Consider the following 57,671-nt stretch of genomic DNA (forward strand, 5'->3'; position numbering starts at 1 on the left):
GGTGGTTGCAGGCGCTTCGGGCTTGGAGCAGCCGATGACGCCCAGGCAGAGGAACGTCAGCAGAAATTTCTTCATTGAGGTTGTCCAGTTGTTATATACACGCGCGCCGCACAGAGCAGGGAGCGTGCCAACTGGGTTTGAGCCAATGAATACGGGTGTGGCAGCGCGTCGCATGGCGACATTCCGCCACAGCGGGGTCGGTTTTATCCTGGCAGATGGCGGATTCCCCCCCCTGGGGGCGCTTCGCGACACGAGGCCGCTCCTGCAAGTCTATGGCCCCCCTGTGAGCGGCCTTGCCGGGGCGCCGGAGCGGTCGGAAAGGGCCGCTGCGCGGGCCCGGCTATGCATCAGGCGGTAAGGCGCGAAGTGACCTCACCCAACTGCCCCGACAGCCCATGCAGGCGCTGCCCCGCCTGCTCGGTATGCTGCACCGCCTGCTGGTTGGCTGTGGCAATCCGGGTGATTTCGATAAGGTTGCGCGAAATGTCCTCGGCCACGCTGGTCTGCTCTTCGGCCGCCGTGGCGATCTGCCGGTTCATGTCGCGGATCGCTTCAACTGCCAACGTGATGCGCTGCAGCATCTGCCCGGCCTGCTGCACCTGCTCGGCGCCCTCCTCGCTGCGTTGCTGGCCACTCTCGATGGCCTTGACCGCCTCCACCGCGCCCGACTGCACGGCTTCGATAATCTGGTGAATCTCGGCGATCGACGCTGCCGTGCGCTGAGCCAGGCTGCGCACCTCGTCGGCGACCACGGCAAAGCCACGCCCGGCCTCCCCTGCGCGGGCGGCCTCGATGGCGGCATTAAGGGCCAGCAGGTTGGTCTGCTCGGCGATGCCGCGGATCACCTCGAGCACCTTGCCGATGCGTGAACTGTCATTTTCCAGGTCGCGGATGACCGCGGCAGTGCCGGCGATCTCGCGGTTGACCACACCGATGATGTCGATGGTCTGCTGCATCACCTGCTCGCCTGCCTGGGCGCTGTGGTCGGCATCATCGGCGGCGCGTGCCGCCTCGGCAGCGTGGCGGGCCACTTCCTGGGCGGTGGCGGACATCTGGTGCATGGCCGTGGCGACCTGGTCGGTACGCTGGAACTGGTCGTGGGTACCGCGGGCCATGTCACCGGCGATGCTGCGCAACTGGCCACTGGCACCTTCCAGCTCCTGGGCGTTGTCCTTGAGCCGGCCAACGGTCTCGGCGAGGAAGTCACGCAGGGTGTTGGCAGCTCGCGCCAGGCGGCCCAGTTCGTCCTCGCGGCGGCTGTCGACGCGGGCGGCGAAGTGGCCCTGGCTCAGCTGCGCAACGTATTCGATCAGTTGGCCAATCGGCTCGATCAGGCTGCGGTTGACCCGCCACAGGCTGAGCAGGCCGACCATCAACGCCGAACCGAGCATCACCAGCACGCCCAGCCATACGGTGCGTTCGGCATCAGCATTGATCTGGGCGGCCCGGGCCCGGGCGTCGCCGCGCAATTGCTCGACCAACGCGCTCATCTGCTCGCTGGCAGCCCGATCCACCCCCTTCACCGCCTGGTCACCGGCTACCGGATCACCACCCGCCGCCAGAAACGCCTGGCGCCCCTGCTCGTAGGCCTGGCCCAGCTGCCGATGGCTGTCACGCAATTGCTGCAAAGGCGCCTTGAGCTTGGCGTCACTGCTGTCGATCAGTTGCCCCAGCAACTGCTGCACCTGTTGCTCACGGGCCTGAAACTGCTGCCAGTATTTTTCCAGCTCGGCTGGCTGGCGCCCACGCAGCAGCACATTCTTCCATTCCTGCACCTGGATCTTGAACTGCAGGTTGGCTTCGTCGATCAATTGCGAGGCCCGCAGCGGCCCGTCCACCAGTTCGCCATAGCCACGCACGCTGGAGGACAGGAACTGGAAGCACACCAGGGCGATCAGCAGCATGGTCGCCAGGCTGCCGCCGAGCAGGGTGAGAATTTGCACTCTGAGTGATTTACGCAACATCGCGGATCTCGGGAACAAGGAATAAGGAAATGGCGCGCCATTGCAGCGCCGCGACAGACATCCGTGTCCTCGTTCGCAGGCCAAAAAAAAGCTGCCATCAATCGATAGCAGCCAGGTCGAGCACTTACGCAACAGTTGAATTCAATACTCTCAGGCAATTGCTACAGAAATGTTACACATACGCGGCCCTTAGCCCGTGGTGAACTGCAACTCGGCCAGGCGAGCGTACAACGGGCTTTGCTCGATCAACTGCCGATGCGTGCCGACCGCGACCACCCGCCCCTTGTCGATCACTGCAATGCGCTCGGCGTGTTGCACCGTGGCCAGGCGGTGCGCAATGACCAGCGTGGTACGCCCGGCCATCAGGCTCGGCAGCGCCTGTTGGATCAGGTGCTCGCTTTGCGCATCGAGGGCGCTGGTGGCCTCGTCAAGCAGCAGGATCGGCGCATCCACCAGCAGCGCCCGGGCGATTGCAAGACGCTGCTTTTGCCCGCCGGAGAGGCCGACGCCGCCCTCGCCCAACGGCGTCTGGTAACCCTGTGGCAGTTGCCGAATGAATTCGTCGGCATGGGCACCGCGGGCTGCCGCCTGGACGTCAGCCAAGGTCGCCTGGGGCCGACCGTAGCGGATGTTGGCCTCGACCGTGCCGCGGAACAGTGAAGGGTTCTGCGCCACCAAGGCAAACTGGCGGCGCAGGTCATCCGGATCCAGCGCCGTGATCGGCTGGCCATCGAGCAGGATCCGCCCCTGTTGCGGATCGTAGAAACGCAACAGCAGGTCGAACAGGGTCGACTTGCCCGCCCCCGACGGCCCCACCAGCGCCACGGTCTGGCCTGGCTCGACGGTCAGGCTCAGGTGATCGATAGCGGCCACTGAAGGCCGCGAGGGATAGGCGAAGGTCAGTTGCTGCAGTTCGATGCGCCCACTGGCACGCTGCTGCGCCAGGCTCACGGGGGCCTCAGGGGCCAGAATCGTGCTGTTCGCCGCCAACAGTTCGGCTATGCGCTCGGCGGCCCCAGCGGCGCGCTGCAACTCGCCGATCACTTCACTCAGGGTGCCGAAGGCACTGCCGACGATCAGGCTGTAGAACACGAACGCTGCCAGTTCCCCTGCGGAAATACGCCCGGCGATCACATCCATCCCGCCCACCCACAGCATCACTCCGACCGCCCCCAGCACCAGCACAATCACCAGGGTGATCAGCCAGGCACGCTGGGCAATCCGTTGCCGGGCCACGGCGAACGCGGCTTCCACGGTACCTGCGAACAGCTCGCGGTCGAGTGCCTGGTGGTTGTATGCCTGCACGGTCTTGATCTGGCCCAGGGTCTCGGCCACATAGCTGCCCACGTCGGCCACCCGGTCCTGGCTCTGCCGCGACAGGCGGCGCACCCGCCGGCCAAACAGCAGGATTGGCGCCAGCACCAGCGGCAAGGCCACCACCACGATGCTGGTGAGCTTGGGGTTGGTAAAGAACAGCAACACCACGCCACCAATCACCATCAGCGCATTGCGCAGGAACATCGACAGCGACGAGCCGATCACCGATTGCAGCAAAGTCGTGTCGGCGGTCAGCCGTGACTGGATCTCGGAGCTGCGGTTGTCCTCGAAAAAGCCCGGGTGCAAGCCCACCAGGTGATCGAATACTGCGCGGCGGATATCGGCAACGCAGCGCTCGCCGATCCACGACACCAAGTAGAAGCGGCTGAACGTACCCGCCGCGAGGGCCAGCACCAGTATCAGGAACAGCCCGATAGTCTGGTTCAGTTGGTGCGCCGAGCGGGTCATGAAGCCCTGGTCGACCAACAAGCGGATACCTTGGCCCATGGACAAAGTGATGGCGGCGGTGACGACCAGCGCCAGCAAGGCAAGCAATGCCTGACGGCGGTAGGGGCGCATGAACTGCCAGGCCAGGCGCAGTGCGCGGCGTTGGCGAGAGGAAGCCGGTTCGGGCATGGCGCAGACCACAATTGCAGGAAGACTGAAGACTACCATTCATCCATGCCGACAGTGGCTATAACCCATCGTTCTAACAGGTCTCTGGAGCTTTGCCGCGCTTTCTGCTGGACTGTTCAGGCCTTGGTGCCCGTAAACTGTTGTAACAGGCCAGTCATGGCACAGGTTTAACCTGAGCCGGAACCTGATGAGGAGAGATGCAATGAGCTTGCAACATGGCAGCGACACCGTGAAAACGCAGAACAAACCACAGCCCAAGGCCTGTGGTTCGATCATCGACGCCCAGGGCCGCGAGATCGAAATTACCGAGCAGATGATCCAGAAGGCCTGCAAGGACCTGGAAGACAGCCGCGTGAAGAAGTTACGCCAAGGCTGAAGCACGAATGCTTTGAAACCCGGCCTTATGCCGGGTTTTTTATTTCAGCCTGCACTGGCATCAGGCCAGAACGCCGCCCAGGGCACTGACCATTTGCGCCAACTGTGGTGCCTCTCCCTTCACTCGCACCGCCAACCCCTCGATCTCCCGCCGCGGTGGATACTGCTTGCGCAACTGGTCGAACGCTGCCCGCTGCTCGGCCACATTGTCACTCAGGCTGCGACGGAATTCGGCATCGTCACGCCGTGGGTCATACACCGCCCGGCACAACGTCGCCAGGGCCCAGGCAGGTTCCGCGGTGCCATCGAACTCGATTTGCGCCAGCGGCGGTGCTGGCAGCAGGTCGGCCAGTTGCACCTTTTCGGCTTCAACCAGGAAGCGACACAAGGCCTGATATATCTGCGCCGTGCCGCGCTGGCGGCCATCCAGGCTGTAGCCGGCAATATGCGGCGTGGCCAAGGTGCACAAGTCTGCCAGTTGCAGGTCGACCTGCGGCTCGCCTTCCCACACATCGAGCACCGCGTGCACGTCTTCGCGATCCAGCAGCAGCTCGCGCAGTGCCACGTTGTCCACCACCGGCCCGCGGCTGGCGTTGATCAGCCAGGCACCCGGGCGCAGCTGCGCCAGTTGTGCTTCGCCCAGCAGGTGCCAGGTCGGATGCTCGCCGCCGCGTTGCAGCGGGGTGTGCAGGCTTATCACGTCGCACTGTTCAAGTATCGTCGTCAGGCTGACAAAGTCGCCGCCCTCGGTTGCCTGGCGCAGTGGGTCGCAGACCAGCACCCTCCAGCCCAGGCCGTGCAGTACACGCACCAAGCGGCCACCGACTTCGCCGGCGCCCACCACACCGTAGGTGCGTTGAGGCAGCGCGACGCCGTCCAGTTCTGCCAGGGTCAGCAGGCTGCCCAGCACATAGTCGACCACTCCACGAGCGTTGCAGCCCGGCGCGCTGCTCCAGTGGATACCTGCTTCGGCGAAGTAGCCCAGGTCCAGGTGGTCGGTGCCGATGGTGCAGGTGCCGACGAAGCGCACCGTGCTGCCTTCGAGCAGTTGCCGGTCGACCTTGGTCACCGAGCGCACCAGCAGCACATCGGCGTCTTTGACGCTGGCGGCGTCGAGGCTGCGGCCGGGATAACGGCGGATCTCGCCGAAGCCTTCGAAGAAGGCATCGAGCAGCGGGATATTCTCGTCGGCAACTATCAGCATGGCGCTCTCCTGTCTGGGGAACGCAGTGTAGGCGCTACGCGAGGTGTGTTCCAGCGCGGTTCAATCGGCTTTCTTGCGGATCCAGTACAGGTAGGTGCCGGCCTCTTCCTGCTGCTGCAGCAATTCGTGGCCGAGGAAATTGCAGAACTTGGGGATGTCACGACGGGTCGACGGGTCGGTGGCTATGACCTTGAGCAGGCCGCCGGCGGCCAGGTTACGCACGTGCTGGTGCAGCATCATCACCGGTTCCGGGCAGTTCAGGCCGGTGGCGTCGAGGATGGCATCGGGGGTGAAATCAGTCATGGGGGGCTCCGCAAATGATCGCTATTGTGGCGCATCGCGCAGCGAGGACCAATAGCCATTCATGAGTGCCAAATCTGAGCCCCCTGGCACTGCTTTGGCTTTTGCTTTGGCTTTTGCTTCTAAGCGCGCGATAGCTCAGGCGCCGCAGAGTGCGACTTCAGGAGGCCGAACGCAGGCGTCTGGAGGGCCAGGGTGCGCAGCACCCCTTCGGCGCAGCCGAAGGCGCGAGATGTAGACTTGCGTAGCAAGTCGTAGGCCGCGCGGGCCCGGAGGGCGCCGGAGTGAGGGGACCCCGGAGCGCAGCGCAGGGGCCGGATGATGGGAGCCGGGGTTTTTGGTTACTTTTTGCCCAGTCAAAAAGTAACCCGCCGTAAGGGCGGAAAGGTGACTGTGCGTCGCCATCGCAAATGAATGTTCTTGAAGCTGTCAAAACCATCGCAGTCGAGCTTTTGGCTTTTGGCTTTTGGCTTTTGGCTTTTGGCTTTTGGCTTTTGGCTTTTGGCTTTTGGCTTTTGGCTTTTGGCTTTTGGCTTTTGGCTTTTGGAAGTGGGCTTTCAAATCAGGTCTACCTGCAGTCGCCAGGGTGGCGCTGAATCACCTTTTCGCCTTTACGGCGACCTACTTTTTGACTGGGCAAAAAGTAGGCAAAAACCCCCGCTCCCATCATCCGGCCCCTGCGCTACGCTCCGGGGTCCCCTCACTCCGGCGCCTTCCGGGCCCGCGCGGCCTACGACTTGCTGCGCAAGTCTACATCTCGCGCCTTCGGCTACGCCGAAGGGGTGCTACGCACCCTGGCCCTCCAGACGCCTGCGTTCGGCCTCCTGAAGTCGCACTCTGCGTCGCCTGAACGATCGCGCGCTTAGAAGCAAAAGCAGAGCAAAGGCAAAAGCAGAGCAAGAGCAAGAGCAAGAGCGAGAGCGAGCGAAATTCAGCGCGGCTTGATGTCCAGCCTTCGCAGATGGCAAGTCACTTCCTCACGGTCGTGATACAGCTGCTTGCAAGCAATCGACACCTTGACCTTACGCGCCTTGAACGTCGCCTCCATGCGGTCCAGCAACCGGCGCACCTCGGCATAGCGCTGCTTCATCGGCAACTTCAGGTTGACCACCGCCTCACGGCACAACCCCTCACCCAGCCACGTCTCGATCAACGCAGTGGTACGTGCCGGTTTCTCGACGATATCGCAGACCATCCAGTCAACCGGCTGCTTCGGCTGCCAGGTGAACCCATCGGCCATCAGGTGTTGCACCAGCCCGGTATCCATCAGGCTTTCGGCCATCGGCCCATTGTCGATGGCAGTAACCAACATGCCACGGCGTACCAGCTGATACGTCCAGCCACCCGGCGAAGCCCCCAGGTCTACTCCGGTCATGTCGTCGCCTAGGCGCTGCTCCCACTGCTCACGCGGAATGAACTGGTGCCAGGCCTCCTCCAGCTTGAGCGTCGAGCGACTGGGCGCCTCACGCGGAAACTTCAGGCGCGGGATGCCCATCGGCCACAACGCACTGTTGTTTGCCTCGGCCACGCCGACGAATACCCGGCGGCCACTGATGAAGGTCAGCAACAGGCGCGGCAGGCTCGGGTTTTCGACCAGGCGGCCAGCCTTTTCCAGAGCCTTGCGCAGCGGCACTTCGAACTTGCGGCAGAAGGTCGACAGTTCCTTGCCATCGTTGCTGTCCAGCACTTCCAGCCACAGGCTGCCGAAGCCTCTCCCCAGCTCTGCCAGATGCGCCAACAGCACGCTGATGCGGTCGGACTCTGGCAGCTCGATATACGTGCCACGGGCCCACTGGCGCGGGAAGATCAGTTGCGCGAAGCGCAGCTGGGCCATCAGGCGCTCGGCCCCTTCGGCCTCGGCACAGACGAACTCGGCACAAGCGCTCTGCGGCTTGCCCTTGGCATAACCGGCCACACCCAGCTGGGCGGCATGTTCGCTGATCTCGGCGCAGACCTCACCCTCGAAACCGGGCCGGCAATGCATGAACAGGGTATTCATCTCTCACTCCACTACGGCGGGCGCACCACGGGCGCCGGCAGGGCGGCGATGATAAAGGAAGTTCGGAACCTGCGACATGCCCCGTCGGTCCAGAAAAGAGTCAGGGGCACCAAACGGAGCTAACCTGACCATTCAGCCAGGTCCGTGCCGTGCGGACCGAAACAGCGCGGTGGCACCGGCCTCAACCAGCAATGCCGGGCCCCGCCGCAAAAGGAGTTGGCAATGCCCTCGCTCGATAGCCTGAACACCCTCAAGACTCTCCAGGTGGCTGACCGCACCTATCATTACTACAGCCTTGCCGAAGCCGGCCAGCAGCTCGGCGACCTGCAGCGCCTGCCCATGTCGCTCAAGGTACTGCTGGAAAACCTGCTGCGCTGGGAAGACGGCGAGACCGTCGGTACCGATGACCTGCGCGCCCTCGCCAGCTGGCTGCAGGAACGCCGCTCCGACCGCGAGATCCAGTATCGCCCGGCGCGCGTATTGATGCAGGATTTCACTGGCGTGCCAGCAGTGGTCGACCTCGCGGCAATGCGCGCGGCCATGGCCAAAGCCGGCGGCGACCCGCAGCGAATCAACCCACTGTCGCCGGTTGACTTGGTGATCGACCACTCGGTGATGGTCGACCGTTACGCCACGCCGCAGGCCTTCACCCAGAACGTCGACATCGAGATGCAGCGCAATGGCGAGCGCTACGCATTCTTGCGCTGGGGCCAGAGCGCATTCGACAACTTCCGCGTGGTGCCGCCGGGCACCGGCATCTGCCACCAGGTCAACCTGGAGTACCTCGGGCGCACGGTATGGACCCGCGAAGCAGACGGCCGCACCTACGCCTTCCCCGACACCCTGGTTGGCACCGACTCGCACACCACCATGATCAACGGCCTTGGCGTGCTCGGCTGGGGCGTGGGTGGCATCGAGGCAGAAGCGGCCATGCTCGGCCAGCCGGTGTCGATGCTGATCCCGGAAGTGATCGGCTTCAAGCTCACCGGCAAGCTGCGCGAAGGGATCACCGCCACCGACCTGGTGCTGACCGTCACGCAAATGCTGCGCAAGAAAGGCGTGGTGGGCAAATTCGTCGAATTCTACGGCGACGGCCTGGCCGACCTGCCGTTGGCCGACCGTGCAACCATCGCCAACATGGCACCGGAGTATGGCGCCACCTGTGGCTTCTTCCCGGTCGACGAGGTCACCCTCGAGTACCTGCGCCTGTCCGGCCGCCCAAGTGAAGCGGTGCAATTGGTCGAACAGTACTGCAAGGCCCAAGGGCTGTGGCGCCTACCGGGTCAGGAACCGTTGTTCAGCGACACCCTCGCGCTGGACATGGCCGAGGTCGAAGCCAGCCTGGCCGGGCCCAAGCGGCCCCAGGACAGAGTTGCGCTGGGCCAGGTCAGCCAGGCATTCAACCACTTCATCGAACAGCAGCCCAAGGTGCTGGCCAAGGAAGTCGGCCGTCTGGAAAGCGAAGGCGGTGGCGGCGTGGCGGTGGGCAATGCCGACCAGGCTGGCGAGATCGACTACAGCCACGGCGGCCAGACACATACCTTGCGCCATGGCGCCGTGGTGATCGCCGCAATCACCTCCTGCACCAACACGTCCAACCCCAGCGTGATGATGGCGGCCGGCCTGGTGGCGAAGAAGGCTGTGGAAAAAGGCCTGCAGCGCAAGCCGTGGGTCAAGAGCTCGCTGGCACCCGGCTCCAAGGTGGTCACCGACTACTACAACGCCGCCGGGCTTACCCCCTACCTCGATCAGCTCGGCTTCGACCTCGTCGGCTACGGCTGCACCACCTGCATCGGCAACTCCGGTCCACTGGATGAAGCCGTTGAAAAAGCCATCAGCAACGCCGACCTCACCGTCGCCTCGGTGCTTTCGGGCAACCGCAACTTCGAAGGCCGCGTGCACCCGCTGGTCAAGACCAACTGGCTGGCCTCGCCACCGCTGGTGGTAGCCTACGCCCTGGCCGGCAGCGTGCGTGTGGACCTGACCAAAGATGCACTGGGCACTGGCAAGGACGGCCAACCGGTGTACCTGCGCGACATCTGGCCCACCCAGCAGGAGATTGCCGAAGCCGTCGCCAAAGTCGACACCGCCATGTTCCACAAGGAATACGCCGAAGTCTTCGCCGGCGATGCGCAATGGCAGGCCATCGAGGTACCCCAGGCGGCAACCTATGTTTGGCAGGACGATTCCACCTACATTCAGCACCCACCGTTCTTCGATGACATCGGCGGGCCGCTGCCCGAGATCAAGGACATCCAGGGTGCACGCATCCTCGCCCTGCTTGGCGACTCGGTGACCACCGACCACATCTCCCCGGCCGGCAACATCAAGGCCGACAGCCCGGCCGGGCGCTACTTGCGCAGCAAGGGCGTGGAACCACGGGACTTCAACTCTTACGGTTCGCGGCGCGGCAACCACGAGGTGATGATGCGCGGCACCTTCGCCAATATCCGCATCCGCAACGAGATGCTGGGCGGCGAGGAAGGCGGTAATACGCTTTACGTGCCCACGGGCGAAAAGCTGTCGATCTATGACGCCGCCATGCGCTATCAGGCCGAAGGTACGCCGTTGGTGGTGGTCGCCGGCCAGGAGTATGGCACCGGCTCCAGCCGCGACTGGGCGGCCAAAGGCACCAACCTGCTGGGGGTCAAGGCGGTGCTGGCAGAAAGTTTCGAACGCATCCACCGCTCCAACCTGGTGGGCATGGGCGTGCTGCCGCTGCAGTTCAAGGCCGGGCAGGATCGCAAGCAACTGGGGCTGACCGGCAAGGAACAGATCGACCTGCTGGGGCTCGGTGGCGCGCAGATCAAACCGGGCATGAACCTGACGCTGCGCATCACCCGCGAGGACGGGCAACAGCAGCAGATCGAGGTGCTGTGCCGGATCGATACGCTCAACGAAGTGGAATACTTCAAATCAGGCGGGATTCTGCACTATGTGCTGCGGCAGATGATTCGCAACTGACCACCTCGGCACGTTCTGCGCCTGTTGCATCGAGCGCCGCGCCTGCGGCGTTCGATGCGCATTACCACAAGAAAAGTCTGCCATTTGCCAGTAGCACTTTAGTGGCCGCTCAGTCATCATTGGCCCGAACTGTCACCAAGTAGTCATGAACGTGGGCAATCAGGCAGCCTTCTCAGCACTGAAGCTCGGCTGCCTTTACTGCATCCGCAGTACTGGCCAATTGCCCCAGATCAAGTAAATTAAATATCCATTCAATAAAACCAGTGGCTTGCCGATATCTGTCGAAAGCCTTGCGGACGATTTCAGCTCATGCGTAACAACCAGCCGATTACCCAGAGGGAACGGACTTTCCCTGCCCAACAACGGTTGATCTCCACCACCAATGCCAAAGGTGTGATCACCTACTGCAACGATGCATTCGTCGAGATCAGCGGTTTCACCCGCGAAGAGCTGATTGGCGCACCCCACAACCTGGTCCGCCACCCCGACGTGCCGCCTGCGGTGTTTGCCCACATGTGGCAAACCCTCAAGCAGGGCTTGCCGTGGATGGGCATCGTCAAGAACCGCTGCAAATCCGGCGACCACTACTGGGTGAATGCCTACGTCACACCGATTTTCGAGAACAACCAGGTCGTCGGTTTCGAGTCGGTGCGGGTCAAACCTACCGCCGAGCAGATCCGACGCGCCGAAGCCCTGTACCAGCGCATCAATGGCGGCAAGACCGCCATCCCGCAGCGTGATCGCTGGTTGCCGGTGCTGCAGGACTGGCTGCCGTTCATCCTGGTCAGCCAAGTCGGTTTCCTGATTGGCAACTGGCTCGGCCACTCCTGGGGTTTCGCGCTGGCCGCCGGCCTGTCCGTCCCGCTCGGCCTGCTCGGCCTGAGCTGGCAACAACGCGGCCTGAAACGCCTGCTGCGCCTGGCCGAACAGGCCACCTCCGACCCGCTGATCGCGCAGATGTACACCGACAGCCGTGGCGTGCAGGCACGCCTGGAGATGGCCATGCTCAGCCAGGACGCGCGCATGAAGACCTGCCTGACCCGCCTGCAGGACAGCGCCGAGCACCTCAGCGACCAGGCACGTCAGTCCGATGCCCTGGCGCACAAGAGTTCCTCTGGCCTGGAGCGGCAACGCGTGGAGACCGAACAAGTCGCCGCCGCCGTCAACCAGATGGCTGCCACCACCCAGGAAGTAGCCAACCACGTGCAACGCACCGCTGATGCGACCCAGGAAGCCAACCGCCTGACCAGCCAGGGCCGGCAGATCGCGGGTGAAACCCGCGATGCCATCGAGCGCCTGTCGACAGCCGTGGGCGAAACCGGCCAGACCGTGACCCAGCTGGCCAAGGACAGCGACGAAATCGGTGGTGTGGTCGATGTGATCAAGGGCATCGCCGACCAGACCAACCTGCTGGCGCTCAACGCTGCCATCGAAGCGGCCCGTGCCGGCGAGATGGGCCGTGGTTTTGCCGTGGTCGCCGACGAGGTACGCCAGCTGGCCCAACGCACCGCCGAATCGACCGGGCAGATCCACGGCCTGATCGCCAAACTGCAACAGACGGCCAACAATGCCGTGCTGACCATGGAAACCGGCCACCGCCAGGCCCAGGAAGGCGTGGACCGTGTGATGCAGGCCGACCAGGCGCTGGTCGGGATCAGTGAGGCAGTGGCCAACATCACCGACATGGCGACCCAGATTGCCGCCGCAACCGAAGAGCAGACCGCGGTGGCCGACGAGATCAGCCGCAATATCAGCACCATCGCCGAACTGGCCGATCAGACGGCCGAGCAGGCGCAGCACTCGGCGCAGCTCAGCGAAGAGCTGACCACCACTGCCGGCAGCCAGTATTCGCTGGTGGAGCGGTTCAACCGCTAAGACCCGTGCCTACGGGGTATCTGTAGGAGCGGCCTTGCCGGGGCGCTCCTACACAGCCCTGTGCGCAGGTGCCTTACCAGTCCAGCGCCAGCTGGCTCTCGAAGTAGCGTTGCTCGCCGGTCAACGGATCGGCAAAGCGCAAGCTCTGCGCCAGCAGCTTCAACGGCCGCTGATAGTCGTCTTCCTCCTTGAGCAACTGCGGGTAGAACGGGTCATTGCAGATCCCCGCCCCCAACGCCGCCATGTGCACACGCAACTGATGGGTCTTCCCCGTTACCGGCGACAGTCCATAGCGCCAGAACTCGCCATTCTTCTCCAGCACTTCGGCAAGCGTCTCGCTGTTGGCCTCCCCTGCTATTTCCTGCATGCGAAAGAACGGTTCGCCATGCACCAGGCGGCTTTTGTGCACCAAAGGGAATGCATGCTGCGGCATGGCGGCAGCGATGGCTTGATAGCGCTTGTCGATACGACGCTCCGGGAACAACCGCTGATAGGCGCTGCGCGTCTGTGGATTGGCGGAAAACAGCACCAGCCCGGCCGTGTGCCGGTCGATTCGGTGCAACGGCACCAGATGAGGGTTATCCAGGCGCCGGATCAGGCGGCGCAGCAGGGTGTGCTCGACGTATTCACCGGTAGGTGTGACTGGCAGAAAGTGCGGCTTGTCGGCCACCACCAGGTGCTCATCCACATGCAGGATGGTTTCCTCGACCGGAATTGGCCGCTCGTTGGGCACCTCGCGAAAGTAGTGCAGGCGCATGCCGCGACGGTAGGGCAAGTCAGCGGCAATCGCCCTGCCCTCAGCATCGAGCACCCGGCCTCGAGCGAAGCGGTCTAGCCACTGCGCGCGCCCGATGGCCTTGAAATGGTCGCACAGGCAATCGAGCACCGTGGCCCAGTTGCCGGGCGGCAGGCAGACCGTGCTGGCTTGCTGGTGGGCAGGGTCGAAAGGCGTGGTCATGGCAAGGCTCGAGCATTCAAAGCCGCACATTATCCCTCAAGCCTGGCGCCTCAACCAGCCTCGACCTGCCCTTCACTGTGTGCCTTCAGCCAGCGCAGCACCTGCACGGCCTCCCAACGCCCGGGGTCATAAAGCGCGTAGACCAGCCCCTGATAACCCACCACATCCAGCCCCCGGTGGTAGCCGGCGCGCTGCAACAAGGCCTCGATCTCTGCAAAACAGGTATTGAAATGCACCTTGCCGAATGGCGTGCGGTCATCGGTGACCAGGCCCTCGAGGCGCAATTCCAATACGGCGTCGTACACCCGCTCCACCGGCATACGGTTGACGCTGTACTTGAGTTGCTCGACGTTGAGCATGGGTTAACCTCGATACTGTATTTATATACAGCATACGGAGAGTGACACAGCGCCGTCAATCAAACCCAACGTCACTGCAAGCCAGGCAGATAGCCCGTACCCTTGCGAATGGTCAGCACCTCACGGCGCGGAACGGCCACCGATACCGAAAGGTGAACCCAGCTGTCGAACTCCAGGATCAACTGGTCGAACGCCACGGCACTTTCGCTCACCCGCCGAACCACTTCACGGCTGTCTATATCCACAACGGTGAAATCAGCAGCAAGGCCCCTGACATGCTGGCTGTTGCTCGCCCCGCCAATGCGCGTATTCACCGCCGAGCTACGGTATCCGCTGCTGACGATGATGGGACTGTCAAACAGCGCTCGCACTTGCTCGAGCGCCAGGCAAAGCAAGCGCAGATTACTCATCACCGCAAGCGAAGGGGTGTTGTCCAACCCTTCTCTCGCGGCAGTTTGCGAAGCGGTCATTTCGGCCAGGGTAAAGTGTGGCGTGATGTACATGGTGAGTATCTCGATGACAATGCAATTGGACCGATGACGCTTCATCGGCTCATCATCATCGCTTGCACCGCCCGGGGCATGCAGGAGGGTGAGGATTCCCTCTACACGTCACTGGGCAAGGAACGCCACCACCTGTTCGGCATCGAATGGCCAATGCAGCTCGGCCGAAGTATCACCACGTCGCAGCACAGGAATGATCAACCCGTAGCGTTCGAAGAGCGCCTCGTCATCGGCGATGTCGACCAGTTCGATCAGCAAGCCGTGATCGACAAAGGGCATGAGCACGGCTTCGGCCACTTCGCACAAGTGGCACCCAACGGTGCCGAAGAGTTGGCATTCAGGCAGCATGGGGCAAGGCTCGATTTGGCTGTGGGAAGAAGCCTATTCTAGGTCCGTCCTGGCCTCTGTGCACCTGACCTCGCTCAATCCTGGCTGGTGGCACCGATCCGGTGCAGCGACAGGTCTGCGCCCTGGAATTCCTGCTCATGGCTCAAACGCAGGCCATGCAGTTGGCGAATCAGGCCGTAAACGGCAAAACCACCGATCAACGCGACCAGTACTCCCGCGAGGCTGCCCAGCAGCTGGCTGATCAGGCTTACACCACCCATCCCCCCCAGTGCCACCTGGCCAAACACGCCGCAGGCAATTCCCCCCCACAGGCCGCACAAGCCGTGCAGAGGCCAGACCCCGAGCACATCGTCGACCTTCCAGCGGTTCTGCGCGGCCGTGAAACTCCAGACGAACAGCACCCCCGCAACCAGGCCCGTAGCCAGCGCACCAATGGGGTGCATGAGGTCAGAGCCGGCACAGATCGCCACCAGGCCGGCCAGCGGCCCGTTGTGCAGGAAGCCCGGGTCGTTGCGCCCGGCGAGCAACGCCGCCAGGGTGCCGCCGACCATGGCCATCAGCGAGTTGATCGCCACCAGGCCGCTGACCCCTTGCAGTGTCTGGGCACTCATCACGTTGAAGCCGAACCAACCGATGATCAGGATCCACGAGCCCAGCGCCAGGAACGGAATGCTCGACGGCGCGAAGGCCACCAGACGGCCGTCGCGATAACGCCCGCGCCGCGCCCCCAGCAGCAGCACTGCCGCCAGCGCCAGCCAGCCGCCCATGGCATGCACCACCACGGAGCCTGCAAAATCATGGAACGGCGCACCGAAGCGGGCCTGCAACCAGGTCTGCAGGCCAAAATTGCCATTCCACACCACGCCCTCGAAGAACGGGTAGATGAACGCCACGATCAACGCCGTCGCGCACAGCTGCGGCGCGAACCGCGCACGCTCGGCGATACCGCCGGAAATGATCGCGGGAATCGCCGCCGCGAAAGTCAGCAGGAAGAAGCATTTGACCAGCGCATAGCCGTGGTCGGCAGCCAGTTGCGATGCAGGTTGCAGGAAGTTCACGCCATAGGCGATCCAGTAGCCGACAAAGAAGTACACCAGCGCGGAGACGGCGAAATCGCTGAGGATCTTCGACAACGCGTTGACCTGATTCTTGTGGCGCACGGTGCCCACTTCGAGAAAAGCGAAGCCGGCGTGCATGGCAAGCACCAGAATGGCGCCCATGAGAATGAACAGGGTGTTGGAGCCGTGGACCAGAGAGTCCATCGCGCTGTGCATGTTTTCCATTGAAGTGGCAGACCTGCAAAAAAGCACCAGGACAGTTCAAGAACCTGCATCCCTGCACCGAATCGGTGCCAGCTTTTGCCCTCGTGTGCCGAAGCGGGCGCAGCCTGCGTGGTTTTTTCTTGGGTTTGTCGTGGATTAGGTTAAGGTTTATCGGTATCCGCCGGGGGCGACGCCCTGCTTCGGCGCACCGCTCCGGGTGACGCCCCGCGTTGTGGCAAATTTCAGTAGCAAGGCCCATACCAGCGCCGCCAGTGAACCTTCCACGCACGCGGTTACTCGAATGACCTACATACCTGCACACCTACACAGGGAGAGCCCCATGGCCAGCAAATCGGCAAAGAATGCACAAGAGATATTGATGGCTGACTTCCAGGCATTGGTCCGCGATACCGAAAAATTGCTGGCCGATACCGCCAACCTGGCTGGCGATCAGGCCGACGAGTTACGCGAGCAGATTCACGACCGCCTGACCCAGGCCCGCGAAACCCTGCAGTTGACCCAGGACTCGATGCGCGAGCACGGCCAGGCAGCCCTCGGCAGCGCCGAGCAGTACGTCCAGGAAAACCCTTGGCAGGCCATTGGTATCGCAGCAGGCGTCGGCTTGTTGATCGGCCTGCTGGCCAATCGGCGCTGAGGAGCCCCCATGGAGAATGACAGCATAGACAGCAGCGCCTCGGGCAGACGCCTGGGCGCGGCGCTGCTAGGGCTGCTGCACAGCCACATCGAACTGTTCGGTATCGAACTGCAGGAACAAAAAGCCCGCACCCTGAGCCTGTTGCTGTTTGCAGGGCTGGCATTGGTGTTCGCGTTGCTGCTGCTCACGGCCTTGTCCGGCTTGCTGCTGGTATTGCTGTGGGACAGCTATAGGCTGGCGGGCATCATCGGCCTTTGCGTCTTCTATGGCTTGGCGGCATTGTATTGCGGCCTGCGCCTGAAAGCTGCAGTGTTCGATGAGTCTTCACCGTTTGGTTCGACCCTCGAAGAACTGGCCAAGGATCGGGAGCGCCTGTTGCCATGAGCCTGCCTGAACTACCGAACACCCGTAACCCGCGGGAATTGCGCAAGGCGCTGTTGCGCCTGCGCATGGAAATGCACCGCCAGCAAATCCGCCATGAGTCCGGGCAAATGCTGCAACCTCTGCAGCGCCTGCGCGGTATGGGCAGCTCGCTGCATGACGGATTGGGCTTCAAGCACGCACCGTTGTGGGGAATCGGCGCCGTCGTGGCGCTGGGCTTTCTGACCGGCAAAGGGGTGCGCAGCGGCAACCTGAGCCGCCTGGTTCGGCTGGGAACCAGCCTGCTGCCGCTGGTACGCCTGTTCCTGCAAGGTAACCGGCGCCCATGAGTGCCCTGGCCGGCCCTGATCCCACAGGGCCGGTCTTGCTCTGCCCCTTGCACGCCTGCTCACGACACAGGAAGCTATACCCTTCGATCGACAGGAGACCGCGCCTTGGACTGGCACACCCTGCTCACCCGCGAACGCCTCGGCAAAGCCCTCTACAGCGCCGAAGAACTGGGCCGCAGCCCTTTCCACAAAGACCATGACCGGATCATCTTCTCAGGGGCCTTTCGCCGCCTCGGTCGCAAGACTCAGGTCCATCCCGTTTCCAGCAACGACCACATCCACACGCGCCTGACCCATTCCCTGGAGGTCAGCTGCGTTGGCCGCTCACTGGGCATGCGTGTCGGCGAAACACTGCGCAGCAGCCTGCCCGACTGGTGCGAACCCAGCGATCTGGGCATGATCGTGCAGTCGGCCTGCCTGGCTCACGACATTGGCAACCCCCCGTTTGGCCACTCCGGTGAAGATGCCATTCGCCATTGGTTCCAGCAGGCCGCCGGGCGCGGCTGGCTGGACGACATGAGCGACGACGAGCGCGCCGACTTCCTCAACTTCGAAGGCAACGCCCAAGGCTTCCGCGTACTTACTCAGCTCGAGTATCACCAGTTCGATGGCGGCACCCGGCTCACGTACGCCACCCTTGGTACCTACCTCAAATATCCTTGGACCTCCCGGCATGCAGACGCCCTGGGCTACAAGAAGCACAAGTTCGGCTGCTACCAGAGCGAACTGCCGCTGCTTGAGCAGATCGCACGCAAGCTCGGCCTGCCGCAGCTCGAAGAACAGCGCTGGGCACGCCACCCGCTGGTCTACCTGATGGAGGCAGCAGATGACATCTGCTACGCCCTGATCGACCTGGAAGACGGCCTGGAGATGGAGTTGCTGCACTACGCCGAAGTCGAGGCGCTGTTGCTCGACCTGGTGGGTGACGACTTGCCGGAAACCTATCGCCAGCTTGGCCCTGACGACTCGCGCAGACGCAAACTGGCCATTCTGCGTGGCAAGGCCATCGAGCACCTGACCAACGCCGCTGCCCAAGCCTTCGTCGAGCAGCAGCAGGCACTGCTGGCCGGGCGCCTGAGCGGCGACTTGGTCGAGCACATGCACGGCCCGGCCAAGCGCTGCGTACTGCAAGCCAAGGACATGGCGCGTAAAAAGATTTTCCAGGACAAACGCAAGACGCTGCATGAGATCGGCGCCTACACCACGCTGGAAATTCTCCTCAATACGTTTTGCGGTGCCGCCCTGGAACAGCACGGCGGGCGTAGCCCCTCGTTCAAGAGCCGCCGCGTGCTCGACCTGATCGGTAACAACGCTCCCCACCCGCACGACTCTCTGCACAAGGCATTCCTGCGCATGATCGACTTCATCGCCGGCATGACCGACAGCTATGCCAGCGAGATGGCTCGGGAAATGACCGGGCGCTCAAGCCCAACCTGAAAAAAAGCAGCGTCGCCCGGTGCGCTACCGAGCGACGCTGATTGCCATCAGAAACTTCCTACAAGCGCTGCCACCTTTTAAACACCCACTAAACAGGCAGCCGGCAATTTGCCCAAACACCGTTGACAACGATGTAAATTCTTACACTTCGTAGCTCAATATGTACTCGGCTGTAAGCCGTTTCCCATATATTGCGAATCTCCATGCCGCGCATCCCCGATGACTTGCAACTGGGGTAAGGTGCCACCTGCCTCCGTCATCCGCCGCAGGGAACTTGAACATGAATACTGTATTTATTGTCGATGACCATCCTGTCATTCGCCTTGCTGTCCGCATGCTGCTTGAAAACCAGAATTACAAGGTTGTGGGCGAATCTGACAACGGCGTGGATGCCATGCAGATGATTCGTGAAACCCAGCCTGACCTGGTGATTCTGGACATAAGCATCCCCAGGCTAGACGGCCTGGAGGTACTGTCGCGCTTCCAGGCCATGGCCCTGCCGCTGAAAGTGCTAATCCTCACCGCGCAATCTCCGGCGCTGTTCGCCGTTCGCTGCATGCACTCAGGTGCAGCGGGTTATGTGTGCAAACAGGAAGATCTTAATGAACTGCTCAGCGCGATCAAGGCTGTAATCGCCGGATACAACTATTTCCCCAGCCAAGCCATTCACACTAACCACGAAACAGCGGACTCCGATTTGCGACTTTTCCGACTGGTTAATGATCGAGAACTGATGGTTCTGCAACTTTTTGCCCAAGGTCGCAGCAATCAGGAAATAGCCAAGGGCATGTTCCTCAGCAACAAGACGGTCAGTACCTACAAGAAGCGACTCATGCAGAAACTGCATGCCAACTCCCTGGTCGACCTGATCGAAATGGCCAAACGCAACGCGCTGGTCTGAGGTGCTGATGGTGCAATTGATCGCCTGCCTGGGGTTCATCCTGGCGCTGGCCTGCGACCTGGCGCAGGCCTCATCCCATGAAGTCGTGCCCTATACGCTGCTGGCCCGCTCTTCGAACCAACCGCTGAGCCCGCGCTTGACGGAACAACAGCGTCAATGGCTGCAAGGGAAAAGCACCCTGATCCTGGGCACCTCGGCGCCCGATTACCCGCCCTTCGACATCACTGGCGGCGGCCAGGTCTACCAAGGGCTCACCGCCGAATACGCCAATCTGATCGGCAAGGCATTGAACCTGCCGGTCCAGGTCATGCGCTACCCACACAGGAAAGCGGCGGTCGAGGCGCTCAAACGGGGGGACATTGACCTGCTCGGCAGCGCCAACGGTTACGAAGCGGCAACCGAGGGACTTACGCTTTCTCACCCCTATGCCATCGACCAACCCGTGCTGGTCACACGGGAAGATGAAGGGCTGCCACTCAATGGAGACCTTGCTGGCATGCGCCTGGGCATGCTGTATCACTACCTGCCTGAGGAAAAGGTCAACGCCGCTTACCCGAAGGCCGAATTGCTGGCATTCGGCTCTTCCACTCAAGCCCTCAACGCTGTGGCATTTGGCCAGACGGACGTGTTCATCGGCGACACTATTTCCACACACTACCAGCTTACTCGCGGGCACCTGCCACGCCTGCGCATGGCCAGTTTCGGCCAGCACGAGCATGTCGGCTTCAGTTTTGCCATGCGCACTCAGGACGTTCAGCTCAAGACGCTGGTCAATGCAACGCTGGACCGCCAGTCCAACGCCTTGCGGACCAGCATATTCAAGCGCTGGAGTGCAGGCGGCGACCTGCTGCTGAGCGATCGCAAACTCCAGCTGACAGCCGAGGAGGAACAGTGGCTGCTCAACCACCCGGTGATGCGGGTCGCCATCGACGAAACGGCAGCGCCACTGTCCTATTTCGATGGCAGTGGCCATTTTCGCGGTATAACCGCCGACCTGTTGGACCTGATACGCCTGCGTACCGGCCTGCGCTTCGAGGTGCAGCGGGCCAATGGCATCGCCGACATGCTTGCGCGGCTGGAGAGCGGGCGCGTGAACATGATTGCGGCGATTGCCAGCGACGGTATCACCGACAAAAGCCTGCACATGAGCCGGCCTTACCTTGAAAGCCCGCATGTGCTGGTCACCCGCGCACGTGATGAAAAGTACGGCTCGCTGGAACAACTCAATGGGCGTCGCATTGCCATCTCCCGCTACAGCAACCTGGATGACCTGCTGGCAACCCGTTTCCCACAGGTTGGCTGGATCGAGACGGAGAGCTCCTATTATTCCGTGGCGCTGCTCAACAGTGGCGCCGTCGACGCCGTGATCATCCCCTTGATCGACGCCAACCACGCCCTGGCCGGCAATACCGACCTGATCATTCGCAACACGGTGGGCAGCGAGCCGGCCATTTTCGCCATGGCCACCAGCGAACAGGACATGCCGCTTGCCACGATCCTCGACAAGGCCCTGCTGAGCATTTCGCCGGAAGAGCTGGGTGTCATCAACAATCGTTGGCGCGGCTACGACGTTCATGAGGATGCAAGCTGGCCAGCCTGGCGCCGCCTTATCCTGCAAGTGCTGGTGGGCACCGGCCTGTTGCTGTTGCTGGCATTGATCTGGAACGCCCGCCTGCGCGGGCAGATCAAGCATCGTCAACGCGCCGAACGCGCGCTTAACGATCAGCTGGAGTTCATGGGCGCGCTACTTAACGGCACCCCGCACCCGATGTACGTGCGCGACCGGGAAGGCCGCCTGCAAAGTTGTAACGCCAGCTACCTGGAAGCTGTCCAGGCCCGCCTGGAAGATGTGATTGGCAGGCGCCTGGACGAAACCCCGTTCACCGGCGCCGAGCACTTACGTCAGATTCAGGCCGACTACCAGCAGGTAATGGCTGCTGGCGTACCACTGATCATCGACCGACCTTTGCGCCTCAAGGAAAGGGAAATCACCATCTACCACTGGATCCTGCCCTATCGTGATTCGCTGGGTGAAGTGCAAGGGATCATTGGCGGCTGGATCGATATCAGCGATCGCCGCAAGCTGGTGCAGGAACTGCGCGAGGCCAAGCGCCTGGCCGATGACGCCAACCGCGCCAAGAGCACCTTCCTGGCCACTATCAGCCACGAGATCCGCACGCCGATGAATGCGGTCATCGGCATGCTCGAACTGGCCCTGAGGCGCGCCCTGCAGGGGCAGGCAGACCCTACCTCGCTGGAAGTCGCCCACCACTCGGCCAAGGACTTGCTTGGCCTGATCGGCGACATCCTGGATATCGTGCGCATCGAGTCTGGCCACTTGTCTCTGAGCCCGGAAGCAGTCGACCCCTCGGCACTGGTCGAGTCGGTTGGCCGCGTTTTCGATGGCCAGGCCCGCCAGAAGGGCCTGGCCCTGCAAGTCAGCATCGAACCCAGCGCCCGCGTCCATGGCTTGCTCGACCCACTGCGCTTCAAGCAGATCTTGTCCAACCTTGTCAGCAATGCCATCAAGTTTACCGAGCAAGGCCAGATCCACGTCACGCTTGGCTTGCGCGACGAAGGCCCAGGCGTAGCGCCAACGCTGGAGTTAGAAGTGCGTGACAGTGGCATCGGCATTCATGACGATGATTTGCAGCGGCTGTTCAACCCGTTTGTCCAGGCCAATCCACATAGCCAAGGTGCCCGTGCGGGCACTGGGCTCGGCCTGGCTATCTGCCGCAGCCTGTGCGAGATGATGGGTGGCCACCTGAGCATGAAGAGCCTTCCGGGCTTTGGCACGCAGGTTCGCCTGCTGATGCCGCTGGAGCTTGTGGATACCCCGGTGCCACCCGCATTGGAGGTGGAAGAAGTCGAAGTACCTGCTCAAGACCTGAACGTGCTGGTCATCGACGATCACCCTGCCAACCTGATGCTGATGGCACAGCAACTGGGCTACCTTGGGCTCAACCATGCCAGCGCCAGCGATGGTCGCGAGGGCCTGGAAAAATGGCGCCGCACGCCGTTCGACGTACTGGTGCTCGATTGCAACATGCCGCACATGAACGGCTACCAGGTTGCCACCGCCGTTCGTAGCGAAGAGCGCCAGAGCGGGCGCCCGCGTTGCGTCATTCTGGGTTACACCGCGAACGCTCAACCCGAAGTCAGGCAGAAGTGCCTCAGTGCCGGCATGGACGATTGCCTGCTCAAGCCCATAAGCCTGCGCACCCTCAGCCAATGTCTGGCCAAAATCACGCCCCATCTACGGCAAGTCGTTGCCCCGCCGTTCAACCTTGCGGGACTGGCCGGCATCGTCGGCAACAATCCCGAAAACCGTAACCGCTTTCTGTCTGCCGTGCACGCAAGCCTGCAAGAAGACCTGACGCTGCTCATGGCCCTCGATCCCGTCCATCAGGCGGCTGAGATCCGCGAGCAGGCACACAAGATCCTCAGCGCGGCACGGCTGCTGGAAGCAAAAGGCATGATGAAGGCCTGCGCGGCCCTGGAGGAGCAACATTCGCCTGCAGCCTGCATCAAACTGCAGCGGCAGGTACTGGCACGGCATATGCGCCGAACGGAGAAAGCGCTGGCCAGGGAACTGACCAGGGCTTGACGGAGCGACGCCCGCGCGGGGCGCCGCTCACGCATGCATCAGGAAGCCGGGTTGATCGGCTTTTCCGGATACCAGGCGTCCAGCAGTGGGCTGACTTCAATGGTGGTCAGTTCACTGCGGCCTTTGAGCCAGGCTTCGACGGTAGCACGCTGCTCTTCGCTGACCGAGCCGCGGTTGGCCAGGCAGACCAGGCCGAAATCATCGCCGCCGACGTAGTCCAGGCCGTTGGCATCCATGGCTTCTGCCAGGAAGGCGTCGAGGAAGGCATCAATGGCTTCGTCGGACAGGTCTTCCTTGAAACCCAGGTTCAGTTCAAAACCCAGCTCCTGGAATTCATCAACGCACAGCTTCTTGCGCAGACGACGGGAACGGTTGGTAGCCATGAAACAATCCTCTTGAGTAATAACGCGCGGCACTTTAACAGTTTCCACGCTGCAAAGGCGCTTTTCCGTCGAACGTGGCGCATGAACGCTGCGCTTGGGGCATAATGCGCTCTATATTTCTTGGGGTGATCATCTCTTACAGCCCCATTGTCATTTTCCCTCGTCCGCAGGGTACTTAATCCATATGATCAAAAAGCTCCGCCCCCTCGTTCTCGCCGGCCTGCTGTTGCCACTCGCATTGCCCAGCCAGGCTGCTGCCGTCAATACCACCCTGCCGCCGAAAGTCCAGCAGGCGCTCAAGGCCAACAAGCTGCAGGACAGCGCCCTGTCGCTGGTCATGCTGCCGCTGAACGGGCCCGGATCAGCCACCGTGTTCAACGCCGATGTGTCGGTCAACCCGGCTTCGACCATGAAGCTGGTCACCACCTACGCCGCCCTTGAACTGCTCGGCCCGACCTTCCAGTGGAAAACCGAGTTCTACACCGATGGCACCCTGAGCAACGGCGTGCTCAATGGCAACCTGTACCTCAAGGGCGGCGGCGACCCCAAACTGAACATGGAGAAGCTCTGGCTGCTGATGCGTGACCTGCGCGCCAATGGCGTACGCACTGTTACCGGCGACCTGGTGCTGGACCGTAGCCACTTCGTGCAACCCAACCTGCCACAGTTCGATGATGACGGCGGCGACGTCAACAAGCCGTTCCTGGTCAAGCCCGACTCGCTGATGATCAACCTCAAGGCCTTGCGCTTCGTTGCCCGCAACGACGGCGGCAAGGTGACCGTTGCCGTCGAACCTCCGATCGCCAGCATCCACATCGATAACCAGGTCAAGGCCGTAGCCTCCAAGCAATGCAGCGGCGACGTTCGCTATAACCCCGTGCCGCAGCCCGACGGTATCAGCGTGACCGTCACCGGCCAACTGGGTGATGGTTGCAACTCGCAGACTTACCTGTCACTGCTTGACCACCCGACCTACGCCGCCGGCGCCGTGCGGGCGATCTGGAACGAACTGGGTGGCAGCATCCAGGGCCGTGACCGCTTCGAGAATGTGCCGAAGAGCGCACGCCTGCTGGCCCGGGCCTTCTCGCCCGACCTGGTAGAAGTGATCCGCGACATCAACAAATACAGTAACAACACCATGGCCCAGCAGCTGTTCCTGAGCCTGGGTGCACAGTTCCGCACCGACGCCGATGGCGACGACGCACGCGCAGCGCAGCGCGTAGTGCGTCAGTGGCTGGCGAAGAAAGGCATCACCGCGCCGCACCTGGTGATGGAGAACGGCTCCGGCCTGTCGCGCGCCGAGCGGGTCAGCACCCGCGAGATGGCGGCAGTGCTGCAGGCCGCGTGGAACAGCCCCTACTCGGCCGAGTTCATCAGCTCGATGCCGCTGGTGGGCATGGACGGCACCATGCGTAAACGCCTCAAGCGCACCGCCATGACCGGTGAAGGGCACATCAAGACCGGCACCCTGAACACCGTGCGGGCGATCGCCGGCTTTAGCCGTGACAGCAACGGCAACACTTGGGCGGTGGCGGCGATCCTCAACGATCCGAAGCCGTGGGGAGCCTCGCAAGTACTCGACCAGGTGCTGCTCGACCTGTATCGCCAGCCGAAACTGAACAACAGCGCGACCGCTGCGGCGCCTTGATATGGCTGTAGCCTGTACTGGCCTCTTCGCGGGTAAAACCCGCTCCCACAGGGACAGCACCACTCTCAATGGCAGTGGTTGACCTGTGGGAGCGGGTTTACCCGCGAAAGGGCCGGCACAGACCAAGAAGAAAGGTCAGGTCAACTCTGCCTCGACCCTGTCTCGGCCAGCCTGCTTGGCCGCATACACCCCGGCATCCGCGCGCAGCAGCAAGGCATCCGCCCCCTCCCCCAGCCGCCATCCGGCCACACCAAAGCTCGCGGTCACCTTGCCCACTCCTTCTACCGGCACGCTGCGCACCCCATGCCACAGCTCAATGGCCAACATCCGTGCCTGCTCGGCATTGCTGCCCGGGCACAGCACCATGAACTCCTCCCCACCCAGCCGACAAAATACATCGGTGCGGCGCAAACGCTGACTGATCCGTTGGCACAGGCTGCGCAACACATGGTCACCCACGGCATGGCCGTATTGATCGTTGATCCGTTTGAAATGGTCGATGTCGAGCATGATCACCGCCAGATCCAGCCCATCACGCTGGGCGCGGTCCAGTTCGACCTTGAGCCGCTCCTGGAAATAACGGCGGTTATGAATACCGGTCAGCGCATCGGTCACCGACAATGCACGCAACTCTTCCTCGACCCCTTTGAGGTCGGAGATATCGGTGAGGTAGCCATGCCACAGCGTGCAACCCTCTTCGCCAGGCTCGGGCGTCGCTTCGCCGCGCACCCAGCGCAACCCGGCACGCGGCAGGCACACCCGGTACTCTTCACGCCACGGCGAAAGGTGTTCGGCGGAATAACGCACCGAACGGCGCACGCGCTCAAGGTCATCGGGATGAATGCGCTCGAATACCGCCGTGGCATCCTCGCGCAACAACTGCAGATCGACCTCGTAGATGTCGAACAAGCCCTGGCTGGCATACGGAAAGCATGAGTGACCATCGGCATCCAGCTGGTACTGATAGATCCCGCCGGGCACTTCCGCGCTGAGTTTCTCCAGCAAGCGATCACGCAGGGCCAAGGCCTCGTGCACACGCCGCCGCTCGGTGACATCGATGCAGATCGCCAGGTAGCCAACCCATAGCCCCTGCTCATCGAGTACGGCAGTCACCAGCATGTTGGCCAGCAAATGGCTGCCATCCTTGCGCACCAAAGTCCACTCGCCCGGCTCGCCACCACTGTCCTGGATGGTCTCGGCGAACATCGCCTGGCCACCGGCGATGTGCCGCCCATAGCGCAGGCTCAAGGCATGGGCGCGCTGGTTGAGCTCTTCTGGCATCACCAGATCTTCCAGCTGCAGGTGCCCGATGGCTTCAATGGCCGAATAGCCCAGCATGCGTTCGGCACCGGCGTTGAAAGTGCTGACTTCGCCTTTGAGGCTGGTCGCGATGATGGCCACCTGGGTTGCGGCATTCAGAACGCTGCGCAACTGATTGTGAGTATCGCGCAACGACTGCTCGCTGACCCGCAGCGCCACCGTGCGCTGCTCGACCAGGGTCAAGGCACGCTGACGCTGGCTGAAAAGGTTGTAGAGCAAGGCGCTCAGCAGCAGGCTCAGCAAGCCGCCGAGCAGCCCCACGGTCAAGGCAGCGGCAGACTGGTTGGCTTGCAGAAATGCCTGGCTCGGACGAATGTCGAGCTGGAAATGGTGGTCGGCAAGGTGCAGCAGCTGCGTGCTGCCCAAGGCCAATGCCGCCACCGGGTTCTGCGAATCGAACAGCACTTCATGGCCATCGCGCCCGCTCGGGTCGATGATGCGCACCACCAGATTGTCATCCGCAGCGACAGGCAGGCCTTCGGTGATCAACTGGCGCATGTTCAGCAAGGCCATGACAAAACCCGCTGGCGGCTCAGCCGGCCGTTCATCAGAGAACACCGGTGCCACCATCAGCAGCCCACGGCCAAAGCCAGGAGCGACGCTGAGCATGTCCAGCGGCTCGGAAACCGCCATGCTGCCTGGCTGCAGTGCCCGCGCCAACGTCTGCTCGCGGGCCGGCTGGCTACGCAGGTCGAGCCCGTAGGGTTGCCCCTGCAAGGTGTCGGCCTGGGTGTAGAGCACCGGGTAGTAGTGGTCACGCCGTGGCGAAGGGTGCCAGTTTCCTGCGCCATCCAGCTCGCGAATCAGGTAATCCTGCCGCAACCAGGCACTGGCCTGGCGCTCGAACTCGCGTCGCTGCCCGGCCTCGACCCGCGGCGCCCAGGAATAGGCCTGGGTCCGCTGCAGCAAGGGCCGCGCGTAGCCATCGAATTCGTTCGGGGTGATGTCGTTGGAGTAGGTAAAGAAGCGCCGCAAACCATCCAGGCGTTGCTCCTGGTCGTCGAAACGCTCGGCGATGCGGCTATGACGTTCGCTGGCCAGCAGCTCGAACCGCTGGCGCAACTGCTGCTTGTAGAACGCCTGCGCGGCCAGCGCCAAGGCAGCCGAAAGCAGCACGCCGGCCACCAACGCCACCAGCGCCACCGCCCAGGCAGCCATCGCCTCGCTGCACAGGCCCAGCACCTTCGCACGCACGCCCCACTTCGACATAGATCGATCTCATCACGTCAGCGTCCTGCGAATTCTCTGGCCCTGTGCTGAGTTATAGCTATTGGCCATTAGGCACGCAATGCGCCTTGTCGAATTAACGCAACTGCAGGCGCCAGGCGCGATGGATGCGGTTGTTGCGGGCGAAGTCCGGGTCCAGGGTCTGGGCGCTGATTTCTTCGACCGCATAGCGCGTGCTCACATGCTCATCGAGCTGGAACTTGCGGAAGTTGTTCGAGAAATACAGCACGCCACCCGGTGCAAGACGGGCCATGGCCAGGTCGAGCAGTTGCACATGGTCACGCTGAACATCGAACACCCCTTCCATGCGTTTGGAGTTGGAGAAGGTCGGCGGGTCGATGAAGATCAGGTCGTAGCTGTCGCGGTTGCCTTCCAGCCAGGCCATGACATCGCCCTGCTCCAGGCGGTTACGCTCGGAGAAGCCGTTCAGCGACAGGTTGCGCCGCGCCCAGTCCAGGTAGGTTTTCGACAGGTCGACACTGGTGGTGCTGCGCGCACCGCCCTTGGCCGCGTGCACAGTGGCCGTGGCGGTGTAGCAGAACAGGTTGAGGAAGCGCTTGCCGTTGGCCTCGCGCTGGATGCGCATGCGCATCGGGCGGTGGTCGAGGAACAACCCGGTGTCGAGGTAGTCGGTGAGGTTGACCAGCAGCTTCACGCCGCCTTCGTTGACTTCCTGGAAACGCCCTTCGGTCGCCTGGCGCTCGTACTGGCGGGTGCCGCTCTGGCGCTCGCGGCGCTTGAGCACCACACGCTGCGGGTCGATGTTCAATGCCTGGGGGATCGCCGCCAGGGCATCGAGCAGGCGCGCCTGGGCCTTGTCCGGGTCGATCGAGCGCGGGGCCGCGTATTCCTGCACATGCACCCAGTCCTGGTAGAGGTCGACCGCCAAGGCATACTCAGGCATGTCGGCATCGTACAGTCGGTAGCAGTCGACCTGCTCGCGCCGGGCCCACTTGCCAAGCTGCTTGAGGTTCTTTTGCAGGCGGTTGGCGAACATCTGCGCGCCTTCCGACAGGCGTGCCGGCTCGCTCGCTACTGCTGCAGGGCGGCGGGTCTCGCCATTGTCGGCCTGGGCCTCGCGACGCTCGCCGGTGACGAACTGGTCAGGCTGGACCTTGAACAGCAGCAGCTTGCACGGCAGCGCGCCGTTCCAGAAGGCATATTGCTTGTGGCTGCGGATGCCCATGCGCTTGCCCAGCTCCGGGGCTCCGGTGAACACCGCCGCTTCCCAGCCCATGCAGGCCTGGCGCAGGCGCTCGCCAAAGTTCTGGTAGAGGTACAGCAGGCTGGCTTCGTCACCCAGCCGCTCACCGTACGGCGGGTTGCTGATGACCAGGCCTTTCTGGTTCTGGTCCGGGCGCGGCTCGAAGGTGCTGACTTCGCCCTGGTAGATCTTCACCCAGTCACCCAGGCCTGCGCGCTCGACGTTATTGCGCCCTGGCTGGATCAGCCGCGGGTCGGCTTCATAACCGCGAATCCACAGGGGTGGCTTGGCCAGGCCGGCTTGCGCGCGGGCCTGCCCCTCTTCGTGGACCTTGCGCCAGGTCGCCGGTACGTGGCCGAGCCAGGCACTGAAGCCCCAGCGCTCACGCTTGAGGTTGGGCGCGATGTCGGCGGCGATCATCGCCGCCTCCACCAGGAAGGTGCCGACACCGCACATCGGGTCGGCCAGGGCGCCACCTTCAGCGGCAATGCGCGGCCAGCCGGCGCGAATCAGTACCGCTGCCGCCAGGTTTTCCTTCAGCGGCGCGGCGCCTTGCTGCAGGCGATAGCCACGCTGGTGCAGGCTGTGACCGGACAGGTCGAGGGACAGAATCGCTTCGCCGCGATCCAGGCGCAGGTGCACGCGCACATCCGGGTCGACCTTTTCCACCGACGGGCGCAGGCCTTCACGGTTGCGCAGCTTGTCGACGATCGCGTCCTTGACCTTGAGCGCACCGAAATGGGTGTTGTCGATGCCCGAGCCATGGCCGCTGAATTCCACGGCCAGGGTGCCGTCGGCAGCCAGGTGGTCGGCCCAGTCGACGGCGTGCACGCCATCGTAGAGGTCATCGGCGTTCTTCATCGAGAAGCGCTTGAGCACCAGCAACACGCGGTTGGCCAGACGCGACCACAGGCACAGGCGGTAGGCGGTTTCCATGTCGGCGGCGCCGCGAATGGCCGAGGTGTGCTCACGCACATCATCCAGGCCGAGGCCTCGGGCCTCTTCGGCAAGCAGGCCTTCCAGGCCTTTGGGGCAGGTGAGATAGAGTTCGAAACGGTCCGACATGAGTATTCCAGCGCCTTGGGCTATGTAAGTGACGAGGCGACGCATCGCCTTGCCGATGTTTGCCCGAACGCCCTTCCAGCAAGCGTCCGGGTGGCCTTCCCCACTGCTTCATAGCAGCCGGACGGCCGGGCCGCCTGATCGATCAGCCGCTCGCCAGGTGGCAAAAACAGCTTAGATCATCAGGCAGTTCAAATAATTTCGGTCGACTTCGGGGCCAGTGTGACCCTTCGTCGCATTACCAGATATTTCTGTCATTCCCCAGCAACGCTGGCGAAATGACGTCAAGGTTCGGCAAACCCTGATCATAGCGGGCTCAACGTCAAACAAGGTTGAGTCGCATTTATTTACTTATCCCCTCACCCTTGGAAAGGTTACGTGCTTATGACAAATCGATCATTCACACGGTGACCTGCATTCGATAGAACTGGTCTCAGGCCGCTTCGCAACGAGGCGGCACCTTCAGCTCGCCACGCCGGCAGCGAGCGCAAAACCGGCAGAACGACTCTGCCCGGCCTCGGAGAGGCCGACGGGACATTACAGTCAACAAGTGAGGGCAACACCCTATGAGAAGACTTAAGCGTGATCCGTTGGAAAGAGCATATTCACGTGGCTACCAATACGGGGTCACCGGCAAATCCCGCGAACTTTGCCCCTTTACTCTACCTTCAGTTCGCCAAGCCTGGATCAACGGCTGGCGCGAAGGTCGCGGTGATAACTGGGACGGAATGACTGGCACCGCTGGCATCCATAGACTCAACGAAAATCACGCCGTTGGCTGATCGAGGACACTGAATTCGAGTTACCATGCGCGCCCTATCCGGGCGGCGGGCTTCGGCCCAAGGGCCCCTTGAAGGGGCCCTTTTTTATGCCCGCCGTCAGGCCTTGGGCATTGCCGCGATCGCATCCACTGCTTCACGGATCAGCGCCGGCCCTTTGTAGATGAACCCCGAGTAGATCTGCACCAAGCTCGCCCCAGCAGCGATCTTCTCGGCCGCATGACGGCCTTCGGTAATGCCACCGGCGGCGATGATCGGCAGCTTGCCACCCAGCTCACCTGCAAGCACCTTCACAATGTGCGTGCTCTTCTGAAGCACGGGCGCACCCGACAGGCCACCGGCCTCGCCACCATGCTCCAGCGCTTCGACTCCCTCGCGGCTCAGGGTGGTGTTGGTGGCAATCACCGCATCCATTCCCGACTCCATCAGCGCCGAGGCCACCAGCGCGGTTTCCTCGTCGCTCATGTCCGGCGCGATCTTGATCGCCAGCGGCACCCGCTTGCCCTGCTCGGCGGCCAACTGCTCACGGCGCTCGGCCAGGGCATCCAGCAGCTGCTTGAGCGAGTCGCCGAACTGCAGGCTGCGCAGGCCTGGGGTGTTCGGCGAGCTGACGTTGACGGTGATGTAACTGGCCTCGGTATAGACCTTGTTCAGGCAGATCAGGTAGTCGTCGACCGCACGCTCGACCGGGGTATCGAAGTTCTTGCCGATGTTGATACCCAGCACCCCGTCATAGCGCGCAGCACGCACGCGCTCGAGCAGGTGATCGACGCCCAGGTTGTTGAACCCCATGCGGTTGATGATCGCCGTCGCCTGCGGCAGGCGGAACAGCCGCGGCTTGGGGTTGCCAGGCTGCGGGCGTGGGGTCACGGTGCCGATCTCGACGAAGCCAAAGCCCAGCTGGGCGAAGCCGTCGATGGCCGCGCCGTTCTTGTCCAGGCCCGCCGCAAGCCCTACCGGGTTGGCGAAGTTCAAACCCATCACGGTCACCGGCAGCGCAGCCGGCTGCTTGCACAGCACACCGTTGAGCCCAAGCCGGCCACCGGCGCCGATCAGGTCCAGGGACAGGTCATGGGAGGTTTCCGGGGAAAGCTTGAACAGCAGCTGGCGGGCCAGGGTATACATGGGCGGGCAAGGCTCGGGGTGAGTGAGGCAGCGATTATAGCCAGCGCGCGCCTGGCATGACAGGGGCTTGGCACATGGGTTGCTACTTCGCTTGCCTACAGCCTATTCAGTACGGGCGAGGACCTTTGTGAATACAGCACCTCTCGCCTGGGTAAACGGTAGCGACGCGCCGGAAAAACCCAGCCTCAACATTGGCTACATGGCCCTGACCGATTGCGCCTCGGTGGTGGTCGCCGCCACCCAGGGCTTCGCCCAGCAACATGGCCTGACGCTCAACCTCAAGCGCCAGGGCTCCTGGGCCGGCTTGCGCGACAAGCTGGCCAGCGGCGAGCTGGATGCCGCCCACTGCCTCTATGGCCTGGTCTACGCGGTGCACCTGGGCATCGGTGGCGTGCCAGCCAACGACATGGCGGTGCTCATGGGCCTGAACCAGAATGCCCAGGCCATCCACCTGTCGCCAGCCTTGCAGCACAAAGGCGTGACCAGCCCTGAGGCACTGGCGCACCTGGTGCACCAGCATGGCGCACGGCTGACCTTTGCCCAGACCTTCCCCACCGGCACCCACGCCATGTGGCTGTATTACTGGCTGGCCAGCCAGGGTATCCACCCATTGCATGACGTCAGCAGCGTAGTGGTGCCACCCGCTCAGATGGCGGCGCACATCCAGGCTGGGCGCATCGACGGTTTCTGCGTCGGCGAACCCTGGGCCGCTGCCGCCGTCGGCCAAGGCCTGGGCTTCACCCTGGCTACCAGCCAGTCGATCTGGCCCGACCACCCGGAAAAAGTACTGGCCAGCGCTCGCGCCTTCGTCGAACAGTACCCCAATAGCGCACGCGCACTGATCAAGGCGGTGCTCGCCGCCAGCCGGTTCATCGAACAGAGCCCTGAGAACCTGCGCAGCACCGCACAACTGCTCAGCGGTAGCGCCTACCTGGACACACCGCTGGAACATGTCGAACCGCGCCTGCTGGGCAATTATCAGGACGGCCTGGGCAACGCTTGGCACGACCGGCACGCCCTGCGCCTGTTCGACCAAGGCCGCGCCAATTGGCCTTATCTGTCGGACGGTATGTGGTTCATGACCCAATTCCGCCGCTGGGGCCTGCTGCACGATGACCCTGACTACCTGGGCGTGGCTCGCCAGGTGCAGCAATTGCAGGTGTACCGCGAGGCCGCCGCGTCGCTCGGCGTGCCGTGCCCCGAGTCAGCCATGCGCAGCAGCCTGCTGATCGACGGTGTGCGTTGGGACGGCACTGACCCGTATGCCTACGCCCGCAGCTTCCGCCTGCACGCCCTGGGCGATACGCCCGGTGCCCGGATCGGTTTGTGAGGGGCATCGCCATGCTGCGCATACTGCTGATCGACGATACCCGGAACAAACTTGGCCGCCTCAAGGCCGCTTTGCGCGAAGCGGGCTTCGAGGTGATCGAAGCCCCGGACCTGACCATTGACCTGCCGTCCTGCATCCAAACGGTGCGCCCGGACGTCGTGTTGATTGATACCGACTCCCCCGACCGCGACGTGATGGAACAGGTGGTGCTGGTCAGCCGCGACCAGCCGCGGCCAATCGTGCTGTTCACCGACGAGCACGACCCGGCCGTAATGCGCCAGGCGATCCAGGCCGGGGTCAGCGCCTACATCGTTGAAGGCATTCATGCCGCACGCCTGCAGCCGATCCTCGATGTGGCCATGGCCCGTTTCGAAAGCGACCAGGCGCTCAAGGCCCAACTGCTGGCCCGCGACCAGCAACTGGCCGAGCGCAAGCGCATCGAGCAGGCCAAGGGGTTGCTGATGAAGATGAAGGACTGCAACGAGGAACAGGCCTACACCCTGATGCGCCGGCAGGCCATGAGCCGGCAGCAGAAGCTCATCCAGGTAGCCGAGCAGATCATCGCCATGCATGAAATGCTCGGCTAGCACCGCAATCGCGCCCCTTGTAGGAGCGGCCTTGTGTCGCGAACGGCTGCGAAGCAGCCCCACAGTCTTCGGGCAAATGCTGAAATAGCCGGGGCTGGTTCGCAGCCGTTCGCGACACAAGGCCGCTCCTACAGGGATCGTGCATGCAGGGCACAGAGTTGGCCCAGCTCTTGCTGAAGATATTCCACCGGTAGCCAACGGCGGTTGCCTCATAAAACTCCCGACAAAGACGTCGCTCCCCCTCCACACCAGTGGACCGGGTAGCGGCGTCTTTTTCGTTTCCGTTGCATTGCCGAGTGAGGTGTTCGATGAGTACCAGCTTCTGGAAATCCGGGCATGTGCCCACGCTGTTCGCCGCGTTCCTGTATTTCGACCTGAGCTTCATGGTCTGGTACCTGCTTGGCCCACTGGCGGTGCAGATCGCCGCCGACCTGCAACTGAGCGCCCAGCAACGCGGCCTGATGGTGGCCACGCCGATTCTCGCTGGTGCGGTGCTGCGTTTCGTCATGGGCGTGCTGGTCGATCGCCTGTCGCCGAAAACCGCCGGCCTGATCGGCCAGGTGATCGTCATCGTCGCCCTCGCCGGCGCCTGGTATCTGGGGGTGCACACCTATGAACAAGCCCTGCTGCTGGGCGTGTTCCTCGGTGTTGCCGGCGCCTCGTTCGCCGTATCGCTGCCACTGGCCTCGCAGTGGTACCCGCCACAGCACCAGGGCAAGGCCATGGGTATCGCTGGCGCGGGCAACTCCGGCACGGTGTTCGCCGCCCTGTTGGCGCCCGTGCTGGCTGCTGCGTTCGGCTGGAACAACGTTTTCGGCGTTGCGGTGCTCCCGCTGCTGCTGACCCTGGCGCTGTTCGCCCTGCTCGCCCGCAATGCCCCACAACGGCCCAAGCCGAAGGCCGCAGCCGACTACCTGAAAGCCTTGGGCGACCGTGACAGCTGGTGGTTCATGTTCTTCTACAGTGTCACCTTCGGTGGCTTCATCGGCCTGGCCAGCGCGCTGCCCGGCTATTTCAGTGACCAGTACGCCCTGAGCCCGGTCACCGCTGGCTACTACACCGCCGCCTGCGTGTTCGCCGGCAGCCTGATGCGCCCGCTGGGGGGCGCCTTGGCCGACCGTTTCGGCGGTATCCGCACCCTGCTCGGCATGTACAGCGTGGCCGCCATCTGCATAGCGGCAGTCGGCTTCAACCTGCCGAGCGCTGCAGCGGCCCTGGCGTTGTTCGTCAGTGCCATGCTCGGCCTCGGCGCCGGAAATGGCGCGGTGTTCCAGCTGGTACCGCAACGCTTCCGCCAAGAGATCGGCGTAATGACCGGGCTGATCGGCATGGCCGGTGGCATCGGCGGCTTCCTGCTGGCGGCAGGGCTCGGCGCTATCAAGCAGCATACCGGCGACTATCAGCTTGGCCTGTGGCTGTTCGCCAGCCTTGGCCTGCTCGCCTGGTTCGGCCTGCACGGGGTCAAGCAACGCTGGCGCACCACCTGGGGCTCGGCAGCCGTTACCGCTGCGCGGGTCTGAGGCAGCGCCATGAGCCTGCAACTGAGCTTTGCCCAGGCCAGCGCCACCGGGCCACGCACAGAGAACCAGGACGCCCTGCGCCTGGTCACGCCGGCGCCGGAGCTGGCCGCCAGCAAAGGCTACCTGTTCGCCCTCGCCGATGGCGTCAGCCAGTGTGCCGACGGCGGCCTGGCAGCCCGCGCCAGCTTGCAGGCCCTGGCCATGGACTATTACGCCACCCCCGCCACCTGGGGCGTGGCCCAGGCCCTGGACCGCCTGCTGCTGGCACAGAACCGCTGGTTGCGCGCCCAAGGCAACCAGCCTTTACTGACCACACTGAGCGCCCTGGTCCTGCGAGGGCGCCGCTTCACCCTGGCGCACGTGGGCGATTGCCGGGCCTATCGCTGGCACGCCGGGCACCTGCATTGCCTGAGCGAAGACCACGTCTGGGACCAGCCCGGCATGCAACACGTGCTAAAGCGCGCGCTGGGGCTGGATCAGCACCTGCTGGTCGACTATCTGGACGGCGAACTGCAGGCCGGCGAATGCTACCTGCTACTCAGCGACGGCGTATGGGCAAGCCTCGGCGACCAACACATCCAGGCCGTGCTGCGCGAGCAGCCCGACCTGCAGTCTGCCGCCGACACCCTGGTTGCCAGCGCCCTGCACAACGGCAGCCAGGATAACGCCAGCGCCTTGCTGGTGCGGGTCGAGCAACTGGGCACAGCCAACCTCGGCGACACCCTGGTGCAACTGCAGCAGTGGCCATTGCCGGGCCCGCTGCGTGACGCCCAGATGATCGATGGTTGGCAGGTCGAAACGCGCCTGGCGCACAGCCGCCAGTCACTGCTCTACCGTGTGCGTGACGCGCAGGGCCAACCATGGCTGCTGAAGACTTTACCCGAGGACCGCGAACAGGAACCGGGCGCCGCTCAAGCCCTGCTGCTGGAGGAATGGTTCCTGCGCCGGGTCGCAGGCCGTCACTTTCCCGAGCTGCATGCCGCAGGCCGGCGTCAACACCTGTACTACGTGATGCGCGAACACAGTGGCAGAACCCTCGCGGCGCACTTCGCCGAAAATGGCCCGTTACCGCTGGCACAGTGGATGGAGGTCGCCCGCCAGCTGCTGCAAGCGGTCGGCGTACTGCACAGGCGCAATCTGCTGCACCGCGACATCAAGCCCGACAACCTGCACCTGGGTGATGACGGCCAGCTGCGCCTTCTGGACTTCGGCCTGGCGTATTGCCCCGGTCTCTCCCAGGACCCGCTGCACGAGCTGCCAGGCACGCCTTCGTTCATCGCTCCGGAAGCCTTCGAAGGCCAACCGCCCAGCCCACGCCAGGACCTGTACGCGGCGGGCGTCACGCTCTATCACCTGCTGACCGGGCACTACCCCTACGGCGAGATTGAAGCGTTCCAGCGCCCACGCTTCGGCCAGGCGGTCAATGCCTCACGCTATCGCCCTGACCTGCCCGAATGGCTGCAGCACAACCTTCAGCAATCCGTGGCAGCGGACCCGTCACAACGCTTTGAAACCGCTGAGCAGTGGCTACTGCTGCTCGAACGCGGTGACCGCCAGGAACTGCCCAACCGCCCACGCCCGCTGCTTGAGCGCGAGCCGTTGAAAGTCTGGCGAACGCTGGCCCTGCTATCGCTGTTGTTCAACCTGTTACTGCTGTTCGCCCTGCTCAGGGGCTGAATGTGCCTTGCCGATGAGGAAACACTGATGAATGCAAAAGTCTGGCTGGTCGGTGCCGGCCCTGGCGACCCTGAACTGCTCACGCTCAAGGCCGTGCGCGCACTGCAACAGGCCGAAGTGGTGATGATCGACGACCTGGTCAACCCGGCCGTACTGGAGCACTGCCCGCACGCCAGGGTAATTGCAGTGGGCAAGCGCGGCGGCTGCCGTTCCACGCCACAGGCCTTCATCCAGCGCTTGATGCTGCGCCATGCACGGCAGGGGCGTTGCGTGGTGCGGCTCAAGGGCGGTGACCCGTGCATCTTTGGCCGGGGCGGCGAGGAGGCACTGTGGCTGCAAGGCCATGGCATCGACGTGGAACTGGTCAACGGCATTACCGCAGGCCTGGCCGGAGCCACCCAGTGCGGTATCTCGCTGACCTCGCGCGGGGTCAGCCGAGGGGTGACGCTGGTGACCGCGCACACCCAGGATGACAGCGAACTGAATTGGGCAGCACTGGCCCAGGGCGGCACGACCCTGGTGATTTACATGGGCGTGGCGCGGCTTGAGCAGATCAGCCGGGGGCTGCTGGAGGGCGGCATGGCGCCGGGGATGCCGGTGGCGATGATCGAGAATGCGTCGTTGCCACAGCAGCGGGAGTGTCGCAGCGATGTATCGCGAATGGTCGAGGATGCTCGGGCGTTCGGACTGAGCAGCCCGGCAATTCTGGTGATCGGCGAAGTGGTTAGGGCGCAGGTGATGAAGGCATGGGCGGCAATGGCTGGGTAATGCCAGCACAGACAAAAAAGAAAACCCAGGCAAAGAAAAACCCGGCCGAGGCCGGGTTTTTCATTGAAGCTTCAGACCAATTACTTGGACTGGGCTTCTACCTGAGCTTCAACGCGACGGTTGATAGCACGGCCTTCTTCGGTGGCGTTGTCGGCAACCGGACGGGTTTCGCCGTAGCCAACCGAGTCAACACGGCTGGATTCTACGCCGTACTGCTGGGTCAGGACCTGCTTAACAGCGTTGGCACGACGCTCGGACAGCTTCTGGTTGTAAGCGTCTGGGCCGACGGAGTCAGTGTGACCTTCAACCACGGTGGTGGTTTGTGGGTACTGCTTCATGAAGTCAGCCAGGTTCTTGATGTCGCCGTAGCTGTTTGGCTTGACGACCGACTTGTCGAAGTCGAACTTGACGTCCAGCTCAACGCGAACGACTTCGGCAACAGCCGGGCAGCCATCAGCATCAACGGTAACGTTGGCTGGGGTGTCTGGGCACTTGTCGACGTTGTCGCAAACACCGTCGTTGTCGGAGTCGGAGCAGACTTCGGCAACTGGAGCAGGCGCTGCAGCAACTTTGCCACCGCTACCACCGAAGTTCAGACCAACACCAACGGTTGGACCCCACTCGGTGTTGCCGTCATCGATGTTGTACATGGCTTCTACGCCGGCACGGGCGAAGAACATGTCGGTGATGTACCACTTGGCGCCAGCGCCAACGTTGGCGAAGGTGGAGTGGTCACGGCCGTTACGCGTGGCCTGGCCCAGGCTCTCGTGAGCGAAACCAGCGGAAACGTACGGACGCAGAGCGTCGCCGACGGTACCGAAGTGGTAGGTAGCGTCCAGCTTGGCCTTGGAACCTTTGATGTCCTTGTTGAAGACTTCGCCACGAGCGTTGTGAGTCTCGTTGTAGCCCAGGTCCAGGGATACGTCGTCAGTCAGGAAGTAACCCAGACGAACACCAGGATTGGTGCCGTCGTTCTTGAAGTTACGCTCGCTGTCGTAGTACTGCTTGGTCACGTTGCCTTCGATTTCGACCGCGCCCTGGCCTTGAGCCATAACGCCGAACGAAGTAGCTGCGACGAGCGAGCCAATGGCCAAGCCCAAGGTGTTTTTCAATTTCATCCGTTAAATCCCCATCTGGTGATAGTTAAGCAGTCCCACCAACATCCGGGGGACAACTCGACGGCAAGTCTAGCAGAACTCACCGATCCGTTAGAGATATTTACAAGGGACTAAGTTTCATCCAGACCTGCAAATTTCTCACGAAGCTTGTCTAGCGCGCGCTTGTAGCGCATTTTCGTCGCGCTCAGGCCCATGTGCATGATATCGGCGATTTCCTGGAATTCCAGTTCTGCGACAAAGCGCAACACCAGAATTTCCCGATCGATCGGGTTCACATGCACCAGCCACTTGTCCAGCCCGCCTTTTTCTTCCGGTTTCGGAGCCTTCTCTTCCGACGCCTCTTCTACAGGGTCCAGGCTCAAGGCATCCATCAACCGGCGTTTACGACGCTCCTTGCGGTACTGGGTAATGCATTCGTTGTAGGTAATGCTGTAGAGCCAGGTCTTGAACTTGGATTTGCCCTCGAAGTTCTTCAGACCGTACAGCACCTTCAGCATCACTTCTTGACAGACATCATCAGCATCGCGGTCGTTCCCCAGATAACGCGCACAGACGTTGAACAGGGTCCGCTGATAGCGCCGCATGAGCTCCTCATAGGCGCGGGTTACGTGATACAGCTCCTCATGCGAACGCGCCACCAACTCCTCGTCGGTGAGTTCGCGGGGGTCATAACGCATGGGCGGCGAATGAACTTTATTCAAAACGGATCTGGCCGACAGTCAGGTCAATGTCGCCGCTCAGCCCCTTTGGGCTGATTTCGCGGCGGCATACATTAACAGCTTTTGTGCGGTTAGCGGCTATTGACTCGCTGCTCGAGGAGCACGCGATTGGACAGCGACACCAGTTCGCCATCATCGGTCAACAGCGTCGTCTTGACCGTGCCGATCTCTTCGATCATTCCTTCAACCTCTCCAATCCGCACCTGCTGGCCGACCTGGTAGAGTTCGCGAACGTAGATGCCGGCCAGGATCTGCCCGGCGATTTCGCGGCTGCCAAGGCCCATCGCAAGCGCAACGGCCAGACCAACGGTAATCAGCCCAATGACGATCACGTGGTTGAGCAGGTCGGTCTTGACCTCGAGCTGGCTGATCGCCACCGAGATGCTGATGATGATCACCAGGCCCTGAGTGATGCGCCCCAGGCCTGCGGAGTATTCCAGGCCGATACCTTCGGCAGCGCCACGCACCAAGCCGTTGGCAACCTGCGCCAGCAGCACGCCGGCCAGCAGCACCAGCGCTGCGCCAAAGACCTTGGGCAGGTAAAGGGCGAGCATGTCGAGGGTTGCCGAAACACGCTCCAGGCCCAACGATTCAGCGGCCGATACCAGGAAGATCAGCAACACGAACCAGTACACGACCTTGCCGATCAGGGTCGAGATCGGCACCTGGATGCCGACCCGGCCAAGCATCTTGGTCAGCCCGGTGCCGGCCATCAGACGGTCAAGGCCGACTTTGGCCAGAAGCTTGGAAAGCAGTGTGTCAAGCAGCTTGGCCACCACGAAACCGAGCAGCACCACGACCAGCGCGCCGAACAGGTTAGGGATGAAGTTCGCTACCTTGGTCCATAGGGCGGTCATCGCAGTGACCAGGCTCTGGGTCCAGAGATCGAGTTCCATATTCAATCGGCCTTATCTGCTTTGCTGCCATCTGCAGCGTTGCGGGTAGAGTGTCGACGCACCGGCGCAACGTGCGCCGAACCATTGTTCACGGCGATCAGCAACGCCTGGCTCCAGCGGCCAAGCAGGCTGAACAGATCACCGGCGCCGACCTGGCGGTTGGCGGTTTTGAGCACGCGACCCAGGCACGCGGCATCGTCTCGCTCCTCACCGGAGGGCGACGCATTGAGCAGGTCACGCAGGGATTGTTCAAACGGATCGTGCATGGGCACCTCGCGCAGTATCAGTCAGAGACGAGATGGCCGGGCGACGGGTCACACATCGCACAGGGGCGGATGTTTCAAGATAACGCGGCATCGTCATACCCAGCGCAACCGCCGGAACAACCACCACTGCCCCACCGCCAGGGCCAGCACGACAATGCAGGCCAGCAGGAAACCGTATGGGTTGCTCGCCCCCGGAATGCCGCCGACGTTGATGCCGAGCAGCCCGGTGATAAAGCTCATGGGCAGGAAAATACAGGTGATGATGCCGAAGCGGTACATGGTCCGGTTCATTCGTTCGCTGCGCCGGCGGTCTTCGCTTTCCAGCACCAGCGCTGCGCGCTCGCGGGTCAGTTCGAGCTCTTCGAGGTAGCGGATCAGGCTGTTGTTCAGCTCGTTCCAGTAATCGGCGTCGGCATCGCAAGACCAGCTCCATTTGCTGCGCGACAGCTGGGCATAGATATCCCGCTGGGGCGCCAGGAACCGGCGCAAGCCCGCAGCGCGCCGACGGATCTGCTGCAAGCTGCCTTGCTCAGGGGTATACCGTTCGTCGGATTCAACCTTTTCTTCTTCAAGGTCGACCAGTTCGGAGAGGTCGCTGACCAGGCTCTGGACCTTTTCGGTCAGCAACTCACCCATCAACAGCAACAGTTCGGACGCGGATTTCGGCCCCCTGCCCTCTTCCAATTGCTGCAGGACTTCATCACTGGCACGCAATGGCCGCAAGCGCAGCGAAATCACCCGCTGCGCCTGGGCATGAATGCGTACCGAGACCATGTCTTCGGGCTCGGCCCCCGGGTTGAGGTTGACGCCACGCAGGAACAACAGCAGCTGCTCCCCCGGCTGCGGCAATAACCGTGGCCGGGTGTTTTCCTCCAGCAGCAGGTCACAGGCAAACTCGCTCAGGCCGCTGTCATGCAACAGCCAGGTGCGGGTTTGCGGATGACTGCGGTCCCAGTGCAGCCACAGGCTTTCCTGAGGCTGCAACTGCAAGCCGTCCAGCTCGGTCCGGGCAATCGAACGCGCGCCACCTTCACCATCGAGCACCAGGGCATGCACCAGCCCCCACTGCGCGTTGTCTTCCTCGAACATCAAAGCTCCATCAGCGCGTACTGCGCATCACTCCGGCATTTTCAGCGGGCTTGGCGAGATGATCACGCCGTTGTTGTCGGCGTACAGGTATTCATTCGGGCGGAAGGTCACTCCGGCAAAGGTCACGGCCACGTTCAGGTCGCCGATACCGCGCTTGTCGGTTTTCATCGGGTGGCTGGCCAGGGCTTGCACACCCACATCGGTCTGGATCAGCACGTCGACGTCACGCACGCAGCCATAGATCACCAGGCCTTCCCAGCCATTTTTCGCAGCCTTCTCCGCGAGCATGTCACCGAGCAGGGCACGGCGCAGCGAGCCTCCCCCGTCGACCACCAGGACCTTGCCCTTGCCATCGAGCTCGACCTGCTCCTTGACCAGCGAATTGTCTTCGAAACACTTGATGGTGACGATCTGGCCACCGAAGGAATCACGGCCACCGAAGTTGCTGAACATCGGTTCCAGCACCTGAACCAGGTCCGGGTAGGCGTCACACAGGTCGGGCGTTACGTAATGCTGCATGGGAAGCTCCTGTCAGTCACAACGAAAGCGGTTATCGGCCAAGGCTACACCGTAGAAGCCGTCGCAGTCATCCGGGACCGAACGGTCATGTTTCGCCTGTTCTGGCCTCTTCGCGGGTAAACCCGCTCCCACAGAGACTGCACAGCCCTTCAGAGCGGTGCTACCCCTGTGGGAGCGGGTTTACCGGCGAAGAGGCCAGAACAGGCGAGACTGATTCAGCCAACAGGTACAGGCTCGCGCATCACCGTCGACTCATGCACCGGCAGCAGCGGGTCGCGTAACCAGCGCTCCACCAACGGCCAGACCTGCGCCTGTGCCGCCTTGCTCACCAGCATGTCGACATGCCCAAAGGCCTCGAAGCCTTCTTCGCGCCCCAGGCGCAGGAACTGCTTGCGCTCCCCGCCGAGCTGATCGAACAGTTTGCGGCATGCCCATACCGGGTCCTGGAAGTCACCGGCGCCCGCCACGGCCAGAAGCGGCACATCCACTTCAGCCAAACCCGTCCACCAATCACCGTGCTTGTCGCCAAAACGGCCGAACAGGCCATGCCAGCGCATGCTCTCGAGGGCCAGGCCGATCGGCTCATCCTCCGGCCCACGCTTGAAACGCGGCCCGGAAATCTGCCCCCAGCGCCTGAGCAGCAGTTTTGCTCCCCAGGTCAGCGGCGGCACTTTGAGCGGCCAGTAGACACGGCTGATCTGGGTACCGAAAAGCGCCACGCTGGCCACCTGCTCAGCCTTGAGATAGCCGCCGCCCAAGGCCGCCACCAGGGTGGTTCCACCCAGGGAGTGGCCGACCCAGTGCGGCGCCTGGCCAGACTGCTCACGCACGAACGCGCTGATCAGTGGCAGGTCGTCGCGGGCATAGTCGGCGACGCTGTTGTGCTTCCAGGCGATATTGCGCGGCGACAGGCCATGGCCACGCATCTCCGGGATCCACACATCGAAACCGGCCCGCGCCAGGTAGGCACCCAGGCCAATGCCTTTGGGCGAGTACCAGAAGCGCCGGTTGGAGAAACTGCCATGCAGCAGAATCACCGGCACCCCCTGGGCCCGGCCCTGATCAGCCAGACCCAGGCGGGTCACGGCCAGTTCGACGCTAGGATCCGGGCTGTTGCCGGCCTTGATCCGGTATACGTCTTCGCTGAGGTCGCCGCGGCGCTCTGCACTGAGCAAGGCCACGGGAAAAAGGTTGCTGCTGCTTTGCATAAGGTTGCTTGGTGCACAAAAAAGGGCGGGATCCATCGCTGGAACTCGCCCTGGAAAAAACCAGGCGGGGGCGCGCCAGACGCGCCCCCGCAATTTACCGCGTCAGGCCGCGCCTTGGCCTTCGGCCAGGAAGAACCAGGTCTCGAGTACCGAGTCCGGGTTCAGCGAGACACTTTCGATGCCCTGCTCCATCAGCCACTTGGCCAGGTCCGGGTGATCCGATGGGCCTTGGCCGCAGATGCCGATGTACTTGCCGGCCTTGTTGCACGCCTGAATGGCGTTGGCCAGCAGCTTCTTCACGGCCGGGTTACGCTCGTCGAACAGGTGGGCAATGATGCCCGAGTCGCGGTCCAGGCCCAAGGTCAGCTGGGTCAGGTCGTTGGAGCCGATCGAGAAGCCGTCGAAGTACTCGAGGAACTCTTCGGCAAGGATCGCGTTGGACGGCAGCTCGCACATCATGATCACGCGCAGGCCGTTCTCGCCACGGGCCAGGCCGTTTTCGGCAAGCAGGTCGACGACCTGGCTGGCTTCGCCCAGGGTGCGCACGAACGGCACCATGATCTCGACGTTGGTCAGGCCCATTTCATTGCGCACGCGCTTGAGCGCACGGCACTCGAGCTCGAAGCAGTCACGGAACGACTCGCTGATGTAGCGCGAGGCGCCGCGGAAGCCCAGCATCGGGTTTTCTTCTTCCGGCTCGTACAGCTTGCCGCCGATCAGGTTGGCGTATTCGTTGGACTTGAAGTCCGACAGGCGCACGATGACCTTTTTCGGGTAGAAGGCTGCAGCCAGGGTGCTGATGCCTTCGACCAGTTTCTCGACATAGAAGCCGACCGGGTCGTTGTAACCGGCAATACGCTTGTCGACGCTTTCCTTCAGTTCGGCTGGCAGGCCGGCGTAGTTCAGCAGCGCCTTGGGGTGCACGCCGATCATGCGGTTGATGATGAATTCCAGACGCGCCAGGCCCACACCTGCGTTAGGCAGCTGGGCGAAGTCGAAGGCGCGGTCCGGGTTGCCGACGTTCATCATGATCTTGAACGGCAGCTCTGGCATGGCGTCCACCGAGTTCTGCTTGACGTCAAAGCCCAGCTCGCCCTCGAAGATGAAACCGGTATCGCCTTCGGCGCAGGATACGGTCACGCCCTGGCCGTCTTTGAGCACCTGGGTCGCATTGCCACAACCGACCACGGCCGGGATACCCAGCTCACGGGCGATGATCGCCGCGTGGCAGGTACGCCCGCCACGGTTGGTAACGATGGCGCTGGCGCGCTTCATCACCGGTTCCCAGTCTGGGTCGGTCATGTCGGAGACCAGCACGTCGCCCGGCTGCACCTTGTCCATCTCGGACACGTCGTTGATCACGCGGACCTTGCCGGCGCCGATGCGCTGGCCAATGGCACGGCCTTCGACCAGCACGGTGCCCTTCTCTTTGAGCAGGTAACGTTCCATGACGTTGGCGCTGGCGCGGCTCTTCACGGTCTCAGGGCGGGCCTGAACGATGTACAGTTTGCCGTCGTCACCGTCCTTGGCCCATTCGATGTCCATGGGGCGCTGGTAGTGCTGCTCGATGATCATCGCCTGCTTGGCCAGTTCGTTGACTTCGTCGTCGCTCAGGCAGAAGCGGGCGCGCTCGGCGCGATCGACCTCGACGGTCTTGACCGAACGGCCGGCCTTGGCTTCTTCGCCGTAGACCATCTTGATGGCCTTGCTGCCCAGGTTGCGGCGCAGGATGGCCGGGCGGCCGGCCTGCAGGGTGTTTTTGTGGACGTAGAACTCGTCCGGGTTGACCGCGCCTTGAACCACGGTTTCACCCAGGCCGTAGGCGCCGGTGATGAACACCACGTCGCGGAAGCCCGACTCGGTGTCGAGGGTGAACATCACGCCGGCGGTGCCGGTTTCGGAGCGGACCATACGCTGCACACCCGCCGACAAGGCGACGAGTTTGTGGTCGAAGCCTTGGTGCACGCGATAGGAAATGGCGCGGTCGTTGAACAGCGAAGCGAACACTTCCTTGGCCGCGCGGATCACGTTGTCGACGCCGCGAATGTTGAGGAAGGTCTCTTGCTGACCAGCGAACGAGGCGTCAGGCAGGTCTTCGGCGGTGGCCGAGGAACGCACGGCAACGGCCATGTTGTCGTTACCGTTGGCCATGGCGGCGAAAGCGGTTCGGATTTCCGAATCAAGACGCGCCGGGAAATCAGCTTCCATCACCCATTGGCGGATCTGCGCGCCGGTCTTGGCCAGGGCGTTGACATCGTCCACGTCCAGCGCGTCGAGGGCAGCGTGAATCTTGTCGTTCAGGCCACTTTGTTCAAGAAAATCACGGTACGCCTGAGCCGTAGTGGCAAAGCCGCCCGGCACCGACACGCCGGCACCGGCGAGGTTACTGATCATCTCGCCCAGGGATGCGTTCTTGCCCCCCACATGCTCTACATCATGGACGCCGAGCTTATCGAGGGAAACTACGTACTCTACCAAGGTGATCTCTCCACTAACTGTATTGGAAAAGCTCAAGGGCGCCCGCCTGCCATCGTTGACTGGGCCGGACGCATGTGGCCTGGACCTGGAAAATAGGCTCGTAAAATATGGCAGAATGCCGACAGCCGCATTCGGCAAACCGAACTTATCATATCCAAGAAACGTCATCAGCTTAAGGCCCAGATCGCAAATGAAACGAACCGCGTTTTTCATCTCCGATGGCACCGGCATCACCGCCGAAACACTGGGCCAAAGCCTGCTCGCTCAATTCGAGAGCATTCCGTTCAATAAATTCACCCGTCCGTACATCGACAGCCCGGAAAAAGCACGGACCATGGTGCAGCAGATCAACACTGCCGCCGAGCGCGACGGCATGCGCCCGATCATCTTCGACACCATCGTCAATCAGGACATCCGTGAGATCCTGGCGACGTCGAACGGCTTCATGATCGACATCTTTTCGACGTTTTTATCCCCGCTCGAGCAGGAATTGACAGCCCATTCGTCGTATTCCGTGGGCAAGTCGCACTCGATTGGTGGGAACTCCAACTACATGGAACGGATCGAGGCGGTCAACTTCGCCCTGGATAACGACGATGGCGCCCGCACCCACTACTACGACAAGGCCGACCTGATCCTGGTTGGCGTGTCGCGCTGCGGCAAGACCCCGACTTGCCTGTATATGGCCATGCAGTTCGGTATCCGCGCAGCCAACTACCCGCTGACCGAGGACGACATGGAGCGCCTGCAGCTGCCGGCGGTGCTGAAAAAGCACCACAACAAGCTGTTCGGCCTGACCATCGACCCCGACCGCCTGACCGCCATCCGTCACGAGCGCAAGCCCAACAGCCGCTATTCGAGCTTTGCCCAGTGCGAGTTCGAGGTGCGTGAGGTAGAGAACCTGTTCCGCCGCGAGAACATTCCCAACATCAACTCCACGCATTTTTCGGTGGAAGAGATTTCGGCGAAGATCCTCGTGGAAAAAGGTGTGGAGCGCAGGTTCAAGTAAGCCTGCAGCGGCCCTTTCGCGGGCAAGCCCCCTCCCACAGGTATTGCACATACCCAAGGTCAGTAAGATCCCTGTGGGAGCGGGTTTACCCGCGAAGAGGCCGCCGCAGGAGTACAAAAAAAGCCCCGGCATCGCTGCCGGGGCTTTCTTTTACCTCACCACCTGACTCAGGACGGCACCACCGCCGCCTGCCCGCTCATGGCCAGGTCGACCAGCTCGCGGTTGGCCACCGCGTACATCGCATAGTCTGTGCCCGAGGCATTGCGCAGGTCGTCGAGCATGGCGCGCCAGCGCTCGACCATCACCCGGTGCTGCTCGGCCCACAGCGCCACACGGGCGTCCATGTCCTCCGGGCCATCGGCCATCTGCAACACCGAGATGGTGATCGCCCGCTGCTGCAGGTCGATGTCGTCGCGGAACGCCTCGCGGGCCAGGGCCTGCCAGTTGTTTTCCACTGGCAGGTTGCTGATTTCCTGTAGATACCAGGTCAGGTCCAGCGCGCTGCCCACGGCGAAGAATGCCTTGGCCACCTGCGCCGGGTCATGGCCGGTCACGTCGGAGGCCTCGATGATCGGCAGCAGGGTGTACAGGTGCGTGGTACCGGCAACCATGCGCGCCAGCAACTCCGGCACCCCGGCGTCGACGAAGCTCTGGTAACGCACCATCCAGCGCTCGCGGGTCGGCCCTTCCAGCAGCTCGTCGAGCTTGAGCCCCAGCTGGGCGATCTTCGGCCCGAAGTGCGCGGTGTCACGCCCGGCGTCCTGCTCGTTGCGCCGGCTGCGCAGGAACCAGCGGGTGGCGCGGCGCCCAAGGCGCATCAGCTCGTCCATCAAGGTCAGCTGGATTTCCGCCGGCACCTGGTAGTCCAGCGCCTCGATCTGGCGGAACCAGTGCGGCAGGTGGAAGATGTCGCGCACGATCACATAGGCCCCGGCAACGTTGGCCGGGCTCATGCCGGTCGACTCCTTCAGGCGCTGGACGAAGGTGATGCCCATGTTGTTGACCAGGTCGTTGGCGATCTGGGTGCTGACGATTTCGCGCTTCAGGCGGTGACGGCGCATGGCGTCGGCGAATTTGCTGACCAGCGACGGCGGGAAGGCGGTTTCCATGTCGCGGGTCAGGTAGTCGTCGTCCGGCACCAGCGACTTGAGCAGTTGCTCCTTGAGGTCGATCTTGCTGTACGAGATCAGCACCGACAGCTCGGCGCGGGTCAGGCCCTGGCCAGCGGCCAGGCGCTCGGCCAACAGATCTTCCGATGGCAGGAACTCGATTGCCCGGTCCAGCTTGCCACGGCCTTCGAGGTCGGCCATCAGGCGCTTGTATTCCGCGATCCGCTCACGGGCTCGGCGGGCTGCCAGCGACAACGCCTGGGTCTGCTTGTAGTTGTTGCCCAGCACCAGGCTGGCCACTTCGTCGGTCATGCTGCCAAGCAGCTGGTTGCGCTGCTTCTCGGTCATGTCGCCACCCTGCACCACTTCGTTGAGCAGGATCTTGATGTTGACCTCGTGGTCGGAGCAGTCCACGCCACCGGCGTTGTCGATGAAGTCGGTGTTGGTGGCGCCGCCGTGCAGGCCGAACTCGACACGGCCGAGCTGGGTCATGCCGAGGTTGCCGCCCTCCCCCACCACCTTGCAGCGCAGCTCGTTGCCGTTGACGCGCAAGGCATCGTTGGCCTTGTCACCGACATCAGCGTGGCTTTCGCTGCTGGCCTTGACGTAGGTACCGATGCCGCCGTTCCACAGCAGGTCGACCGGCGCCTTGAGCAGCGCGTGCAGCAGTTCGGTCGGGGTCAGGCGGTCTGCCTCGATGGCAAAGCGTTCCTTCATCTGCGGGCTGATGGCGATGCTCTTGGCACTGCGCGGGAAGATCCCACCGCCTTCGGACATGATGCTGGCGTCGTAGTCGCTCCAGGCCGAGCGCGGCAGGTCGAACAGGCGCTTGCGCTCGACGAAGCTGGTGGCCGGGTCCGGGTTCGGGTCGATGAAGATGTGCAGGTGGTTGAACGCCGCCACCAGTTGCAGCTTGTCGGACATCAGCAGGCCGTTGCCGAATACGTCACCGGCCATGTCGCCGACGCCAATCACGGTGATCGGGTCTTGCTGCACGTTGATGCCGCGCTCGCGGAAATGGCGCTGCACGCCGACCCAGGCGCCACGGGCAGTGATGCCCATTTTCTTGTGGTCGTAACCGGCCGAGCCTCCCGAGGCGAATGCATCGCCGAGCCAGAAGCCGTAATCGATGGCGATGCCGTTGGCGATATCAGAGAAGGTCGCGGTGCCCTTGTCGGCCGCCACCACCAAGTACGGGTCGTCATCGTCATGACGCACCACGTTGGCCGGCGGCACCACGCCACCGTCCTTGAGGTTGTCGGTGATGTCGAGCAGGCCGGAAATGAAAATGCGGTAGCAGGCCACGCCCTCGGCGGCGATTTCGTCGCGCGTGCCGCCCAGCGGCAGACGGCGCGGCAGGAAACCGCCCTTGGCGCCAACCGGCACGATCACCGAGTTTTTCACTTGCTGGGCTTTCACCAGGCCCAGTACTTCGGTGCGGAAGTCTTCTTCGCGGTCCGACCAGCGCAGGCCGCCGCGGGCGACATTGCCGAAGCGCAGGTGCACGCCCTCGACCCGTGGCGAGTAGACGAAGATCTCGAACTTCGGCACCGGTTTGGGCAGCTCGGGAATCAGCTTGGGGTTGAACTTGAAGCTGAAGTACGACTTGTTCTGGCCGTTGGCATCCGGCTGGTAGAAGTTGGTGCGCAGGGTGGCCTTGATCAGGTCCAGGTAGCGCCGCAGGATGCGGTCCTCGTTGAGCACCTGGACCTCGTCCAGGGCGGTGAGGATCGCCTGCTCCAGGCGCTGCTGCTTGTCGTCCAGGTCCTCATTGGTGAGCTTGCGCGCCAGGTAGAAGCGGGTCTTGAACAACCGCGTCAGCTCGCGGGCGATGTCGGTGTGGTTGTTCAGGGTGCTGGCGATGTAGCCGAGGTCGAAGCCCAGGCGGATCTGTTTGAGGTAGCGGGCATAGGCGCGCAACAGCGCCACGTCACGCCACGGCAGGCCGGCAGTGAGCACCAGGCGGTTGAAGGCGTCGTTCTCGGCGTCGCCGTTGACGATGTGGACAAAGGCATCCTGCAGGGTGTCGTTGAGCTGCTGGATATCCAGGTTCAGGCCTTCGCTGTAGGTGAAGGCAAAGTCATGGATCCAAAACTCACGCCCGCTGGCGTGGCGCAGGCGGTAAGGGAATTCGCCGAGCACGCGCAGGCCGAGGTTTTCCAGGATCGGCAGCACGTCCGACAACGCCAGCGGGGTGTCGGCGTGGTACAGCTTGCAGTGCAACAGGCGGTCGCCCAGACGGGTCAGGGGCTGGTAGAAGCTCATCGCCAACGGCTTGCTCTCGGACAGCGCCACCACGTGCTGCAGGTCGACGACGGCCGAGTGCGCCGGGAAGCGCTCGCGGTAGCCCGCCGGGAAGCCTTTGGGGAAGTCCGCGAGAATGTTGGTGCCCTGGGCTTCGCCGAAGTTCTCGATGACCAGTGCCGAGTAGTCGTCATGCCACGAGCGGCAGGCCTGGATCACTTCGTTTTCCAGCTGCTGCGGGTCGATGTCGATGCGGTTTTTCGGGTCGACCCGCAAGATCAGTTGCACGCGCGCCAGCACCGACTCGGAGAAGAAGGTCCAGAACTCACAGTCGCTGGCCTTCAGGCGCTCCATCAGCACCTGCTGGATCTTCTGCCGCACTTCGGTGGAGTAGATCTCACGCGGCACGTAGGCCAGGCAGTAGCAGAAGCGCCCGTACGGGTCCTTGCGCAGGAACACACGGATCTTGTTGCGTTCCTGGATCTGCACGATCGACATCACGGTGCTGAACAGCTCATCGACCGGGGTCTGGAACAGGTCGTCGCGCGGCAGCACTTCGAGCACCTGGGCCAGTTCCTTGCCCAGGTGCGCTTTCGGGTCGAAGCCGGAACGGCGCTCGACCTCGGCAACCTTCACGCGGATGTAAGGGATGGCATGCACGCTCTCGCCATACACCGACGAGGTGTACAGGCCCATGAAACGGTGTTCCTTGATGACCTTGCCGTCGGCGCCCAGCTGGCGGATCGATACGTAGTCCGGGTAAGCCGGGCGATGCACGCGGCTGGGCAGCGCGGCCTTGGCGAACGACAGCAGCAGAGGCTCGTTGAGGTAGGCCACGGCATAGTCTTCGATGCGCAGTTCTTCCGCTGTCAGGCCCACCCGCAGGCGGCGCGGCAGACCGAGGAACGACTGCTCGTCGTAGGCCATCTGGCCGCCGGAGCTGTCGGCCTGAACGGTGAATTCTTCATAGCCGAGGAAGGTGAAGTGGTTGTCCAGCAGCCATTCGAGGAAGGCCTTGACCTCGCCCTTTTCATGCTGGACCGGGCCATAGGCGGTGTTTTCCACCTCGGCGACGACTTCACGCAGCTTGGCTTTCATCGGCTCGAAATCGGCCACGGCCACGCGCACTTCGGCCAGCACCTGCTCGATCTCGCGTGTAAGCACGTTGAGTTCGGCGGCATTGGCGCAGCGGTCGATTTCCAGGTACATCAGCGATTCGTGGCGCACGCCCTCGCCCTGGGTACCCTTGGGCAGCAGCTCGAGCAGTTCGCCCTTGGCGCCCCGGCGCACGCTCAGCACCGTGGTCTGCAAGGTATGGATGCTGTAGCCGCGGCGGTTGAGCTCGGTGCGCACCGAGTCGACCAGGAACGGCAGGTCGTGGTGCAGCACTTCGACCACGGTGTGGGTCGATTGCCAGCCATTGCGTTCGTAATCGGGGTTGTACACCCGTACTTGCGGGTACTCGGGGTCGAAGCGCTCGATGATGCGCCACGCCGACAGGGTGCAGCCGGCCAGGTCGGAAAGCCTGCGCTGGGTAAGTTCGTCCAGAGAGATGATGCCGAAGAACTGCTCGGCGAATAGCGCCACTTGTGGCAGGGACTGTTCGCTGATGTGCTGCGCCAGGGCCGCTTGCAGTTGATGCTGGAAGTCGGCTTTGCTGGCTGCGGTGAAGAACGCCATCTGTGGTACTCCGCTTGGGCTTTGTATTAGTTGAAGCGTCGCGCACGTCCGCCATGTACGGATCAACGATAGCCAACCCGTGGCAAGCCGGACGGTAAAAACCAGACGTTGAACGTGGCAGGCACGCTCAGGGCTCGCCGAAGCTTAACGACTGAGCGGTCATTGCCGCTTGCGAGGCTGCGACAATTTCGGTCAAGGGCTGGCAACTTTACGTTTATGGATGTTTGCAAGGCTGTCAGAATTCCCTCTCATTTCCCTTGACCCGAGTCGTAGCCATGCAAATCCACACCGCCTTGCTGTTCGCCACCCCTTGCGATGACGAGGAAGACAACATGGCGACCCTGTGCTGCCACAGTGACAAGGGGCAGATGTTTCTGCTGACCCGCTACCCGGATGAAGACACCGTCGACTTGACCCTGGATGACGAGCCGTCGACCCTGGATGGGCTGAAGGTGACCTTGAGTGCGCAGCGCTTGCTGATCGAGGTGGCGGCCGGGGATCGCGATGCGCTGAAAGGGGATGAGGCGCTGGAGATCGTGCTGACGTCGGCGGGGACCGACCTTGAGGAAGTGGCGCTGACCCTGCGCAATATCCTCGATGGCACTGGCACCTTCATCAGCGAACGCTGAGATATTGGGGCTGCGGGGTGTATGCCGATAGATTCTCAGCGCGTGGGAGATCGAGCGCCGCCCGCGCGGCGCATCGCGGATAAATCCGCTCCTACATTTGTTGCAACGTGCCGGACCTGTTACGCCATGGTCGCCTGCCTTGGCGCATGACTTGAGCCGTGCGAATCGGCTGACAACCATGGCGTGTCAGGCATGGCTACGTTGCAACAGATGTAGGAGCGGATTTATCCGCGATGCGCCGCGCGGGCGGCGCTCGATCTCAAAGGCAATGAATCTCTCCAGACATGCACTCCAGCCCCAACGCACCATTGACAGCCCATCCCCACACAGGCATTGTCTGACAACCTGATAACTAGGCAACTGTTTCCATGCTAGAGCTCCAGCGCCCCGACACCCTGGTCGAGCGGGTCGTCAGCGCCATCCGCGCCGAGATCGATTCCGGCCGCCTGGCTGCCGAATCGCGCCTGCCCACCGAACAGCAACTGGCCGAACAGCTGAACGTCAGCCGCTCGGTGGTGCGCGAGGCCGTGGCGCAGCTCAAGGCCGACGGCATACTGATCGCCCGTCGCGGGCTCGGTTCCTACATTTCGCAAACACCCGCCGGCACCGTGTTCCGCTTCCCCGGCAGCAATGGCCGCAAGCCGGACCTGGTGCAGATGTTCGAGATGCGCCTGTGGATCGAAACCCAGGCCGCCGCCATCGCCGCCCGCCGCCGCGATGAACAGGACCTGGCCCATATGGCCAAGGCCCTGCAGGAAATGCTCGACAAGCGCAGCGACTTCGCCACCGCTTCGGCTGCCGACGTGGCGTTCCACCGGGCAATTGCAGAAGCCAGCAAGAACGATTACTTCGTGGCGTTTCACGACTTCCTCGGCGGCCAGCTGGCCAGCGCCCGGCGCACCGCCTGGGAAAACTCCGCCGCCCACTCGGTGGGGGGCTCGGCCGATGCCAACCGCGAACACCAGGCGCTGTACCAGGCCATCGCAGCGGGTGACCGCCAGGCTGCCGCAGCCTGCGCCGAAGCACACCTGCGCGCCTCGGCCAGGCGCTTGAAGATAGACCTCCCCGCCCTCGACTGACCCCGCAGATACCGACGCGGCCTGGCGAGGGCCTTTTTACGCACCACTTAGTCTGACAACCTGATAAGCAGATCCACCGACAAGAACAGCAAGGTACCCCTGCATGACTTACGACTACTGCATCATTGGCGGCGGCATCGTCGGCCTCGCCACTGCGATGGCCCTGCTCGAACAGCGCCCGGGCGCATCCCTGCTGATCCTGGAAAAGGAAGCCAGCCTCGGCCGCCACCAGACTGGCCACAACAGTGGCGTGATCCATGCAGGCATCTATTACGCACCCGGCAGCCTCAAGGCCGAACTGTGCAAGCGTGGTGCCCAGGCGACCAAGGATTTCTGCAGCGAGCACGGTATCGCCTTCGAGGTCTGCGGCAAGTTGCTGGTGGCCTCCAACGACCTGGAAGTGCAGCGCATGCAGGCGCTGTATGAGCGTTCGCAGCAGAACGGCCTGAAAGTCGAGCGCCTGGACGCCGCCGCACTGGCTGAACGCGAACCGAACATCGTCGGCAAGGGCGCGCTGTTCCTCGATGCCACCGGCATCGTCGACTACACCCAAGTGTGCAACGCCATGGCCAAGGTGATCCGCCAGGCCGGCGGCGAGGTGCACCTTTCGACCAGCGTGCGCGCGATTCAGGAGCATGCCGACCACGTCGCCATCGGCACCGACAGCCACACCTGGCGCGCCCGCCAGCTGGTCGCCTGTGCCGGCCTGCAATCCGACCGCCTGGCACGCCTGGCCGGGGTGAAGATCGACCACCAGATCATCCCATTCCGCGGCGAGTACTACCGCCTGCCGGCCAGCAAGAACCAGATCGTCAACCACCTGATCTACCCGATCCCCGACCCGGAACTGCCGTTCCTCGGCGTGCACCTGACCCGCATGATCGACGGCAGCGTCACCGTCGGCCCGAATGCCGTGCTCGGTTTCGGCCGCGAGAACTACCGCAAGTTTTCGGTCAATTGGCGCGACGTGGCCGAGTACGCCAGCTTCCCAGGCTTCTGGAAGACCATCTGGAACAACCTCGGCTCCGGCACCACCGAGATGAAGAACTCGCTGTTCAAGCGCGGTTACCTGGAGCAGTGCCGCAAATACTGCCCATCGCTGGAAGTGGCAGACCTGCTGCCTTACGAAGCGGGCATTCGCGCCCAGGCGGTAATGCGCGATGGCACCCTGGTGCACGATTTCCTGTTCGCCGAGACACCGCGCATGGTGCATGTCTGCAATGCGCCGTCGCCGGCTGCCACCTCGGCCATTCCCATCGGCCAGATGATCGCCGAAAAGATCCTCAAGGCCCGCTGAAACCTGCAGCACCCACAACTACAAAGACAATAAGGAACCCCCCATGTCGGTACATGAGGCGGCCCCGGCCGCGCACGAAACTCCGCAACAGCAACGCAAGCGCCTGCGCAAGGTGGCAGCGGCGACCATCTTTGGCTCGATGCTGGAGTGGTACGACTTCTACCTCTACGCGACCATGGCGGCGATCGTGTTCTCGAAGGTCTTCTTCGATGCGAGCAACCCGGCGGTGGCCTCGCTGCTGGCCTTCTCCACCTTCGCCATCGGCTTCATCGCCCGCCCCTTCGGCGGCATCCTGTTCGGCTACCTGGGTGACCGCTTCGGCCGCAAGCATGTGCTGGTGATCACCTTCTGCATGATGGGCGTGTGCACGGCGCTGATCGGGCTGATCCCAAGCTATGCCAGCATCGGCATCTGGGCACCGATCCTGCTGGTGGTAATCCGCATCATCCAGGGCCTGGGCGCGGGCGCCGAGCTGTCCGGCGCGGCAGTCACCTCCTACGAACATGCCAGTGAAGGCAAGCGCGGCAGCCAGGGTGCGTGGCCGGCGCTGGGGCTGAACCTGGGGCTGCTGCTGTCGTCGCTGACCGTGTACCTGCTGACCATGAATGGCAACGACTTCCTGCTCGCCGGTGGCTGGCGCATCCCGTTCATTGCCAGCATCGCCCTGGTGGCTGTCGGCCTGTGGGTGCGCAAGAGCATCCCCGAGACACCGGACTTCAAGGAGCTGGACCAGGCCGACAGCAGCAAGCCGCAGGTGTCGCCGCTGAAGTTGCTGTTCAAGAATGACCTCAAGGGCCTGGCCGTGGTGTTCTTCGTGGCCATCGGCTACAACGCCCTGAGCTACATCTTCAAGACCTTCTCACTGGCCTACCTGACCCAGTTCAAGGGCGTGCAGGCGCATGTCACCTCGCTGTCGGTGACCATCGCCAGCCTGGTGGCGATCTTCGCCGTGCCGTTCTTCGGCTGGCTGTGCGACCGCTGGAGCAGCAAGACCGTACTGATGCTCGGTGGGGTACTGTCGGCGCTGTTCGCCTACCCGTTCCTGCAGCTGTTGAGCACCGGTGAGCCCACCCAGATCTACATCGCCATCGCTATCGGCACTGGCATCCTCGCGCCGATGATGTTCGCCCCGCAGGGTTCGTTCCTCAGCCGTCAGTTCCCGACCCAGACACGCTCGTCGGGCTTTGGCACCGGCCGCGAAATCGGCACGGCAGTAGCCGGTGGCCTGGCGCCACTGGGCGGGTTGGCCCTGGTGGCCGGGTCTGCGACCCATTCCACCGATGGCGTGGCGCTGATCCTGGCGATTGCCGGGGTGCTGGTGGTGGTGTTCGCCCTGTGCGACCAAGGGCGCAAGCACTCCAGCGCGAAAAACTGAAACCCGAAGGATACGGCCTCTTCGCTGCGGTTCGACGCGAAGGGGCCGCCACAATCAAACCGGGTTGTCATGCAGCACCCTGCCCCCCTCCTCTGGCCGATCGACGAACAACACATCCAGCCTGCTGTTGCGCATGCCCTTCAATGCATTCCAATGGGCTGATGCATGCACATACCTGGCCCGCAACAACGCCTGTTCCTCAGCCGAAAGCGCCGCCGACTCTGCCCCGCCCAACACATAGTCGTGCAGCTTGTCACTGATGCCCAGCAATGCCGGCGGCAGCCGATGGTCCTCGTCATCGCCCAGCGGCAGGAAAGGTACCCCGGCCCGAACCCCCAGTTCACGCATGATGCTCAGGTACACCCGAGACAGATGGCCAAGCACCTCGCGCTCGCTGAGCACCGCGGCGTAGACCGTTTTCTGCGGGGTGTCTCGCTGCGCCCGCCCACCCGCCACCGGCTCCTCCCAGGTCACCACCCGCAGGCATCGATCGCCATCAGCTGCCGGCGTCGACGCCAGCAAAGCCTTTGCAGCCGCATAGGCCGCCGTCCGCTCTACCGGCGTGCACTGCGGCACCTGGTTCGAAAAGGGCTTGCACAGCATCACCTGCTCACGCATGCAAGGCGGATAACCGCCTCCGATGTTGGAGTGCACACCCGGCACCACGATGTCGTTGCCGCTACGCACCAAGGCGAAGTTGTGCCGGCGCTCATCGGCAGCCACCAGTTGCACCACCTGCCGGGCTACCTTCGCGCCCAGGCCAAGGCGCAAGCCGGCATACCGGGCATTTGCCGGATCGAAGTTTCCCCGCAGGGGGGCAACCATCGCCGCCACCGAATCGAAAAGGCCGATGAAGTTGATCACCCGCTCGCCCTGCAGTTCGGCCGGCAAGCCCTGCTCCCCGGCCCCCAGCCGATTGGCCAGGTGCCTGGCCGCCGCCGCTCCGCGGCTA

The 57,671-nt window shown here is 62.9% G+C and carries 47 protein-coding genes and 1 pseudogene (2 of these 48 cut by a window edge); 22 read left to right on the forward strand and 26 right to left on the reverse strand.

Annotated features, from left to right (window positions below; all coding sequences use genetic code 11):
- The 4 genes and pseudogenes from mqo to APH27_RS03230 form a co-directional block, all read right to left on the reverse strand.
- Positions 1-75, reverse strand: the 5' end (the start) of a protein-coding gene (mqo, locus tag APH27_RS03220) for a malate dehydrogenase (quinone) (protein WP_060483957.1). The gene continues 1,509 nt to the left of window position 1, outside the view; the window shows 75 of its 1,584 coding nt (coding positions 1-75); the start codon lies at positions 73-75; its stop codon lies beyond the left edge, outside the window.
- Positions 76-347: 272 nt separating this feature from the next.
- Positions 348-1,115, reverse strand: coding sequence for a methyl-accepting chemotaxis protein (locus tag APH27_RS27070; RefSeq protein WP_371262688.1), 768 nt, complete (start codon positions 1,113-1,115; stop codon positions 348-350).
- Positions 1,116-1,280: 165 nt separating this feature from the next.
- A pseudogene (locus APH27_RS27075) lies at positions 1,281-1,964 on the reverse strand (methyl-accepting chemotaxis protein); the annotation flags it as partial.
- 189 nt (positions 1,965-2,153) lie between these two features.
- Positions 2,154-3,917 (reverse strand): ABC transporter transmembrane domain-containing protein, encoded by a 1,764-nt coding sequence (locus APH27_RS03230; RefSeq protein ID WP_060483959.1) that lies wholly within the window; start codon positions 3,915-3,917, stop codon positions 2,154-2,156.
- A gap of 202 nt (positions 3,918-4,119) precedes the next feature.
- Between APH27_RS03230 and APH27_RS26535 the strand changes: the two genes are divergently transcribed.
- Positions 4,120-4,293 carry a PA1571 family protein gene (locus tag APH27_RS26535; protein WP_177326707.1) on the forward strand — a complete coding sequence of 58 codons (174 nt, stop codon included), beginning with the start codon at positions 4,120-4,122 and terminating at the stop codon, positions 4,291-4,293.
- Positions 4,294-4,353: 60 nt separating this feature from the next.
- On the opposite strand, the gene pdxB is transcribed toward APH27_RS26535, so the two are convergent.
- Both pdxB and tusA read right to left on the reverse strand, forming a co-directional pair.
- Positions 4,354-5,496 (reverse strand): 4-phosphoerythronate dehydrogenase PdxB, encoded by a 1,143-nt coding sequence (gene pdxB, locus APH27_RS03235; protein ID WP_060483960.1) that lies wholly within the window; start codon positions 5,494-5,496, stop codon positions 4,354-4,356.
- Positions 5,497-5,556: 60 nt separating this feature from the next.
- Entirely contained in the window at positions 5,557-5,799 is a 243-nt protein-coding gene (gene tusA, locus APH27_RS03240; RefSeq protein WP_027919534.1) for a sulfurtransferase TusA, read from the reverse strand.
- Positions 5,800-6,206: 407 nt separating this feature from the next.
- Here tusA and APH27_RS26295 point away from each other — a divergent pair, with 407 nt between their 5' ends.
- A complete protein-coding gene (locus APH27_RS26295) occupies positions 6,207-6,392 on the forward strand; it encodes a hypothetical protein (protein WP_156335845.1) in 186 nt (61 codons plus the stop codon).
- 335 nt (positions 6,393-6,727) lie between these two features.
- Here the strand turns inward: APH27_RS26295 and rlmM are convergent, their stop codons facing one another.
- A complete protein-coding gene (gene rlmM, locus APH27_RS03245; RefSeq protein WP_060483961.1) occupies positions 6,728-7,795 on the reverse strand; it encodes a 23S rRNA (cytidine(2498)-2'-O)-methyltransferase RlmM in 1,068 nt (355 codons plus the stop codon).
- A 222-nt stretch (positions 7,796-8,017) separates the two neighbouring features.
- Between rlmM and acnA the strand changes: the two genes are divergently transcribed.
- Together acnA and APH27_RS03255 are read left to right on the forward strand one after the other, a co-directional pair.
- Positions 8,018-10,759, forward strand: coding sequence for an aconitate hydratase AcnA (gene acnA, locus APH27_RS03250; protein WP_060483962.1), 2,742 nt, complete (start codon positions 8,018-8,020; stop codon positions 10,757-10,759).
- A 309-nt stretch (positions 10,760-11,068) separates the two neighbouring features.
- On the forward strand, positions 11,069-12,634 hold the full coding sequence (locus APH27_RS03255; RefSeq protein WP_027919433.1) for a PAS domain-containing methyl-accepting chemotaxis protein: 1,566 nt from the start codon (positions 11,069-11,071) through the stop codon (positions 12,632-12,634).
- A gap of 73 nt (positions 12,635-12,707) precedes the next feature.
- Here the strand turns inward: APH27_RS03255 and APH27_RS03260 are convergent, their stop codons facing one another.
- From APH27_RS03260 to APH27_RS03280, 5 genes are all read right to left on the reverse strand, one after another.
- Positions 12,708-13,592, reverse strand: coding sequence for a pseudouridine synthase (locus APH27_RS03260; protein WP_027919432.1), 885 nt, complete (start codon positions 13,590-13,592; stop codon positions 12,708-12,710).
- A gap of 50 nt (positions 13,593-13,642) precedes the next feature.
- Complete coding sequence (locus tag APH27_RS03265; protein WP_060483963.1) at positions 13,643-13,951, reverse strand: hypothetical protein; 309 nt, start codon at positions 13,949-13,951, stop codon at positions 13,643-13,645.
- 71 nt (positions 13,952-14,022) lie between these two features.
- Positions 14,023-14,454, reverse strand: a complete 432-nt coding sequence (locus APH27_RS03270; RefSeq protein ID WP_027919430.1) for a D-Ala-D-Ala carboxypeptidase family metallohydrolase — start codon at positions 14,452-14,454, stop codon at positions 14,023-14,025.
- A gap of 108 nt (positions 14,455-14,562) precedes the next feature.
- Positions 14,563-14,802: a glutaredoxin family protein gene (locus APH27_RS03275; RefSeq protein ID WP_027919429.1), complete on the reverse strand. Its 240-nt coding sequence runs from the start codon at positions 14,800-14,802 to the stop codon at positions 14,563-14,565.
- 74 nt (positions 14,803-14,876) lie between these two features.
- On the reverse strand, positions 14,877-16,085 hold the full coding sequence (locus APH27_RS03280) for an ammonium transporter (protein ID WP_060483964.1): 1,209 nt from the start codon (positions 16,083-16,085) through the stop codon (positions 14,877-14,879).
- Between the two features lie 319 nt (positions 16,086-16,404).
- On the opposite strand from APH27_RS03280, the gene APH27_RS03285 reads away from it, so the two are divergent.
- The 6 genes from APH27_RS03285 (at position 16,405) to APH27_RS03310 (ending at position 23,374) form a co-directional block, all read left to right on the forward strand.
- Positions 16,405-16,719 carry a YqjD family protein gene (locus APH27_RS03285; RefSeq protein WP_060483965.1) on the forward strand — a complete coding sequence of 105 codons (315 nt, stop codon included), beginning with the start codon at positions 16,405-16,407 and terminating at the stop codon, positions 16,717-16,719.
- 9 nt (positions 16,720-16,728) lie between these two features.
- Positions 16,729-17,103 carry a phage holin family protein gene (locus tag APH27_RS03290; protein WP_060483966.1) on the forward strand — a complete coding sequence of 125 codons (375 nt, stop codon included), beginning with the start codon at positions 16,729-16,731 and terminating at the stop codon, positions 17,101-17,103.
- Positions 17,100-17,429, forward strand: coding sequence for a hypothetical protein (locus APH27_RS03295; protein WP_027919425.1), 330 nt, complete (start codon positions 17,100-17,102; stop codon positions 17,427-17,429). The genes APH27_RS03290 and APH27_RS03295 overlap by 4 nt, the downstream gene beginning before the upstream one ends.
- A 105-nt stretch (positions 17,430-17,534) precedes the next feature.
- Positions 17,535-18,866, forward strand: coding sequence for a deoxyguanosinetriphosphate triphosphohydrolase (locus APH27_RS03300; RefSeq protein WP_060483967.1), 1,332 nt, complete (start codon positions 17,535-17,537; stop codon positions 18,864-18,866).
- 280 nt (positions 18,867-19,146) lie between these two features.
- Positions 19,147-19,767 carry a response regulator transcription factor gene (locus APH27_RS03305; RefSeq protein ID WP_027919423.1) on the forward strand — a complete coding sequence of 207 codons (621 nt, stop codon included), beginning with the start codon at positions 19,147-19,149 and terminating at the stop codon, positions 19,765-19,767.
- A gap of 7 nt (positions 19,768-19,774) precedes the next feature.
- Entirely contained in the window at positions 19,775-23,374 is a 3,600-nt protein-coding gene (locus tag APH27_RS03310; protein ID WP_060483986.1) for an ATP-binding protein, read from the forward strand.
- A gap of 38 nt (positions 23,375-23,412) precedes the next feature.
- Here APH27_RS03310 and APH27_RS03315 read toward each other — a convergent pair whose 3' ends face one another.
- A complete protein-coding gene (locus APH27_RS03315; RefSeq protein ID WP_027919421.1) occupies positions 23,413-23,757 on the reverse strand; it encodes a YggL family protein in 345 nt (114 codons plus the stop codon).
- A 184-nt stretch (positions 23,758-23,941) separates the two neighbouring features.
- Between APH27_RS03315 and dacB the strand changes: the two genes are divergently transcribed.
- A complete protein-coding gene (gene dacB, locus APH27_RS03320; protein WP_060483968.1) occupies positions 23,942-25,405 on the forward strand; it encodes a D-alanyl-D-alanine carboxypeptidase/D-alanyl-D-alanine-endopeptidase in 1,464 nt (487 codons plus the stop codon).
- 135 nt (positions 25,406-25,540) lie between these two features.
- On the opposite strand, the gene APH27_RS03325 is transcribed toward dacB, so the two are convergent.
- Both APH27_RS03325 and rlmKL read right to left on the reverse strand, forming a co-directional pair.
- Entirely contained in the window at positions 25,541-27,934 is a 2,394-nt protein-coding gene (locus APH27_RS03325; protein WP_060483969.1) for a diguanylate cyclase, read from the reverse strand.
- Between the two features lie 94 nt (positions 27,935-28,028).
- Positions 28,029-30,221 carry a bifunctional 23S rRNA (guanine(2069)-N(7))-methyltransferase RlmK/23S rRNA (guanine(2445)-N(2))-methyltransferase RlmL gene (gene rlmKL / locus APH27_RS03330; protein WP_027919418.1) on the reverse strand — a complete coding sequence of 731 codons (2,193 nt, stop codon included), beginning with the start codon at positions 30,219-30,221 and terminating at the stop codon, positions 28,029-28,031.
- A gap of 563 nt (positions 30,222-30,784) precedes the next feature.
- Here rlmKL and rmf point away from each other — a divergent pair.
- Complete coding sequence (gene rmf, locus APH27_RS25570; protein ID WP_079227119.1) at positions 30,785-31,000, forward strand: ribosome modulation factor; 216 nt, start codon at positions 30,785-30,787, stop codon at positions 30,998-31,000.
- A 96-nt stretch (positions 31,001-31,096) separates the two neighbouring features.
- On the opposite strand, the gene APH27_RS03335 is transcribed toward rmf, so the two are convergent.
- A complete protein-coding gene (locus APH27_RS03335; protein WP_060483970.1) occupies positions 31,097-32,122 on the reverse strand; it encodes a quinone-dependent dihydroorotate dehydrogenase in 1,026 nt (341 codons plus the stop codon).
- A gap of 127 nt (positions 32,123-32,249) precedes the next feature.
- On the opposite strand from APH27_RS03335, the gene APH27_RS03340 reads away from it, so the two are divergent.
- From APH27_RS03340 to cobA, 5 genes are all read left to right on the forward strand, one after another.
- On the forward strand, positions 32,250-33,452 hold the full coding sequence (locus APH27_RS03340; protein ID WP_060483971.1) for a CmpA/NrtA family ABC transporter substrate-binding protein: 1,203 nt from the start codon (positions 32,250-32,252) through the stop codon (positions 33,450-33,452).
- 11 nt (positions 33,453-33,463) lie between these two features.
- Complete coding sequence (locus APH27_RS03345) at positions 33,464-34,039, forward strand: ANTAR domain-containing response regulator (protein ID WP_060483987.1); 576 nt, start codon at positions 33,464-33,466, stop codon at positions 34,037-34,039.
- A 308-nt stretch (positions 34,040-34,347) separates the two neighbouring features.
- Positions 34,348-35,559, forward strand: coding sequence for a NarK/NasA family nitrate transporter (locus APH27_RS03350; protein WP_027919414.1), 1,212 nt, complete (start codon positions 34,348-34,350; stop codon positions 35,557-35,559).
- 9 nt (positions 35,560-35,568) lie between these two features.
- On the forward strand, positions 35,569-37,236 hold the full coding sequence (locus tag APH27_RS03355) for a bifunctional protein-serine/threonine kinase/phosphatase (RefSeq protein ID WP_027919413.1): 1,668 nt from the start codon (positions 35,569-35,571) through the stop codon (positions 37,234-37,236).
- A gap of 27 nt (positions 37,237-37,263) precedes the next feature.
- Positions 37,264-38,004 (forward strand): uroporphyrinogen-III C-methyltransferase, encoded by a 741-nt coding sequence (gene cobA, locus APH27_RS03360; RefSeq protein WP_060483972.1) that lies wholly within the window; start codon positions 37,264-37,266, stop codon positions 38,002-38,004.
- A gap of 80 nt (positions 38,005-38,084) precedes the next feature.
- On the opposite strand, the gene APH27_RS03365 is transcribed toward cobA, so the two are convergent.
- The 8 genes from APH27_RS03365 to ppsA form a co-directional block, all read right to left on the reverse strand.
- Positions 38,085-39,122: an OmpA family protein gene (locus APH27_RS03365; protein ID WP_060483973.1), complete on the reverse strand. Its 1,038-nt coding sequence runs from the start codon at positions 39,120-39,122 to the stop codon at positions 38,085-38,087.
- 110 nt (positions 39,123-39,232) lie between these two features.
- Positions 39,233-39,799 carry an RNA polymerase sigma factor SigX gene (gene sigX, locus APH27_RS03370; RefSeq protein ID WP_033696348.1) on the reverse strand — a complete coding sequence of 189 codons (567 nt, stop codon included), beginning with the start codon at positions 39,797-39,799 and terminating at the stop codon, positions 39,233-39,235.
- Positions 39,800-39,912: 113 nt separating this feature from the next.
- Positions 39,913-40,737 (reverse strand): mechanosensitive ion channel domain-containing protein, encoded by an 825-nt coding sequence (locus APH27_RS03375; RefSeq protein WP_027919410.1) that lies wholly within the window; start codon positions 40,735-40,737, stop codon positions 39,913-39,915.
- A 2-nt stretch (positions 40,738-40,739) separates the two neighbouring features.
- Positions 40,740-41,003, reverse strand: coding sequence for a hypothetical protein (locus APH27_RS03380; RefSeq protein WP_027919409.1), 264 nt, complete (start codon positions 41,001-41,003; stop codon positions 40,740-40,742).
- Positions 41,004-41,096: 93 nt separating this feature from the next.
- Positions 41,097-42,092 (reverse strand): zinc transporter ZntB, encoded by a 996-nt coding sequence (locus APH27_RS03385; RefSeq protein ID WP_027919408.1) that lies wholly within the window; start codon positions 42,090-42,092, stop codon positions 41,097-41,099.
- A gap of 27 nt (positions 42,093-42,119) precedes the next feature.
- Positions 42,120-42,611, reverse strand: a complete 492-nt coding sequence (rraA, locus tag APH27_RS03390) for a ribonuclease E activity regulator RraA (protein WP_060483974.1) — start codon at positions 42,609-42,611, stop codon at positions 42,120-42,122.
- A 215-nt stretch (positions 42,612-42,826) separates the two neighbouring features.
- Positions 42,827-43,819 (reverse strand): alpha/beta fold hydrolase, encoded by a 993-nt coding sequence (locus tag APH27_RS03395; protein WP_256250545.1) that lies wholly within the window; start codon positions 43,817-43,819, stop codon positions 42,827-42,829.
- A gap of 102 nt (positions 43,820-43,921) precedes the next feature.
- The gene (ppsA, locus tag APH27_RS03400) at positions 43,922-46,297 is read right to left on the reverse strand and encodes a phosphoenolpyruvate synthase (RefSeq protein ID WP_060483976.1); all 2,376 of its coding nucleotides are present in this window, start codon (positions 46,295-46,297) and stop codon (positions 43,922-43,924) included.
- 190 nt (positions 46,298-46,487) lie between these two features.
- On the opposite strand from ppsA, the gene APH27_RS03405 reads away from it, so the two are divergent.
- Positions 46,488-47,306: a pyruvate, water dikinase regulatory protein gene (locus APH27_RS03405; protein WP_027919327.1), complete on the forward strand. Its 819-nt coding sequence runs from the start codon at positions 46,488-46,490 to the stop codon at positions 47,304-47,306.
- A 167-nt stretch (positions 47,307-47,473) separates the two neighbouring features.
- Here APH27_RS03405 and APH27_RS03410 read toward each other — a convergent pair whose 3' ends face one another.
- A complete protein-coding gene (locus APH27_RS03410) occupies positions 47,474-52,339 on the reverse strand; it encodes an NAD-glutamate dehydrogenase (RefSeq protein WP_060483977.1) in 4,866 nt (1,621 codons plus the stop codon).
- Between the two features lie 275 nt (positions 52,340-52,614).
- Here APH27_RS03410 and APH27_RS03415 point away from each other — a divergent pair, with 275 nt between their 5' ends.
- The 4 genes from APH27_RS03415 (at position 52,615) to APH27_RS03430 (ending at position 56,719) form a co-directional block, all read left to right on the forward strand.
- On the forward strand, positions 52,615-52,968 hold the full coding sequence (locus tag APH27_RS03415) for a hypothetical protein (protein WP_027919329.1): 354 nt from the start codon (positions 52,615-52,617) through the stop codon (positions 52,966-52,968).
- A 368-nt stretch (positions 52,969-53,336) separates the two neighbouring features.
- Positions 53,337-54,047, forward strand: a complete 711-nt coding sequence (locus tag APH27_RS03420) for a FadR/GntR family transcriptional regulator (protein ID WP_060483978.1) — start codon at positions 53,337-53,339, stop codon at positions 54,045-54,047.
- Between the two features lie 103 nt (positions 54,048-54,150).
- Positions 54,151-55,344, forward strand: a complete 1,194-nt coding sequence (gene lhgO / locus APH27_RS03425; RefSeq protein ID WP_027919331.1) for an L-2-hydroxyglutarate oxidase — start codon at positions 54,151-54,153, stop codon at positions 55,342-55,344.
- A 43-nt stretch (positions 55,345-55,387) separates the two neighbouring features.
- Entirely contained in the window at positions 55,388-56,719 is a 1,332-nt protein-coding gene (locus APH27_RS03430; RefSeq protein WP_027919332.1) for an MFS transporter, read from the forward strand.
- Positions 56,720-56,773: 54 nt separating this feature from the next.
- On the opposite strand, the gene APH27_RS03435 is transcribed toward APH27_RS03430, so the two are convergent.
- On the reverse strand, positions 56,774-57,671 hold the 3' portion of the coding sequence (locus tag APH27_RS03435) for a DUF2235 domain-containing protein (protein WP_060483979.1). The gene runs 386 nt beyond the window's last position; the window shows 898 of its 1,284 coding nt (coding positions 387-1,284); its start codon lies off the right edge, out of view — the gene reads right to left on this strand; the stop codon is at positions 56,774-56,776.

Origin of the sequence: Pseudomonas sp. NBRC 111123 (genome assembly GCF_001320205.1) — a bacterium.
GTDB classification, from domain to species: Bacteria; Pseudomonadota; Gammaproteobacteria; order Pseudomonadales; family Pseudomonadaceae; genus Aquipseudomonas; species Aquipseudomonas putida_J.

Excerpts from the sequence above, each read along its gene's own strand:
- APH27_RS03345 (WP_060483987.1), top strand. The coding sequence starts at position 33,464 with ATGCTGCGCATACTGCTGATCGACGATACCCGGAACAAACTTGGCCGC.
- APH27_RS03310 (WP_060483986.1), top strand. The coding sequence starts at position 19,775 with ATGGTGCAATTGATCGCCTGCCTGGGGTTCATCCTGGCGCTGGCCTGC.
- APH27_RS03315 (WP_027919421.1), bottom strand. The coding sequence starts at position 23,757 with ATGGCTACCAACCGTTCCCGTCGTCTGCGCAAGAAGCTGTGCGTTGAT.
- APH27_RS03385 (WP_027919408.1), bottom strand. The coding sequence starts at position 42,092 with ATGTTCGAGGAAGACAACGCGCAGTGGGGGCTGGTGCATGCCCTGGTG.
- rlmM (WP_060483961.1), bottom strand. The coding sequence starts at position 7,795 with ATGAATACCCTGTTCATGCATTGCCGGCCCGGTTTCGAGGGTGAGGTC.
- APH27_RS03420 (WP_060483978.1), top strand. The coding sequence starts at position 53,337 with ATGCTAGAGCTCCAGCGCCCCGACACCCTGGTCGAGCGGGTCGTCAGC.
- rlmKL (WP_027919418.1), bottom strand. The coding sequence starts at position 30,221 with ATGTCGGACCGTTTCGAACTCTATCTCACCTGCCCCAAAGGCCTGGAA.
- dacB (WP_060483968.1), top strand. The coding sequence starts at position 23,942 with ATGATCAAAAAGCTCCGCCCCCTCGTTCTCGCCGGCCTGCTGTTGCCA.
- tusA (WP_027919534.1), bottom strand. The coding sequence starts at position 5,799 with ATGACTGATTTCACCCCCGATGCCATCCTCGACGCCACCGGCCTGAAC.
- APH27_RS03305 (WP_027919423.1), top strand. The coding sequence starts at position 19,147 with ATGAATACTGTATTTATTGTCGATGACCATCCTGTCATTCGCCTTGCT.
- APH27_RS26295 (WP_156335845.1), top strand. The coding sequence starts at position 6,207 with ATGAATGTTCTTGAAGCTGTCAAAACCATCGCAGTCGAGCTTTTGGCT.
- sigX (WP_033696348.1), bottom strand. The coding sequence starts at position 39,799 with ATGCGTTATGACCCCCGCGAACTCACCGACGAGGAGTTGGTGGCGCGT.
- APH27_RS03295 (WP_027919425.1), top strand. The coding sequence starts at position 17,100 with ATGAGCCTGCCTGAACTACCGAACACCCGTAACCCGCGGGAATTGCGC.
- APH27_RS03430 (WP_027919332.1), top strand. The coding sequence starts at position 55,388 with ATGTCGGTACATGAGGCGGCCCCGGCCGCGCACGAAACTCCGCAACAG.
- APH27_RS03285 (WP_060483965.1), top strand. The coding sequence starts at position 16,405 with ATGGCCAGCAAATCGGCAAAGAATGCACAAGAGATATTGATGGCTGAC.
- APH27_RS03325 (WP_060483969.1), bottom strand. The coding sequence starts at position 27,934 with ATGTCGAAGTGGGGCGTGCGTGCGAAGGTGCTGGGCCTGTGCAGCGAG.
- APH27_RS27070 (WP_371262688.1), bottom strand. The coding sequence starts at position 1,115 with ATGGCCCGCGGTACCCACGACCAGTTCCAGCGTACCGACCAGGTCGCC.
- APH27_RS03395 (WP_256250545.1), bottom strand. The coding sequence starts at position 43,819 with ATGCAAAGCAGCAGCAACCTTTTTCCCGTGGCCTTGCTCAGTGCAGAG.
- acnA (WP_060483962.1), top strand. The coding sequence starts at position 8,018 with ATGCCCTCGCTCGATAGCCTGAACACCCTCAAGACTCTCCAGGTGGCT.
- APH27_RS03375 (WP_027919410.1), bottom strand. The coding sequence starts at position 40,737 with ATGGAACTCGATCTCTGGACCCAGAGCCTGGTCACTGCGATGACCGCC.
- APH27_RS03280 (WP_060483964.1), bottom strand. The coding sequence starts at position 16,085 with ATGGAAAACATGCACAGCGCGATGGACTCTCTGGTCCACGGCTCCAAC.
- APH27_RS03260 (WP_027919432.1), bottom strand. The coding sequence starts at position 13,592 with ATGACCACGCCTTTCGACCCTGCCCACCAGCAAGCCAGCACGGTCTGC.
- APH27_RS03335 (WP_060483970.1), bottom strand. The coding sequence starts at position 32,122 with ATGTATACCCTGGCCCGCCAGCTGCTGTTCAAGCTTTCCCCGGAAACC.
- APH27_RS03230 (WP_060483959.1), bottom strand. The coding sequence starts at position 3,917 with ATGCCCGAACCGGCTTCCTCTCGCCAACGCCGCGCACTGCGCCTGGCC.
- pdxB (WP_060483960.1), bottom strand. The coding sequence starts at position 5,496 with ATGCTGATAGTTGCCGACGAGAATATCCCGCTGCTCGATGCCTTCTTC.
- APH27_RS03265 (WP_060483963.1), bottom strand. The coding sequence starts at position 13,951 with ATGCTCAACGTCGAGCAACTCAAGTACAGCGTCAACCGTATGCCGGTG.
- APH27_RS03405 (WP_027919327.1), top strand. The coding sequence starts at position 46,488 with ATGAAACGAACCGCGTTTTTCATCTCCGATGGCACCGGCATCACCGCC.
- APH27_RS03365 (WP_060483973.1), bottom strand. The coding sequence starts at position 39,122 with ATGAAATTGAAAAACACCTTGGGCTTGGCCATTGGCTCGCTCGTCGCA.
- APH27_RS03410 (WP_060483977.1), bottom strand. The coding sequence starts at position 52,339 with ATGGCGTTCTTCACCGCAGCCAGCAAAGCCGACTTCCAGCATCAACTG.
- cobA (WP_060483972.1), top strand. The coding sequence starts at position 37,264 with ATGAATGCAAAAGTCTGGCTGGTCGGTGCCGGCCCTGGCGACCCTGAA.
- APH27_RS03415 (WP_027919329.1), top strand. The coding sequence starts at position 52,615 with ATGCAAATCCACACCGCCTTGCTGTTCGCCACCCCTTGCGATGACGAG.
- APH27_RS26535 (WP_177326707.1), top strand. The coding sequence starts at position 4,120 with ATGAGCTTGCAACATGGCAGCGACACCGTGAAAACGCAGAACAAACCA.
- APH27_RS03290 (WP_060483966.1), top strand. The coding sequence starts at position 16,729 with ATGGAGAATGACAGCATAGACAGCAGCGCCTCGGGCAGACGCCTGGGC.
- APH27_RS03270 (WP_027919430.1), bottom strand. The coding sequence starts at position 14,454 with ATGTACATCACGCCACACTTTACCCTGGCCGAAATGACCGCTTCGCAA.
- lhgO (WP_027919331.1), top strand. The coding sequence starts at position 54,151 with ATGACTTACGACTACTGCATCATTGGCGGCGGCATCGTCGGCCTCGCC.
- APH27_RS03275 (WP_027919429.1), bottom strand. The coding sequence starts at position 14,802 with ATGCTGCCTGAATGCCAACTCTTCGGCACCGTTGGGTGCCACTTGTGC.
- APH27_RS03255 (WP_027919433.1), top strand. The coding sequence starts at position 11,069 with ATGCGTAACAACCAGCCGATTACCCAGAGGGAACGGACTTTCCCTGCC.
- rraA (WP_060483974.1), bottom strand. The coding sequence starts at position 42,611 with ATGCAGCATTACGTAACGCCCGACCTGTGTGACGCCTACCCGGACCTG.
- APH27_RS03355 (WP_027919413.1), top strand. The coding sequence starts at position 35,569 with ATGAGCCTGCAACTGAGCTTTGCCCAGGCCAGCGCCACCGGGCCACGC.
- rmf (WP_079227119.1), top strand. The coding sequence starts at position 30,785 with ATGAGAAGACTTAAGCGTGATCCGTTGGAAAGAGCATATTCACGTGGC.
- APH27_RS03350 (WP_027919414.1), top strand. The coding sequence starts at position 34,348 with ATGAGTACCAGCTTCTGGAAATCCGGGCATGTGCCCACGCTGTTCGCC.
- APH27_RS03380 (WP_027919409.1), bottom strand. The coding sequence starts at position 41,003 with ATGCACGATCCGTTTGAACAATCCCTGCGTGACCTGCTCAATGCGTCG.